42 protein-coding genes and 1 tRNA gene (1 of these 43 running past the window's edge) are annotated in these 57,671 nt (G+C 64.9%); 20 read left to right on the top strand and 23 right to left on the bottom strand.

Annotation, left to right across the window (positions count from 1 at the left end; all coding sequences use genetic code 11):
• The 8 genes from ACFRJ9_RS20620 to ACFRJ9_RS20585 form a co-directional block, all read left to right on the top strand.
• Positions 1 to 2,667, top strand: partial view of a GMC oxidoreductase gene (locus ACFRJ9_RS20620; RefSeq protein WP_377671886.1) — the 3' portion only. Its footprint begins 36 nt before the window's first position; only the last 2,667 of its 2,703 coding nucleotides appear in the window; the start codon falls outside the window, past its left edge; it ends in the stop codon at positions 2,665 to 2,667.
• Entirely contained in the window at positions 2,664 to 4,616 is a 1,953-nt protein-coding gene (locus tag ACFRJ9_RS20615) for a hypothetical protein (RefSeq protein WP_377671884.1), read from the top strand. The genes ACFRJ9_RS20620 and ACFRJ9_RS20615 overlap by 4 nt, the downstream gene beginning before the upstream one ends.
• The gene (locus tag ACFRJ9_RS20610) at positions 4,613 to 5,650 is read left to right on the top strand and encodes an alpha/beta fold hydrolase (protein WP_377671882.1); all 1,038 of its coding nucleotides are present in this window, start codon (positions 4,613 to 4,615) and stop codon (positions 5,648 to 5,650) included. The genes ACFRJ9_RS20615 and ACFRJ9_RS20610 overlap by 4 nt, the downstream gene beginning before the upstream one ends.
• Complete coding sequence (locus tag ACFRJ9_RS20605; RefSeq protein WP_377671880.1) at positions 5,647 to 6,624, top strand: acetoacetate decarboxylase family protein; 978 nt, start codon at positions 5,647 to 5,649, stop codon at positions 6,622 to 6,624. Before ACFRJ9_RS20610 ends, ACFRJ9_RS20605 begins: the two co-directional genes overlap by 4 nt.
• Entirely contained in the window at positions 6,621 to 7,103 is a 483-nt protein-coding gene (locus ACFRJ9_RS20600) for a hypothetical protein (protein ID WP_377671878.1), read from the top strand. Before ACFRJ9_RS20605 ends, ACFRJ9_RS20600 begins: the two co-directional genes overlap by 4 nt.
• Positions 7,100 to 7,588 carry a hypothetical protein gene (locus tag ACFRJ9_RS20595; protein WP_377671876.1) on the top strand — a complete coding sequence of 163 codons (489 nt, stop codon included), beginning with the start codon at positions 7,100 to 7,102 and terminating at the stop codon, positions 7,586 to 7,588. Before ACFRJ9_RS20600 ends, ACFRJ9_RS20595 begins: the two co-directional genes overlap by 4 nt.
• Entirely contained in the window at positions 7,585 to 8,928 is a 1,344-nt protein-coding gene (locus tag ACFRJ9_RS20590; RefSeq protein WP_377671874.1) for a patatin-like phospholipase family protein, read from the top strand. Before ACFRJ9_RS20595 ends, ACFRJ9_RS20590 begins: the two co-directional genes overlap by 4 nt.
• Before the next feature lie 199 nt (positions 8,929 to 9,127).
• Positions 9,128 to 9,997, top strand: coding sequence for an FAD-dependent oxidoreductase (locus ACFRJ9_RS20585; protein ID WP_377671871.1), 870 nt, complete (start codon positions 9,128 to 9,130; stop codon positions 9,995 to 9,997).
• Positions 9,998 to 10,019: 22 nt separating this feature from the next.
• Here ACFRJ9_RS20585 and ACFRJ9_RS20580 read toward each other — a convergent pair whose 3' ends face one another.
• Positions 10,020 to 11,411 (bottom strand): HNH endonuclease, encoded by a 1,392-nt coding sequence (locus tag ACFRJ9_RS20580; protein WP_377671868.1) that lies wholly within the window; start codon positions 11,409 to 11,411, stop codon positions 10,020 to 10,022.
• Positions 11,412 to 11,593: 182 nt separating this feature from the next.
• Here ACFRJ9_RS20580 and deoC point away from each other — a divergent pair, with 182 nt between their 5' ends.
• The 3 genes from deoC (at position 11,594) to ACFRJ9_RS20565 (ending at position 13,761) form a co-directional block, all read left to right on the top strand.
• A complete protein-coding gene (gene deoC, locus ACFRJ9_RS20575; protein WP_377671866.1) occupies positions 11,594 to 12,286 on the top strand; it encodes a deoxyribose-phosphate aldolase in 693 nt (230 codons plus the stop codon).
• Positions 12,287 to 12,339: 53 nt separating this feature from the next.
• Complete coding sequence (locus ACFRJ9_RS20570) at positions 12,340 to 12,567, top strand: hypothetical protein (RefSeq protein WP_377671863.1); 228 nt, start codon at positions 12,340 to 12,342, stop codon at positions 12,565 to 12,567.
• Positions 12,568 to 12,654: 87 nt separating this feature from the next.
• Positions 12,655 to 13,761 carry a right-handed parallel beta-helix repeat-containing protein gene (locus ACFRJ9_RS20565; protein WP_377671860.1) on the top strand — a complete coding sequence of 369 codons (1,107 nt, stop codon included), beginning with the start codon at positions 12,655 to 12,657 and terminating at the stop codon, positions 13,759 to 13,761.
• Here the strand turns inward: ACFRJ9_RS20565 and ACFRJ9_RS20560 are convergent.
• From ACFRJ9_RS20560 to mfd, 7 genes are all read right to left on the bottom strand, one after another.
• A complete protein-coding gene (locus ACFRJ9_RS20560; RefSeq protein WP_377671857.1) occupies positions 13,758 to 14,552 on the bottom strand; it encodes a PIG-L deacetylase family protein in 795 nt (264 codons plus the stop codon). The two genes, ACFRJ9_RS20565 and ACFRJ9_RS20560, sit on opposite strands and share 4 nt — an antisense overlap.
• Positions 14,553 to 14,563: 11 nt before the next feature.
• Positions 14,564 to 15,712: a glycosyltransferase family 4 protein gene (locus ACFRJ9_RS20555; protein ID WP_377671854.1), complete on the bottom strand. Its 1,149-nt coding sequence runs from the start codon at positions 15,710 to 15,712 to the stop codon at positions 14,564 to 14,566.
• A 4-nt stretch (positions 15,713 to 15,716) separates the two neighbouring features.
• Positions 15,717 to 18,818, bottom strand: a complete 3,102-nt coding sequence (locus tag ACFRJ9_RS20550) for a glycosyltransferase family 39 protein (protein ID WP_377671852.1) — start codon at positions 18,816 to 18,818, stop codon at positions 15,717 to 15,719.
• A 36-nt stretch (positions 18,819 to 18,854) separates the two neighbouring features.
• A complete protein-coding gene (locus ACFRJ9_RS20545) occupies positions 18,855 to 20,294 on the bottom strand; it encodes a glycosyltransferase family 4 protein (protein ID WP_377671850.1) in 1,440 nt (479 codons plus the stop codon).
• Positions 20,291 to 21,088 (bottom strand): glycosyltransferase, encoded by a 798-nt coding sequence (locus ACFRJ9_RS20540; protein WP_377671848.1) that lies wholly within the window; start codon positions 21,086 to 21,088, stop codon positions 20,291 to 20,293. Before ACFRJ9_RS20540 ends, ACFRJ9_RS20545 begins: the two co-directional genes overlap by 4 nt.
• Before the next feature lie 229 nt (positions 21,089 to 21,317).
• Complete coding sequence (locus ACFRJ9_RS20535; protein WP_377671845.1) at positions 21,318 to 22,127, bottom strand: metal-dependent hydrolase; 810 nt, start codon at positions 22,125 to 22,127, stop codon at positions 21,318 to 21,320.
• Positions 22,128 to 22,131: 4 nt separating this feature from the next.
• Positions 22,132 to 25,758 carry a transcription-repair coupling factor gene (gene mfd / locus ACFRJ9_RS20530; protein WP_377671842.1) on the bottom strand — a complete coding sequence of 1,209 codons (3,627 nt, stop codon included), beginning with the start codon at positions 25,756 to 25,758 and terminating at the stop codon, positions 22,132 to 22,134.
• A 109-nt stretch (positions 25,759 to 25,867) separates the two neighbouring features.
• Between mfd and ACFRJ9_RS20525 the strand changes: the two genes are divergently transcribed.
• The 4 genes from ACFRJ9_RS20525 (at position 25,868) to nhaA (ending at position 29,646) form a co-directional block, all read left to right on the top strand.
• Complete coding sequence (locus ACFRJ9_RS20525; protein WP_377671839.1) at positions 25,868 to 27,406, top strand: SDR family oxidoreductase; 1,539 nt, start codon at positions 25,868 to 25,870, stop codon at positions 27,404 to 27,406.
• A gap of 47 nt (positions 27,407 to 27,453) precedes the next feature.
• Entirely contained in the window at positions 27,454 to 27,951 is a 498-nt protein-coding gene (locus ACFRJ9_RS20520) for a DUF2505 domain-containing protein (RefSeq protein WP_377671836.1), read from the top strand.
• 1 nt (position 27,952) lies between these two features.
• Complete coding sequence (locus ACFRJ9_RS20515) at positions 27,953 to 28,174, top strand: SCO4848 family membrane protein (RefSeq protein ID WP_377671833.1); 222 nt, start codon at positions 27,953 to 27,955, stop codon at positions 28,172 to 28,174.
• A gap of 146 nt (positions 28,175 to 28,320) precedes the next feature.
• Entirely contained in the window at positions 28,321 to 29,646 is a 1,326-nt protein-coding gene (gene nhaA / locus ACFRJ9_RS20510; protein ID WP_377671831.1) for a Na+/H+ antiporter NhaA, read from the top strand.
• A gap of 12 nt (positions 29,647 to 29,658) precedes the next feature.
• On the opposite strand, the gene sufU is transcribed toward nhaA, so the two are convergent.
• The 10 genes from sufU to ACFRJ9_RS20460 form a co-directional block, all read right to left on the bottom strand.
• Positions 29,659 to 30,114 (bottom strand): Fe-S cluster assembly sulfur transfer protein SufU, encoded by a 456-nt coding sequence (gene sufU / locus ACFRJ9_RS20505; protein ID WP_377671828.1) that lies wholly within the window; start codon positions 30,112 to 30,114, stop codon positions 29,659 to 29,661.
• A gap of 63 nt (positions 30,115 to 30,177) precedes the next feature.
• Positions 30,178 to 31,503 carry a cysteine desulfurase gene (locus ACFRJ9_RS20500; protein ID WP_377671825.1) on the bottom strand — a complete coding sequence of 442 codons (1,326 nt, stop codon included), beginning with the start codon at positions 31,501 to 31,503 and terminating at the stop codon, positions 30,178 to 30,180.
• Positions 31,504 to 31,582: 79 nt separating this feature from the next.
• Positions 31,583 to 34,000, bottom strand: a complete 2,418-nt coding sequence (locus ACFRJ9_RS20495) for an ATP-binding protein (RefSeq protein WP_377671823.1) — start codon at positions 33,998 to 34,000, stop codon at positions 31,583 to 31,585.
• Between the two features lie 472 nt (positions 34,001 to 34,472).
• A complete protein-coding gene (locus tag ACFRJ9_RS20490; protein WP_377671820.1) occupies positions 34,473 to 37,133 on the bottom strand; it encodes an AAA family ATPase in 2,661 nt (886 codons plus the stop codon).
• 41 nt (positions 37,134 to 37,174) lie between these two features.
• Positions 37,175 to 39,907 (bottom strand): LuxR C-terminal-related transcriptional regulator, encoded by a 2,733-nt coding sequence (locus tag ACFRJ9_RS20485; protein ID WP_377671817.1) that lies wholly within the window; start codon positions 39,905 to 39,907, stop codon positions 37,175 to 37,177.
• A 141-nt stretch (positions 39,908 to 40,048) separates the two neighbouring features.
• A complete protein-coding gene (gene pth, locus ACFRJ9_RS20480; RefSeq protein WP_377671814.1) occupies positions 40,049 to 40,633 on the bottom strand; it encodes an aminoacyl-tRNA hydrolase in 585 nt (194 codons plus the stop codon).
• 122 nt (positions 40,634 to 40,755) lie between these two features.
• Entirely contained in the window at positions 40,756 to 41,328 is a 573-nt protein-coding gene (locus ACFRJ9_RS20475; protein ID WP_377671811.1) for a 50S ribosomal protein L25/general stress protein Ctc, read from the bottom strand.
• Positions 41,329 to 41,645: 317 nt separating this feature from the next.
• A complete protein-coding gene (locus ACFRJ9_RS20470) occupies positions 41,646 to 42,626 on the bottom strand; it encodes a ribose-phosphate diphosphokinase (protein WP_377671808.1) in 981 nt (326 codons plus the stop codon).
• Between the two features lie 2 nt (positions 42,627 to 42,628).
• Entirely contained in the window at positions 42,629 to 44,128 is a 1,500-nt protein-coding gene (gene glmU, locus ACFRJ9_RS20465; RefSeq protein WP_377671805.1) for a bifunctional UDP-N-acetylglucosamine diphosphorylase/glucosamine-1-phosphate N-acetyltransferase GlmU, read from the bottom strand.
• Positions 44,129 to 44,250: 122 nt separating this feature from the next.
• A tRNA-Gln gene (locus ACFRJ9_RS20460) sits at positions 44,251 to 44,322 on the bottom strand.
• Positions 44,323 to 44,611: 289 nt separating this feature from the next.
• On the opposite strand from ACFRJ9_RS20460, the gene ACFRJ9_RS20455 reads away from it, so the two are divergent.
• Positions 44,612 to 45,211 carry a TetR/AcrR family transcriptional regulator gene (locus ACFRJ9_RS20455; protein ID WP_377671936.1) on the top strand — a complete coding sequence of 200 codons (600 nt, stop codon included), beginning with the start codon at positions 44,612 to 44,614 and terminating at the stop codon, positions 45,209 to 45,211.
• Positions 45,212 to 45,620: 409 nt separating this feature from the next.
• Complete coding sequence (locus ACFRJ9_RS20450; protein ID WP_377671803.1) at positions 45,621 to 46,034, top strand: VOC family protein; 414 nt, start codon at positions 45,621 to 45,623, stop codon at positions 46,032 to 46,034.
• A gap of 141 nt (positions 46,035 to 46,175) precedes the next feature.
• Here the strand turns inward: ACFRJ9_RS20450 and ACFRJ9_RS20445 are convergent, their stop codons facing one another.
• From ACFRJ9_RS20445 to ACFRJ9_RS20425, 5 genes are all read right to left on the bottom strand, one after another.
• Positions 46,176 to 48,008, bottom strand: coding sequence for an ABC-F family ATP-binding cassette domain-containing protein (locus ACFRJ9_RS20445; RefSeq protein ID WP_377671800.1), 1,833 nt, complete (start codon positions 48,006 to 48,008; stop codon positions 46,176 to 46,178).
• Positions 48,009 to 48,058: 50 nt separating this feature from the next.
• A complete protein-coding gene (locus ACFRJ9_RS20440) occupies positions 48,059 to 49,051 on the bottom strand; it encodes a 4-(cytidine 5'-diphospho)-2-C-methyl-D-erythritol kinase (protein ID WP_377671797.1) in 993 nt (330 codons plus the stop codon).
• On the bottom strand, positions 49,048 to 49,929 hold the full coding sequence (rsmA, locus tag ACFRJ9_RS20435) for a 16S rRNA (adenine(1518)-N(6)/adenine(1519)-N(6))-dimethyltransferase RsmA (RefSeq protein WP_377671795.1): 882 nt from the start codon (positions 49,927 to 49,929) through the stop codon (positions 49,048 to 49,050). The genes ACFRJ9_RS20440 and rsmA overlap by 4 nt, the downstream gene beginning before the upstream one ends.
• Before the next feature lie 26 nt (positions 49,930 to 49,955).
• On the bottom strand, positions 49,956 to 51,110 hold the full coding sequence (locus tag ACFRJ9_RS20430; protein WP_377671793.1) for a transglycosylase family protein: 1,155 nt from the start codon (positions 51,108 to 51,110) through the stop codon (positions 49,956 to 49,958).
• A 290-nt stretch (positions 51,111 to 51,400) separates the two neighbouring features.
• Complete coding sequence (locus ACFRJ9_RS20425) at positions 51,401 to 52,294, bottom strand: TatD family hydrolase (RefSeq protein ID WP_377671791.1); 894 nt, start codon at positions 52,292 to 52,294, stop codon at positions 51,401 to 51,403.
• 198 nt (positions 52,295 to 52,492) lie between these two features.
• Between ACFRJ9_RS20425 and ACFRJ9_RS20420 the strand changes: the two genes are divergently transcribed.
• From ACFRJ9_RS20420 to ACFRJ9_RS20410, 3 genes are read left to right on the top strand one after another with little or no spacing between them, the layout of a single operon-like run.
• On the top strand, positions 52,493 to 53,581 hold the full coding sequence (locus tag ACFRJ9_RS20420) for an AAA family ATPase (RefSeq protein WP_377671789.1): 1,089 nt from the start codon (positions 52,493 to 52,495) through the stop codon (positions 53,579 to 53,581).
• 12 nt (positions 53,582 to 53,593) lie between these two features.
• Positions 53,594 to 55,042 carry a DUF58 domain-containing protein gene (locus tag ACFRJ9_RS20415; protein WP_377671787.1) on the top strand — a complete coding sequence of 483 codons (1,449 nt, stop codon included), beginning with the start codon at positions 53,594 to 53,596 and terminating at the stop codon, positions 55,040 to 55,042.
• Positions 55,039 to 57,540, top strand: a complete 2,502-nt coding sequence (locus ACFRJ9_RS20410; RefSeq protein ID WP_377671785.1) for a DUF3488 and DUF4129 domain-containing transglutaminase family protein — start codon at positions 55,039 to 55,041, stop codon at positions 57,538 to 57,540. The genes ACFRJ9_RS20415 and ACFRJ9_RS20410 overlap by 4 nt, the downstream gene beginning before the upstream one ends.
• Positions 57,541 to 57,671 lie beyond the last annotated feature (131 nt).

Here is a 57,671-nt window from a genome sequence, read left to right as displayed (position 1 = left end):
GGTTTTGAACCCGCCTCCGATCCCCCGCGCCACCGGGCAGGCGGCATCGAAAAAGTTGACGCCGTGGTGGTGGGTTCTGGTTTCGGCGGTTCAGTGGCCGCCCTCCGGCTGGCCGAGGCCGGCCAATCCGTAGTTCTCATGGAACGCGGCAAGCCCTACCCGCCCGGCAGCTTCGCGCGCTCGCCGGCGGAAATGGGCCGGAACTTCTGGGACCCGGACCGCGGGTTGTACGGGTTGTTTGATGCGTGGACCTTCCGCGGCACCGAAGGACTGGTCTCCAGCGGCCTCGGTGGCGGTTCCCTGATCTACGCCAACGTCCTGCTGCGCAAAGACGAAAAATGGTTCGTCAAGGAGTCGCCCGTTCCGGGGGGTGGTTATGAGAACTGGCCCTTTACCAGGGCGGACCTCGATCCCTACTACGACGCCGCGGAAGCGATGCTCCAGCCGGTCCCCTACCCGTACCGGGACACGGCCAAGACCACGGCCATGGAGAAGACCGCCGCCAACCTTGGCCTAGCCATCAGCAGGCCGCCCATCGCCATCACGTTCGCCGCCGGACCGGGCAAGGAACCGCGAACCAACCAAGCCCTGCCCCTGCCCGGTTACGGCAGCGTCCACGGCCCGGACACGTTCCGCACGACGTGCACGCTGAGCGGCGAATGCGACATCGGCTGCAACGCCGGCGCAAAGAACACCCTGGACCACAACTACATCTCCGCGGCCGCCGCCAAAGGCGCAGACATCCGCCCCCTCCATGACGTCCGCGGTATCCGGCCCTTGAATCCGGTCACCAACGGCGGAGGCTACGAGGTCCGGTACGTGGTGCACGATCCCGAACACCACGGGGGTCTCCTCACGGAACGGATCATCCATTGCCGCCGGCTCATCCTGGGAGCGGGCACGTTCGGCACCAACTTCCTCCTCCTCCGCAACCGCGGCTCGCTGCCGGCCCTCAGCGACGCACTGGGGACGCGCTTCAGCGGCAACGGCGACCTCCTGACGTTCATCATGGATGCGAAGACTCCCGCCACCAACGGTTCGCGGCCCGGCGTCCGGACCCTCACCGGCAGCCGCGGGCCCGTCATCACCACCGCGATCAGGGTCCCCGATTCCAATGACGACGACGGCGATGGTCGCGGCTACTACGTGGAGGACGCCGGGTACCCGGCCTTCATGAACTGGCTCATCGAAACCGCCCAGCTGCGCACCGCCGCCAAGCGGACCGCCAAGGTGGCCGGGCAGCTGCTCAAGGACAGACTGTTCGACGCCGGCCGCTCCAATGTATCGGCCGACCTCGCCGCCGCCCTGGGTGACGGCCGGTTGTCCTCCAGTTCGGTGCCGCTCCTGGGAATGGGCAGGGACATCCCCGACGGCGTCATGACCCTCCGCGACGGGAGGCTCGCGATCGCTTGGACCATGGCCACGTCCACCGAATATTTCGGCCGGGTACGCGAAACCATGGCCTCAATCGCCAAGGACCTGGACGGCGACTTCATCGACAACCCGTTCTGGTGGGCCAAGCGCGTCATTACAGTCCACCCGATTGGGGGCGCACCGTCGGGCAGGCACCCGGCCGAAGCCGTGTGCGATTCGTACGGCGAGGTGTTCGGGTACCCGGGCCTGTATGTGGTGGACGGTGCCGCGATGCCCGGCCCGGTGGGCGCCAACCCGTCCCTGACCATTTCCGCCTTCGCTGAGCGCACGTGCGCGCACATCCTGGACGCCGCCGGCCAACCCGACAAAACCGGCAAAGCCGACCAACCTGACCAACCCGGCCAAGCAGGACACCGCGGCCTCACCCCGACGGACGCCGCAGGCACCCCGGAGTCGGCGGGCGCCGTCGTCGACGTCGGTGCATCGGCTCCCCGCGCCCTGGCGCCGGACGCCACCAAAGGCAAAGGGGCACAGGCGGAACAGCCCGCGAGCGCCGTGACCGAGGTGATTGAAGCGGGTACCCGCGGCCTGGGACTGCCGGGCAAGCCCTCCACCAGTGGAGGCGGGCCGACCTCCGTCCGGTTCACCGAGCAGATGCATGGCTGGTTCAGTCCCGGCGTCACCGATCCCGGGAAGGGGCGGAACCTGGGCAGGGACCGGAGCCGGAAGATCATGTTCGAGCTGACCATCACGGCTGAGGACATTGATGCCTTCGCAGCCGATCCTGCCCACCCCGCCAAGGCTGAAGGCTACGTGTTGGCGGATTATTTCGGCGGGAGGATGCCAGTGGAACGCGGCTGGTTCAACCTGTTCGTCGCCGATGCGTCCGACGACGGCAGGCCAGCCAGGCGCATGCTCTACCGCTTGTGGTTGCGCGACCCCGGAGGTACGCCGTTCACGTTCACCGGCCACAAACTCATCCACAACGACGCAGGCCTGGACGTCTGGCAGGACACCACCGTCCTGTACGCCACGATCCTCCGCGGACATGTGCCACCGCCGGAAACAGCCGCACACAACCAGGACCACCCCGACCAGGACGGCGTGGTGGGTGCCGGAATCCTCTACATCCGCCCCCTCGATTTCGCCAAACAACTGACCACGTTCCGCGCACAAGGCCCCCAAGCCATCACGGGCCTGGCCACCTTCGGGAAACTGTTCGCCGGCGAGCTGTGGCAGGTCTACGGGCGCGCACTCCGGCGGGTCCCGTTCCCACTCAAGCCGAAACGATGAAGAGCCGGGAACTGGCGAAACACCACGCCGTCCTGGGCTTCACTCCCCAGGCGGCGGTCCGTTGGCTCTCGCCCATGTCCTTGGCGCGGACGGCGTTGAAAGTCATGGCTGCCACCGTCTTTGCCGACTTCGGCGACAAACGGGAACTCGAGGGAGGCTTCCCCGCCGACCCCCTGCGCTTGGACAAACTTCCTGTGCCCGGCCAACCGGCACAGCCGCCGGTCAGCAGTCGCGGACTTCCGGGCCCGGCTGAGCTCACCGAAGAACGGGCCGCCGGACAGGCCACCACCGAACTGTGGCTCGACTACGCCGCAGACCTGGGCGACGGGTTCGACGCCACGTACACGGTGGCCTCACTCCTTGCCAAGGACACGTTGACAGTAGAAGGCCAGGAACTCCAGCGCGGCAAGGTCCTGGTCCTGGGCGGGGACGAAGTGTATCCAGTGGCCTCCCCCGCCGCGTACGAAAACCGCATGGTCGGGCCGTACCGGATGGCGTTGCCCAAAGCCCCGGCTCCCCCCGCCGTCATGCTCGCCCTCCCCGGGAACCACGACTGGTATGACGGCCTCACCTCGTTCATCCGGCTGTTCACCCGGCAACGGAACATCGGCGGCTGGCGGACCATCCAGACCCGCAGCTACTTCGCCGTACGGCTGACGGGCGAATCACCGGCAGGCGGCCGCCGCGGAACACCCGGCTGGTGGCTCCTGGGCCTCGACAGCCAGCTCGGCCAGTACATCGACGAACCCCAACTGGACTACTTCTACCGGAACGTCACCCTCCAACTGCAACCCGGCGACGCCATCATCCTCTGCGTCGCCGCCCCCTTCTGGGTAGACGCGGCCGAACCCGGAACCAACGAGTTCCGCCAAGTGAACTTCTTCGAGCAGGACTACCTCCGCCGCCGCTTCGACCCGGAAACCGGACTCTTCCAAGCCACCGGTGCCAGCGTCCGGCTCTGGCTCACCGGCGACCTCCACCACTACTCCCGCTACGAACAGCGGGCGCCCGGCGAACCTGAACACCTCCCACCGGATCCCGCCCGAACCCAAATGATCACCTGCGGACTTGGCGGCGCCTACCTCTCCGATGCTCACTGGCTCCCCGAGGACCTGGTGCTCCCGGCGCCCTCGGCCACCCCCGGGGAATCAGCCGGGGTGCGGGGCGACCCGCCAAAGCCCGCCGCCCGGCGCTTCACCCGCATGCCCGCCATCTACCCCGGCCCCGCCGACTCCCGGCAACTTGGGCCACGCCTTGCGAACCCCCTCTCCCCCTACTGGCTGCCCGTCCGGAACCCGGGCTTCGGCGTGTCACTGGGCATCGTGCACGTCATCGCCGCCCTGACGCTCTGGACCGTCTTCAGCGCTTTCCGTGGAGAGTCGTTCGTGGACAGCCTCAGGAGCCTGACCCAAGGGAACACTCCCCTGCTGCTGGCCGCTTTGGTCCTTGCCATGCCGCTGCTGCTCGCCATCGTGGCACTCCTCGCACGCGCACTGGGACTGGCCAAGGCAGGCATCGTGGTCTTTGCCCGAGGCGCGCTCTACCAACTCTCCGCGCTCGCGGTGAGTGCCGCCGTCGTGATCCTGGTTCCTTGGCCCCGCGGCTGGCCGGACTTCGTGATCCTGCTCCTGGCCCTCGCGCTGGTGCATCTGGGCGGGTGGGCGTTCGGCAGCGAGGCCTTCGCCCTGTACATCCTGGCGACGCCCAGCGGCGAGGTGTCGTCCTGGAAGATGTCGGGTCAATCCATCGAGGACCACAAAGGCTTCCTCCGCATCCATCTCACCCCCGACGGAAACCTCACCGTCTACCCGCTCATGGTGGACGCCGTCTGCCGAGACTGGCAGTTGGCGATGAACGACGACGCGCGGCTGGTTCCGGCGTCGGGTCTACCGGCGGTGCGGCTGCTTGAAGAACCCATCACCATCGCACGGAAGGGAACCCCGCCATGATCATCACCCGTGCCGAGCACCGGACCGAGGTCATTCCGTTCCGTGCCCGGGACAACACACCCCTGAGCCTGGTCCACGTCACCTCGCCTGCGGAAGTCACCAAGGGGCCAGTGATTTTGGTCCACGGATCAGGAGTACGGGCGGAGCTGTTCAGGCCACCGGTCAGGACCACGATTGTGGACGTGCTCCTGGAAGACGGCTGGGACGTGTGGATGCTCAATTGGCGGGCGTCCATCGACTTGGACCCGCTGTCATGGACGCTCGCCGACGCTGCAGTGTACGACCATCCGGCCGCCGTCGAGCATGTCCTGGACGCTACCGGCGCGGACACCATGAAAGCCGTGATCCACTGCCAGGGCTCAACCTCGTTCACCATGTCCGCCGTCGCGGGCCTGCTGCCGCAGGTGGACACCATCGTGTCCAACGCGGTGTCCCTGCACCCGGTGGTCCCGGCGTTCTCGCGCCTGAAGATCGACTACCTGACGCCGGTGGTCAAAGTGTTCACGCCGTACCTGTCGCCGTCGTGGGGGTACAAGTCACAGGGCTACTTCACCCGGGCCATCCGGGGGTTGGTGAAGGCCACCCATCACGAATGCGACAACACCGTCTGCAAAATGGTCAGCTTCACGTACGGCAGCGGCCGCCCGGCCCTCTGGTCCCACGAAAACCTCGACGACGCCACTCATCAATGGCTCAGTGGCGAGTTCGCGGAGGTGCCAGTGACGTTCTTCGAGGAAATGGGCCGCAGCATCAAGGCAGGGCACATGGTGGCAGCCGGAGACCACCCCGAACTGCCGGACAATTTTGTAGCCCAGGCACCCCGAACCGAGGCCCGTTTCGCTTTCATCGCAGGTGTGGACAATCTGTGCTTCCTACCCGAAAGCCAGCAACGCACCTTTGAGTTCTTCCAAAAGCACCGCCCCGGCAAGGACTCGCTGCACCTCATCCCCGGCTACGGCCATTTGGACGTCTTCTTCGGCGACCACGCGTGGCAGGACACCTTCCCCGTCATCGTCCAGGAGCTGAACTCATGAAAACCCTCACCGAGCTGGTCACCCCATTGATGAAGCTCATCCCCTCGCCTGTGCCCCGCCGGCAGGAGCGTCTCCGCGGCCAACACGCCCTGGCCGACGGCATCAAGTACGTCATGCCCGTCAATTCCGATGACTCACCCGTCCTCATGGCCGCTTTCCCCATCAACAAACGGGCAGCGGCGGCGGCCCTCCCCGGCAGGGAAATGCGCCCGTTCGGCCTGGGCGGCAAAGGCCTGCTGGTAGTCACGGTGGTCAACTACAAATCCACGGACATCGGCAAGTACATCGAGTACTCGCTGGCCATCGCCATCACGCACGGCAGCCGGCCTGCCCCGCCCATCCTGCCGCTGATCTTCCAAAAGACGTTCAAGCTGGGGCAATTCGTGGTGGACCTGCCCGTCAGCACGGAGGTCTCCGTCAAAGGCGGCAAGGGGATCTGGGGCATGCCCAAACACCAGGCGAACCTGGACTTCGTGGTGACGGACTCCACCGTTTCCGCCCAATACGACAAGGACGGCCAGCTCGGTTGCTACATAGAAATCGAACGGCCCGAACCTCTCGGACTGCCGCTGAAACTCGCGGCGTCCAACTACTGCGCCTTCCGCAACATGCTCTGGAAATCGGACATCTACTTCGAAGCCGCCGGAGACATCGCCCTCGGAGCCCAAGCAAAGGCGCGCCTCATCCTGGGTGACGCGCCCGGCGTCGAACCCTTGAAGAAGCTGAAGGTGGAGGACAAACCAATCTTCACGGCATGGCTGCCGCAAGCGCACGGCGTCCTGGACGACCACTACGAAGCCTGGTTCCTGACCGCGCCCACGGAAGCCGGAGCCGCGGCCGTCAGCGGCGGAGAGATGATGGACAGCGTCGTTGGCCTGGGCCAAGGGCAAGTGTGGCTGGCACCCCCTGACCGCAGCCGGATCCCGGGCGCCGGCACCGCGGCCCCGGACGCAACGCCCGGCGGTGCCCGGTGAACTGGCTGCTGCTGATCAACGCCTTGTACTTCCTGTTCGGCGCCACCATGTACGTGGGCACCATGTGGGTCCTCAAGCTATTCCTCTACCCCACGTGGCGCTCCCTGGCACGCGAGAACGTGGACATGCACTTCGGCATCCCCACCCGGGCGGCCACCAAGTTCTTCACCATCGTGGTGCCCGTCATGTTCATCAGCGGCGGCATCCTGGTGTGGTCGGAATGGGGCACCGTCCGCGTCATTCCCGCCATCATCTGCCTGCTGGGCATCATCGTGCTCACGTGGGTGGGGCAAGGCATCATCATCCCCATCAACATCCGCATCCGCGGCGGCGACTTTGCCGACGACGCCGAACTCCGCACGCTCCTGCAACGGTGGATGGTGCTCAACGACATCCGTTTCTACGTGTCCACACTGACGTGGGCGGCCATAGTCTGGCTGCTGGTGGACCGCGGCGATTTGTTGGAGTCGTTCGCGTGAGCGCCGGCCAGCACACGGGATCCCGGAAACCGCACCTTCCAGGAACGGTGGCTTGGGCAGCTGCCGATCCCCTCAGGGCAGTCCTCGCCGTGATCGCCGTCATCACCGTGGTCACCGGCGCCGTCCAAGTCCCGTTCGGCGGCGCCGTGCTCCAACTCATCGGGGCCGAGTCCACACCCGAAACCCGCCAGCTCTTCGGCACGGTCGGCATGTTCATGGTGGTGGTGGGCGGACTGCTCCTCCACACCCTGCTCAACGCCGTCCCATCACCAGAGGTCGTCCTCTGGTCCGGCATCCAAAAGACCGGGGCGTTCGGCGCCGTGGGCATCGGGGTACTCAACGGCGTCTTCTCCCCCATCGCACTGCTGGTCGCCTTCTTCGACCTCGCGACGGCGATCCTCTTGTTCATCTATTGGCGGCGGATCAGCGCAGCTGCTCCGGAACTGGGCAACGTCAGCCCTCAAGGCCGGGGCCGGACGGCATGAAGCGGTCCCTGGTGCTCGCAGGAGGCGGGATGCGCGTGGCCTGGCAGGCCGGCGTCATGAAGGCGCTCGAAGAGGAGGGCCTGGAATTCCACCACGTCGATGGCACCTCGGGCGGAATCCTCACCGCCGGGATGCTGCTCTCGGGAATCTCCGCCAAGGAGATGTGCACCCGATGGTCCGGGGTAGATGTCAAGGACTTCGGCTCCGCCCTGCCGTTCCGTCACTACGTGAAAGGGCCATGGTCGCTCCCGGCCATCGGGGATGCCGACGGAATCCTGGACGAGGTCTTCCCGGCCCTGGGGATCAGCGACTCCGCAATCCGCAGTCGCGCGGCGCAACCGGGCGCCGTCGAAGGCTCCTTCAACGTGGTGGAGTTCACCGAAAAACGGTGTCACGCGATCGACGCCACCGGCATCGACGCCGAACTCATGGCCGCCGGGATGTCGCTGCCGATCTTCCTGACACCGTTGCGGCGCGACGGCCAGATCTGGACCGACGCGGTGTGGGTGCGCGACGCGAATGTCGCCGAGGCCCTGCGACGCGGCGCCGATGAAGTGTGGCTGATCTGGTGCATCGGCAACGCACCGTACTGGGGAGACGGCCCCTTGGAGCAGTACGTCCACATGATCGAAATGAGCGCCATGGGCGCCCTTCTTGCGGATTTCGAGGCCGCCGCAGCCGGTGGGCGCGACTTCGTGCTGCATGTGGTGCGGCCAGAGCATCCGCTACCCCTGGATCCCGAGTTCTATTTGGGCAGGATCGACGCGGACACGCTCATCGCCATGGGTTACCGGGATGCGCGCGCATACCTCGACGCCATGACACCGGCCGGTCTCGTCAAAGACGCCGGCTGCACCGCCATGACCGAGCCCGCTCCGGGGGTCCGCTTCAACGACACTCTCCGAGGCGAATTGGACGGCTCCCCCATCACTTTCAAGGGCACCGTGGTGCTGCCCTCCGTGGGCACAGACGAACCGCCGCACCTCACGGGCTTCCTCGACCACCCGCAGTTCGGCCGCATCTTCCTGGCCGACGGCCGTGTGGAGACAGTGGGCGACCAGGTCAGCTACCGTGCCCGGATAAGGCTCGACGGCGGGTGGCAGGACATGGCGGTAACGCGGACCTTGCGGAATGATCCAGGTCCGGATGCGTGGGCGGACACGCGGCTGGCGCAACTGAGCTTCGGGGAATCCCGGGCCGAATTGACCATGAGCCTGGCCGACACCGCCGGGCTTTTGGCCTCTGTTGAACCGGTCGGCGCGCACGGCTTCGTGGACCGCGCCGCTGCGGCAGCCGGATTCGCCGCGAACGGGCTGCGCGAGCTGCTGCGCCGGTACTGAATTCCTGGCACCCCAGCCAACTACCAGGCGTCGACCTCACCGCCTATCTGCGCGAATGTGATCTACGTTATTACCGGCCGGTAAACAGCAGGCTACGGAACGACGAAAGATGGCAACAGCGGGGAAACACCCGCGAAAAACCGGACATCTACGCTGATGATCAACAGCACCAAACAGGTCATCAGCGAAAGGGCCACCCATGTCCGCCACCCCGTCCGTAGCGTCCCTCCACATCGTCATCGCAGGCGCAGGTCCTGCGGCCCAGGCTTTGGTGCGGCGGCTGGCTGGCACCCCGGATCCCCGGCAACGCTCCTTTGGCGGCACCATCACCGTGCTCAGCAACCGCGACGAATGCCCGGATGCCCTCCTTGAACTCGCGGAGCTCCCGCAGGTCTCAGTCCGCTTCGGCCAAGCAGCCAGTTTCATCGACGCCGACGCCAAGATCGTCACCACTGTGGACGGGATGGAGTTCTCCTACGACCAGTTGGTCATCGCCACAGGTTCGGCCCCCGCGCTCCCGCCGGTAACGGGCGCTGAATCCGGTCTGAGCTACTCCACCATCGACGACGCCGCCGGCATCGGTGAAGCCGTCAAGGACGTCACCAGGCTGGTGGGCCGCCGGCCCCTGGGAATCCTGGTGGGCAACGGACCGGCCGCAGGCCAGGCTGAGGCCGTATTGCGGGCCCGCGGAGTCCGCCCCGTCCGCACCACCCTCCGCCCTGCCGCCGTCATTCCGTCCCTGGCCGGTTCCACCCTCCCTGCCACGGGCATCCTCTTCGAAGACGGCAGCAGCATGAACGGCGATCTTGTGGTGCTCGCCGAGGAACGCACCGCCCGCAACGACCTCGCCCTGAGCGCCGGCCTCCTGACAGCGCCCGACGGCGGCATTGCAGTGGGGCGCGACCTCGCCACCGCCGTCCCGGGCATCTGGGCTATCGGCGACGCCGCTTCCTGTGACGGCCTCCGACTTGGTCTGCTCCTCTCGGCCGAATCGTCGGCGCTGCTGTGCGCCTCGGGCTTGATGCTGGGAGCAATGGGCCGCGAACCCCAGGCTGCACTGGCTGCATAGCCGGTGTGACCATCGGCCGCGCTCATGCTGCGAGTGTCCCAGCGCGACGGGCGAATTTGAGCGCCTTGGCACGCTTGTGCAGCCGGCGTCGATCGCGTCGGGACTGTGCCCCTCCGGTGGTGACTTCCTGAACCATATTCCGTGGGGCGTTTCGGACTCGCACGTGCCCCGGCAATCGTGGTGCTTTGGACTGGTGCTTGTGTCCGGTGGGGGTGCTGACTTCCAAGGAACGCCCGTCCCCCGGCAGCATTTCGGCGGTCCAGCCGGGGTTTTCCTTGGTGTGGTTGCAGGCTTCGCAGAGTCCTGCGCCGTTGTCGGCCGTAGTGGTGCCGCCCGAGCGCCACGGGATGATGTGGTCGATGTGCCGGATGGGCGCGTCGCAGTAAGGGGTGCGGCAGGTATCGTCGCGGATTTCAATGAAACGTCTAAGCCGCGGTGGGAAGATCCGGGCCTTAGAGTCCATAGTCAGGAGCTCGCCGGTGCCGGGTGCGGCATAGAGCCGACGGAGCCACACGGTGAACTCATCCCCTGTGCCAACAAGAGTTCTGGCCCACTCCGAAGGAACAATTCCGTAACCCTTGAGCCGGGCCGGTTCGCTGTCGCCTTGGAGAAGGGTTCGGTCGGTCATGACCAGTTGGACTTCCACGCGGCTGATCCCGCCGCGCTTGCCGGTGAGTCGTTCGACGAGGGTGTCGGCCATGACCTGGCCTCGGGTCCGCGAATCCCCCACGGAACGGGCCGAATCCGCCGTTCGGGTCAGCGCGGCGTAGGCGGCCACCCCCTGGGCGGCGGGCAGCAGGGCTGTCAGGTAGGTCATGGCGTCCGGTGCTGGGCGCAGGTTCACGGTCCGTTCGGCGGCGGCGTGGCTGGCGCGTTGGGCCACCGAGCGGGGATCACGGCGATACGCTGCGGCCTTCGCGGCGGCGATGATGGCCCGGTCACCCTTCCCCTCGAACGTCCCGGTATCGGCTGCGAGCTCCTCGTCCACGGCGGACCGGTCCTCGACAGACAGGCCGGCGGTTTCTTTCACGAGCAGGGTCGCCCGCCACTCATTGAGCTGGCCCGACTCCAAGGCGGCCATGGTGCGGGGCATCTCCGACACCAACGCCTTCGCCAACCGCAGAAGCCGGGCCCCACGGTTCGGAGACTCCCGCCGCGCCAACGCCACCTGCGCTCCAACGTCCTGGCCTTGCTCAGAAACGGGCACACCAGTTGCCGCCTGAGCTCGCCGCCGGGAGCGGTCAAACGCGACAGCGACCCGCGCTTGCAACCCCGCAATGGCCGACTTCAGCTCCTCCAGTCCCCGCAACTGGTCGATCAGGGCCTTATCACTTAAGGCAGGTCTGATCGAAGCCACGGCAGCGCGGAGCTCTTCTACGCTGCTGCCAGTTAACCCACACCGAATCCCGTCCATACGAACACTCTTCCAGCACCCGGACGCCATCATCCCGCCCGGAACCGCCTATGTGGAAAACCAGCGAGGATGTTGGCCCGGCAGACCGGAACGGCCTACCGCGCTGTGGCAAGATGGTCCTTTGACGGGCAGTGACAACCCTGCGGCCACCGGGCCGGCCACGCCCTGCACGGAAGGATCCCATGAGCAACGAAGCCGTCGCCCCTGCAAACATCGCCGCGTACATCGACCACACACTGCTGAAGCCCGAGGCCAGCCAGGCTGACGTCCTCAAGGTTTGCGCCGAGGCCGCCGAGTACAAGTTCAAGTCTGTTTGTGTGAACCCGATCTGGGTCAAGACTGTCACGAAGGCCCTCAAGGGTTCGGGTGTCTTGACATGCTCGGTGATCGGGTTCCCCTTGGGGGCCACCCCCAGCGACGTCAAGGCTTTCGAGGCACGCGGCGCCGTGCTGGATGGCGCCGACGAGATCGACATGGTCATCAACATGGCGGCCGCCCGCGCCAATGACAAGGGCGCACTCGTGGAGGACATCACAGCCGTCGCGGAGGCGGTCCACGCCGGCGGAGCCATCCTGAAGGTCATCATCGAGACCTCCATGCTGAGCGATGAGCAGAAGGTCCTCGCGTGCCAGGCATCCGTGGAGGCCGGAGCCGATTTCGTCAAGACCTCCACCGGTTTCAACGGCGGCGGAGCCACGGTGGAAGACGTTGCCCTGATGCGGCGCACTGTGGGACCGGACCTGGGCGTCAAGGCCTCCGGCGGAGTGCGCTCCCTGGCCGATGCACAGGCTATGATTACTGCTGGTGCAACACGTATCGGAGCGAGTTCCGGAATTGCCATTGTCAAGGGTGAACAGGGTTCATCCGCCTACTGAGGCTTCCGCGACCGCCAAGGATTTTTGAGCCCTGCGGGGCCGAGGAGGAATGAATGTCCAAGAACGCAACCAGCGCCCCCATTGAAAAAGAAAACAACCTCGGCACAAGCATTGCGCTGTTCGTGGTCATGATCGTGCTCTTCTTGGGCGCTATCTACTCTTTGTCATTCCTGAGCCTCGAAAACCCGTGGCCGATGGCTGTCTGCCTGGGTCTGTTCGCCCTGGCGTTCTGGATTCCGCAGACCATTCTCGGCCGTTCCGACTCCGCCGGCGAAAGCTAAACCCTACATGTCAAGGAATGGTCCGGGCTATTGCCTGGACCATTCCTGTTTAACCTCCCGGAAACCGCGGAACGATAGGTTGTTGCCATGAAATCTGCGGGTCCAAAAGCTGCCGTACTGGTCATTGCTTTGGCCGCCGCAGGATTGGGAATTGCCGTGGTGGCGGCCCGGCCTGGCGCCCAACCGGCGCCGGGGGCAGCGTATTGCAGCGCGCCAGGCAGCCAAGCCACCAGCGTGGAAAACTTCACCGTCACGGGCTACCTGGACCCGGAGGACACTTCCACGTCGCTGCAACAGCTCATTGATTCCGCGTCCAAGGGCGGCGGGGCGATCGTGCAATTACCGGCGGGCACTTTCACCCTTGGCCGCCCCTTGATCCTCAAGAGCAACGTTGCCTTGAAGGGAGCAGGCGCCTCTACGGTGCTGAAGGCAGGGCCCGGATTCCTGGATACCAAAGGGCCGTTCGGCGGCCACCCATTGATCACCACCAACGGGGCCCAGAACGTGACCATAGCCCAACTGACCGCCGACCAAAGCGGTCAGGAACTGGACGGCAATGCATCAGGCCGCTTGTCCGAATACCTGATCGATGTTCGGCACAGCTCCAACGCGTTGGTTGAGGGCGTCCGGACACGGAATCCCTTCACGTACTCCATAGCAGTGGTGGCCAGCAGCAACTTCTGTATCCGCGGCAACGACACCTTGGTGACCAGCAGCGGCAAGTATGACCAACTCGACGGCATCCACATCACTGACTCCAGCGGCGGGATGGTGGAGGGGAACACCATTGACCAGCGCCAGGGAGATGACGGCGACGACGGCTTGGTTGCCCAAACCATCGGAGCACCGGTCCATGACGTGACCTACCGGAACAACAAGGTCCGGGGCGGGTCACACGGCTCCGGAATGCAGCTCGCGGTCGGAACACACGAGATCTACAACATCATCGTGGACAACAACAGGTTCTGGGGATCCCCCGACGGCGTCAAAACGGGGTACTACGACGGCAACGCTCCTGTCCGCGATGTCGCAGTGAAGAACAACTCCTTCACCGATATCCCGGGACCGTGGCTGGATTTCCATGGCGATCTCACGAACATCACAGTGACGGACAACATCACCTGCCAATCAGGCGGCCTGAAGCTCGACGATGCACCGGGCAACGTCGTGTCCAACAACCGGGAATCCTGTTAGTTGCCACCGGGCACAAAATAGGTTTCAGGTTTCAGGGGAATCGTTCCGTCCGGGAAGAGGGCGTCGGCCTGGGTGGCGTACTGGCGGATCCTGGGCACCTTGGACGCCAAACCCTGCTCCCACGTCCAAGGGACGAATCCCTGCCGCGCCAGGCGTGAGGTATCCGGCTGCGAGACCAGGTCATAGGGGAAGTCCGAGTAGAGGACAACGTTGCCGGAATTCCCCATGCCGGCCTCACGGGTGATGAGGTGGTCCACGTGTCTTCCCACTCCCACGGGGCAAAAGAGCAACCCGGCTTTGGTCTGGGCCATGAGCCGGGTTACGTCGTGCTGAAGCTTCCGAATGAGCGCCCTGTCCCCGCGGGCGATCCTTCCCAGGGCAATGTCGAACCTGTACGTGGGATAGCGGTGGGTAATTTCGGGAAGAAGCCTGGCCCAAGCGCTGCTGCCAGGCTTGGGCACCCGGCGTCCGCGGAACAGTGCGTCCACTCCCCCAAGATGCAGGGGCTGGACCCCCATGTCCTGCAACACCGCCAGGTCCTCCGCCTTGCGGGCGGCAAACAATCGGCCAGCATCATGGGCCGAGCACTGCCGCAGGAACGACGAAGCCGCACGGGTGTGCGGCGCGGGAGCCGCCTCGGTAAAGATGGTTGCCACGATGATCTCGCGCCCTTGGGCCTGGGCCTCGATCAACGCCCCGCAGGACAACACGGCGTCGTCGAGGTGCGGGGACAGGAACAGCCACGGCGCATCGCCGGCCAGTGAGCGGTCGATTCTGGAGTGAAGCGGCACGGAAAACCTCTCTAGGGACGCGATTGAAGCTGCGGGGCGGGCCTGGTGTCACTGCGTTCTTTCCCAAACTCAGCCAGTGCTGCGTGGTACGCATCAGCCTGCATATCGGCCAGGCGGTCCCAGTTGAAGCCGGCGGCGAAGGCCCTGCCCTGCTCCCCTGCCTTCTCCAGACCGGATTGGGCATAGCGGTCCGCCAATTCATTGGCGAGGGCGTCGACGTCGAACGCGTCAACCAGCCAGCCTGCACCGGATGGCACGATCTCCCGCAAACACGGGATGTCGAAGGCAACCACGGGCGTGCCCACAGCAAGGGCCTCGATGGCCACCAAGCCGAAGGTTTCCTGCCGTGAGGGAACAACTGCCAGCCGTGCACCGCTCAAGGCCTGGAACTTCGCATCGCCGGACAGCCACCCCAGGAGGCGTACGGAGTCGGAAAGCCCTGCTGCACTGATGGCGGCGCGCAGTTTCGCTTCGTCCGGGCCGGATCCCGCGATGAGCAGCTTGCCCTCGATCCGGTCGGAACATTTCGCCCAGGCTTCCAGCAGCAGGTCCAACCCTTTGCCGGTGAACTCCAACCGTCCGATGCAGAGGATGTCCCGTCCCGGCTTCGGTTGGGGTTTCCAGGCGGCCGGATCCACTCCGTTGCCGATCACGTCCACGTGGACAGCCGGGTTCATGGAGATGAGCCTGTCCGCGATTCCTTGGGAAACGGCTATGGTCCTGCGGTGTCGTCGGACACCCAGCCGTTCGATCCAGTGCAGCGGCACCTTGTACTGCCGCGCTTTGTCCTTGGCATGCAGCCACTGCACCACGCCGACGGTTGGCTTTTTGGTCCAGAGCGGCGCGGCCATGGTGGAGAACGGGGCGAAAAAGTCCTCCACCACCAGGTCCGCAGTTGCGCGGCGCTTCCACACCTCCAGGGGCAACCGGACCACGTATCCGGCCAGACGCATCACCCGGTTGCCGCCTGCACCGATTCCGATCGGCACGTAGTGGACGCCGTCCTGGACCCTCTCCTGCCAGCCCGGATACCGTGTGGTCAGGACCGTCACTTCAAAACCGTTGGCCACCAGGCGTCGGTCGATTTCATGGGTCCTGACCGAGCCTCCGCCCGCTCCCGGCATGCGCGGATCCTCAAAACCCAGATGCAAGATCCTCACAGCCCTACCGTTCCGTCTCATAGTTCTTCGAGGGAATGCCCGTTCCATTGGTGGCTCCGGCGTCGAGATCAGCGGGGGTGACAAACCAGAGGGTCGTCTCACCGTTGGTGGGGCCCGTGGCGCTGACGACAGGCGTGGCATGCTCTTTGAGCCAAGCGAGCATCTCAGGGTTGGCGTAACCGTAGCCCTGGCTGCTCGGATGCGATTGCGTGAGGATGTAGCCGGCTCCGGCGCCCTGCATCAGCGGTGCCGATGGCCACACGCCGAACCGCGGATCATCGGCGAACGCGAATTCACCTGTGCTGTTGGTGACACTCACGCGGGCGTCCGCCGGGAGGTTCACCTTGACCCAGTCCCGCACCTGGACGAATCCGTTGTCCACAGTGAGGGCCGTCCGGACTCCGAGCACCACCGTCAAGGCTACGAAGCACAGACTTGCCACTGCCAGGACCGTGCGGCCTGCTCGATACCGTTCGCTGAGCTCCACCACTACCAGGACCGAGCACAGTACCCCGGCGATCATGACGCCGTACCCGTACTGCTCTTCGAAGGTCCCAAAGACGGCGCTGAACGCACCGGCCGCGCCCAGCGCCAAGCCCGCCAGCCCTATCAGCCGCCGGTCCGCCCGCCGGCTGAAACACAGCAGGGCGCCCGCCACGGGACACAGTGTCAGCAGGAGGTAGCTGGTGCCGAAGTGGCCGCTCTGCTCGATCAGCCGTGCCACGATGCTCGGTGACCCTTCGGCAGTGAACCCGGTGCTCTTTTCGAGTCCGGACGCGCGGAGCAGCCCGCTTGCCTTCGCCTCCACCCAGTCGGGCAGATGTGCCTGCGTGGCCGCAACTGCAAGGTACGCGGCGTACGGCAGGCCCGTTGCGAAAAGCACGACGGCGGCCTTCCGCCACGGGAGGGTCCGCTTCCAGATCACAGCCACCAGTACAGGGCCAACGGTGCAGATGACGAAGAAGTCCTTGCAGAGCACCGCGTACCCCAGCAGGAGCCCCGCCGCGACCAATCGCAGGACAGCCGGCAGCCTCCGCGCTGGCTCACGGGTGCCCAGCAGGACAAGGTAGCCCGCCACGACCGCCGCCATGGCGGCGGTCTCGAGGAACGCGTGGCTGTTGTTGCGCAGGACGAAGGGTTCGAAGGCGAGCACGACGGCGGCGAGCCAGGCCGCCGTCGTACTGGAAAGTCTCCTGACCAGCAAGAAGGCCAGGCCCACGGTGATGGCGCCCAGGGCTGCGTTGAGCCAGCGGAGTTGCAGGACGACATCGACGATGTCGCCGGTGATACCAAAGAGTTTGATGGTTCCGGCCTCAAGCAGGAAGAATCCTGGCGGGTGCAGGAAGAACGGACCATCCGGCAGCGTCGGGAACTGCCCGGCGCTGACTGACTCGCCCAGGCGGACGTACAGCAACTCGTCCACCCACAACTCGAAGCCGCGCTCCAGGCCCAGCGCGCGAACCCCGAAGGCCGCACCCACCACCACGGCGAAAGCCATTGCGGTACTCGAAACCAGCCGGGCCGCTGTTGCGGACAGCCGACCCGTCAGAGGCAGCGATGGCTTGGAGCGGCGTCCGGCCACCTGCGACGGTCCGCCGGACCGCCGTCGTCCTTTAAGGAAAGCAACCACGCCCGGCGTCATGCCCCGCTGGTGCGCGAGGACCGCGAGACCGCTGAGGATTGCCAAGGCCAACCACACCAAGGGCTGCAGTTGGGCGGCCACTGCGAGAAGGGCCAGCAGCGCCGCAGCGCCAGCCATCGACCGGCCAGCGTCTTTGGCCGGTCCAACAGTAGCCAGCACCGGCCACGAAATGCCCGTCACTGCGGCGGCGGCCAGCACGGCGCCGATTGCTGAGCCTATCGCCATTCCGCTGACGGCGTTCAGTTGCCAACCAGTCCACAGACCGCCCACCACCAGGACGCAGGCACAGGCCAGGCCCACCTGGCAGCGGCGATACGCCCGCAAAGCCAGGAGGATGGTGGCCAGGACCGTCAGGCCTGCATAGCCCAAACCGGCCGCGGCAAGCCACGGCAAGAGTTCAAGGGAGCCATGGTACTTCGCCGGGATGATCAGGCCCGCGAGCGCAGGTGGCGCCGTTGCGATGATCACGAAGGCCACCACGGCAAGCTGCCCGAACGAGGCGAAAGCGGCGGCCACTACCTGCCGTACGTTGACACCAGGGCTGCGGAGCAACGGGAAGGCTACCAGCGCTGTCCCGGCCGCCACGTAGATAGGGCCTTTGGCGATGGTCGCCAGCGCCTGGAAGCCCGCGGCTGCGGCCGACCCTCCATCCAAGAATGCCACCACCACTACATCGACACCCACGAGCACGGACACCACGCACAAGACCGAGGCGACATCGCCCGTCTCGGCCCAACGCCATCTTTGCCGGATGACCCCTGGACGCCAGGACAGATCGCGATAAAACGAGCCCGGCACCACCAGGAGGGCCAACGCGCCCAGCGCAAACCCAAGGATCGCTCCTACGGCTCCCCAGGCGAACGCCACCACCACGAGGCTGACCGCGAGCCTGATGGCAACCTCTCCGATAGTCGTCAGGGCATACCATTTGAATCGCAGTTCGCCCTGCAACCATCCGGAGGGCGCGGCCACCAGGAAGATCGCCAGGGAGCCGAGCGCCACGGCGGCGGCCAGGGCCGGCGTCGAAAATGCCAGCGTCAAAGCCCCTGTCACCACAGCTGCCGCGATGCCTGCGAGGCATGAAACAAAGACCGAGAACGCCATGCCGTCCCGGCGACCTTCGGAACCTTCCGGGTGCACCGCAACAAAGTGGGACAGCGGGAGGGGTACCAACGCGGAGGCGACAATCCCGACAATTCCCAGGAGCATGGCTCCGGCAGCAAATTGCGTATAGTCCGCCGTGCCCAGCAGGTTGGCCATGAGCAGGGTGCAGGCGTAGCTGACAACGCCCACCAGGCCCGCCGCTACAGACAGGAAGCCGCTGTTTTCAGCTACCGTTGCTCCGGCGTCGGCAGCGGCCGTGCCGGCGCCGGCCGTGGCGGTGGCAGCGGCGGTGCCGGCCGGTTCCGGCCCTTCAAGCTCCACGTTTGCGGCTGTCTCCAGTTCGCGCACAGTGTTGGTCATGTTCCCCCCTCGGATTCCCCCACGAATGAAATGCGGCTACAGGCCATCGACTGCTTCGGCCGGCGTAAAGGCACTTCCGGGTCCGGCCAAGAGGGTGCTGCGGCCAGCGGCACGCAACTCGGCGGTGACCACACCGAACCGCCTCATGACAGCGAAGGCCTCGAACTCGTCCCGCCCCTTCATGAGCACCGATACCCGGCCTTGGCTCTCTGCGATCTCGTCCGTCGGGCGCAGGATGGCGGCCAGGTCGGCGCCGTCCGGCAAGTCGAAGTGCACCAGGGTGGACAGGTCGGAGCGGGACGTACCGGACTGCGCACCGTCGCGGAGGAGCGCTTCTTCCTCCAGGAGGACCCCGGCAAGCAAGGCGGAACTGCGGTCCCAGGTGAAGCAACGGGCCCACTCCTGGCATTGTGCTGAAATACTCCGGGCAACGTCGTGCTCAGCCAACGCCTTGATGGCCGCCACCAAGGCGGTCCCGAACTCTTTGGGAGTGTCAACCAACCAGCCCGTACTGCCGTCCACCACCGAATCCCGAATACCCGGAACGCGCATGGCCAGGCATGGAACGCCCCAGGCCGCAGCTTCGATCACCGAGCAACCCCAACCTTCCGAGGCGGACGTCGAGGCAGTCAGCCAAGCGCGGTTCAACAAACTGTCGCGGACCTCGTTGGGTTGGTAACCATGGAAAGTCACGATGTCGTCGAGTCCCAGATCCATGGCGATCTGCTGCAAACGTGCCCGGTCCGGACCATCTCCAACGATCTCCAACCGTAGTTTGGGAATGCTGCGGGCGGCCACAGCGAACTGGCCCAGCAGCAGATCCAGCCTCTTGTGCGGGACCAGCCGGCTGACCACTGCGATGGTCGGATCGGGATCCCGCGGCCCCACTGTCTGCGGCACCTCTATGGTGCCGTTGGGCACTACGTGGATAGCCCCTGCGAAACCCAGCTTGCGGAGTTCGAACCGCGTGGACGGTGACACCGCGGCAATGGCGCGGCGACCGTAAACAGCCTTGGCGCCCGCGTTTTCCAGAAAACGGCCCACAGCTGCCATAGGTGCCGAGAAACGGGTGCGGAATTGTTCCTGGTGCACGTGGTGGATCAATTGGACTATCGGGATTTCCCGCGGCAGGAACAGCGGGGCGAAAAACGGAATTCCATTTTGGCAATCAATCACGCCGTCGAACCAGCTGCGGGTACGCAACAACCTCAGGGCAGCCTGGCCGTAAAGGGCCAAAGGACCCCCGGACCGCATGATCCGGATTCCATCAATCACGTCCTCCGCTGCCTGATGCTCTCCGCGCCCGGTGAACCAGGTGACTTCCGCGCCGTTTTCTACCCACCTGCGGGAAATTTCGTGCATGTATTGTTCGGCGCCGCCGGCCTGCGGATGTTTGATGTCCCGCCAATTCAGCACCAGGATCCGTTTTCCGGTCAGTTGGTAGGACAGGTTCGCGGGAACAGCAAATTCCGTCATGGCATCGCCTTTTGAAGTTGGAGGACAGAGGCGAAACTGGCAATTCCGTCCTTGAATGGACGGAAGGTCGATGCTGCTCCATCGGTCCATGCCACGGGCAATTCAATGATGCGGGCACCTCCGTGTTGAAGCCGCAAGAGAAGTTCAACATCAAAGGCAAAACCTGTGGTGCGGCATTGCACCATTGCCGCGGTGAGGGCGTCCCGTTCGAAAAACTTGAACCCGCATTGTGTGTCGCAGATGCCTTTGACTTTGGATTTGGTCAGCACCCGGAAAGCTGTGCCGCCCACCCGCCGCCCCAATTGTTGTGGCTGGACGAACGTGGAACCAGGTGCGTGGCGAGAGGCGATGACTGCAGAAGCGCCTTGCTCCAGGTGGGACATGGCCGCGGTCAGCGTCTCCAGCGGTGTGGCAAGGTCTGCGTCAAAGAAGCCGGTGTATTTGGACGAACCGCTCAACAGTCCACGGCGGACAGCCGCTCCTTTGCCGCGGAGGGAGCATCCCACTACTGAAATCGGAACGGAACTTCCTTGGTCGCGGGAAATTCGGCGGACTACCGCCCCCGTCTCATCGACGCTGCCGTTGTCCACCACCACAATGCGCGAAGACCAGGGCTGGCCGGCGAGGAATTCAACAGTCTGGACAAGGGTATTGGGAATTCGGGAGGCCTCGTTATAGGCCGGAATAACCACTTCCAAGTCAACCAGCGAGCGGCGCAGCGACTCAGTGTGCCGCCGTGCCTGATGACTCCCCCTACTGCCTGCATGGATAGTGTGCGGGTGGAGCAGATCCATCTGAACCTCCGTTAGTCAAACAAATTGACGTCGAGGTCCAAGCTATGCGGAGTTGAGTACACGGGGCACGAGTAGTCACTACTCGAAAAGTGCAGGGGAAACTCCTGGTTCCATTCAGGTGTACGCAGTTTTATCTGCGAGGCACTACTTGTATTGGCGTAGTGGAGTTATTCCAATCGCGTTACATGCCCCGCACGGTGGTTGAAGAAATGGTAGGCCCGCAACGGCTTTACGGCAACTGCACCACGCCGCCCAGGGCCGCCAAAACCCCGGGCCAGTGCTGTTGTGCCAGCGTCCAGGCGGCAACACCCATACCCACCATGGCATATCCGCTGACAGGAATAAGGACAAGCCATTCGCGACGTGAACCTGCCCTTCCAAGGAGTGGAATGGAGAACGCGCCATTGGCCCGCCAAACTCCACTAATGAAAGATTTCCGCAGGAATTTTGGTGGTTTGATGACAATCGGCCACAAAAGCGGCACGCCACCTACCGTAATCATGTCCCCGACGATATGCACCACAACGCCGGTGAGCATCGACAACGGCAACCAGCCCCACTGATCCGGCGCGAACCACGTCACCAGACCGGCCATGACCAATGCGAAAAGCCAGTTGGTGATCCAGCCGGATTTTGGAAAAAGATTGAGGGCCTTGGCGGCAAGGTTGATCATGAACATGCATAACAGTCCTGCACCCACGGACAGTTTGCCCACCGGGGTCACCATTTGGAACTGCGCGGCCATCGCCGCGAGCACCACGAACGCCGAGGCGCCCAGCAAAGAGTGTGTTCCTTGCCGGTGGCCGCCGCTGGCTTTCTCGATCCCCACCGCAATGGCGTTGGACACCGGCGGCAAGGAATTCGCAATGGTGCTGTGCCGGTGGTCCCAGTCGCAGACCAAGGCGGTTCCCGCCGTCGCCATGGCGCCGATCAGGATTCCGGTGGAATCAAGCGGGTACCAGCCCAGCGCGTAGGGACCGGTTGAGGCAATAGCTATCCACGCCGCGGCTCCCGACGCGGCGTGGTGTCCTCCCATCATTCGCTTAGCCTGCCTTCACGGGTACATCGGTGAAGATCGCTTCGATGACGTTGTTTGCCCACTGCAGGATCTCGGCGTCCTGAAGGTCGCGGCCACCAATCCGGGCGGTCTTGGGTTTGGGAATCAGCACTGCATCCAGTGCCGGCTTAACCTGCGAACCAGGGTACATGCGGTTCAGGCGCATGGTTTTGGACTCCGGCAGTTCCGCCGGCGAGAACCGGATGAAGTTGCCTTGGAGTGCGACGTCGGACAGGCCGGCTTCGCGGGCACCAACCCTGAAGCGCGCCACGGCTATGAGGTTTTGGGCCGGCAGCGGCGGCTCGCCGTAGCGGTCCACGAGTTCGGCAAGCACTTCGTCGATGGCCTCGTAGGTGATGGCCGCAGCCAGCTTGCGGTATGCCTCCAGGCGCAGCCTTTCCCCGGGCACGTAGTCGTGCGGCAGGTGGGCGTTGACCGGCAGCTCGATCTTCATCTCGGCAGCCTTCTCCTCGGCTTCGCCGCGGTACTCGGCCACAGCTTCACCCACCAGCCGGATGTAGAGGTCGAAACCGACGCCTTGGATGTGGCCGGACTGCTCGCCGCCCAGCAGGTTTCCGGCCCCACGGATTTCGAGGTCCTTCATGGCCAGTTGCATGCCGGCGCCAAGCTCGTTGTGCGCTGCGACGGCTTTGAGTCGTTCCAGTGCCACCTCGCCCAGCGGCTTCTCCGAGGGGTAAAGGAAGTACGCGTAGGCACGTTCGCGGCCACGGCCAACACGGCCACGGAGCTGGTGAAGCTGCGAGAGGCCGTATTTGTCTGCCCCGTCCACAATCAGGGTGTTGGCGTTGGAGATGTCCAGGCCGGTTTCAATGATGGTGGTGCAGACAAGCACGTCGAAGCGCTTCTCCCAGAAGTCCACGATGATCTTCTCAAGGCGGCTCTCGGACATTTGCCCGTGCGCCACTTCCACCCTCGCTTCGGGGACGAGCTCGCGGATTTGCGCGGCGATGCGTTCAATGGAGGACACCCGGTTGTGAACGAAGAACACCTGTCCCTCACGCATGAGTTCACGGCGGATCGCGGCCGAGGTTTGCTTGTTGGTGTAGGGGCCCACGTAGGTCAGCACCGGATGGCGTTCCTCCGGCGGGGTGGCCAGGGTGGACGTTTCACGGATGCCGGTCAGGGACATTTCCAAGGTTCGCGGAATAGGCGTAGCACTCATGGCCAGCACGTCCACGTTGGTGCGCATCTTCTTGAGCGCCTCCTTGTGTTCCACGCCGAAGCGCTGCTCTTCGTCCACGATCACCAGCCCAAGATCCTTGAACTCGAAGTCCTTGGACAGCAGGCGGTGCGTGCCGATCACTACATCCACGGCACCGCTCTTGACGCCCTCGGCTGTTTCCTTGGCTTCCTTGCCGCTTTGGAAGCGGGACAGCGGCTTCACCCGCAACGGGAAGCCGGAGAAACGCTCGGTGAAGGTCTCGTAGTGCTGCTGCGCAAGAAGGGTGGTGGGCACCAGGACCGCTACCTGCTTGCCGTCCTGGACAGCCTTGAAGGCCGCGCGGACCGCGATTTCGGTCTTGCCGTAGCCCACGTCGCCGGACACCAGGCGGTCCATGGGAATTTCGCGCTCCATGTCTGCCTTGACCTCGTTGATGGTGGTCAGCTGGTCGGGCGTTTCCACGTAGGGGAAGGCTTCCTCCAGCTCACGCTGCCACGGGGTGTCCGGGGCGAACGCGTGTCCACGGGACGCAATCCGGGCCGAGTACAGGCGGATGAGCTCGCCGGCGATTTCCTTGACAGCCTTGCGTGCCTTGGACTTGGTGCTGGACCAATCCGCGCCACCCATCTTGCTCAGGGCCGGAGCATCCCCTCCTACGTAGCGGGTCACCTGGTCCAGCTGGTCCGTCGGCACGAAGAGCCTGTCCCCGGGCGCACCGCGCTTGGACGGCGCGTACTCCAGCACCAAGTACTCACGAAGTCCCGCATCAGAGGCCGAGGTACCGGTCACCTTGCGTTGGATGAGCTCCACGAACCTGCCAATACCGTGCTGCTCATGCACCACGAAGTCGCCTGCATGCAGCTGCAAGGGATCCACGGCGTTCCGTCGCTTGGACGGCATGCGCCGCATGTCCTTGGTGGAACTCGCGGTGGCCCGTCCCAGCAGGTCGGCTTCGGTCAACAGGCCCAGTTTGAGTCCGTCCAGGACAAAACCGCGTCCGACGGCGGCGGTGGTCACCTCGATGATGCCCGGTTGGGGTTCCTTGTCCAGGGAGTCCACGCGGGAACACGGAATGTCGGCATCGTGGAACAACTCCGCCAGGCGCTGGGCGGGCCCGGGACCGTCGGTGACCACAACTACACGCCACTGTTCGCGGACTCGTGTGCCAAGGAATTCCAGCATCTCGGCAACATCGCCCTGGTAACCCCGAGGTTCACGCGCGCGCATGTTGAGGACGTCGATGTCCAGGACCAGGTCCTCGTCGGTGGCGAGCGAGGTGATGGACCACCAGGAGACGTCGTGTTCCAGCGCAGCCGAGCGGGTGTCCGTCAGGGAACGGAAACTGGCAGCGTGCAAGTCGGTGGAGGCGCTGGACAACAGATCAAGGGGCGCCGCACCGCCGTCGGACGCCGTGGACCAGGCCGCCTCAAGGAATTCTTCGTTCGTCGCCGCGAGGTCGTGCGCGCGGGTGCGCACTTTCTCGGGTTCGATGACCACGGTCAGGGACCCGGCAGGGAGCTGGTCCACGAAGGGAACCATCGCATCCACCAATACCGGTGCCAGGGACTCCATGCCTTCAACCGCGATGCCGCCGGCGATTTTCTCCAGCATGTCGGCTGCCGCGGGCATCTCCGCCTTCAGCTTCGCCGCACGGGACATCACAGAAGGAGTGATCAGGATTTCTCGGCACGGCGGGGCGTGCAGCTCCGTGGGGTGGTGGACCCCGGGCGCGGACAGCGAGCGCTGGTCGGCCACGGCGAACCAACGCATCTGGTCCACCTCGTCACCAAAGAATTCCACCCGGATGGGGTGGTCTTCCGTGGGCGGGAAGACATCGAGGATGCCGCCGCGGACCGCGAACTCGCCCCGGTGCGTCACCATGTCCACCCGGGCGTAGGCAGCGTCCGCCAAAGCGCGGACCACGTCCGTGAAGGAGCGCTCCTGACCCACCTGCAACGTCACGGGAACCAAATCACCCAGACCGGCCACCAATGGCTGGACCACAGCGCGGACCGGAGCCACCACCACTCGCAGGGGTGCCGCCGTCGAGGTTTCCGGGTGTGTCAGGCGGCGCAGGACGGAGAGCCGGCGGCCCACGGTGTCCGAGCGCGGGGAGAGCCGCTCGTGCGGGAGGGTCTCCCAGCTGGGGAAGGTGGCAACGGAATCTGCGGGGAGGTAGGACGCGAGCGCGGCCGTGAGGTCCTCGGCTTCGCGGCCGGTGGCGGTGACGGCCAGGACAACGGGAGCGCCCGCGCCATCGGCGTCAGCCAAGGCATCGGCCATTTCGGAGAGCAGCACAGCACGCATGCCGGTAGGAGCGCTGATCTGGTAGTCGGTGTTGCGGTCGCTGAAGGGCCGCTGTGCCTCCGTTCGGACGCGCGCGAAAGTCTTGTCCTCCGCCAGTGCGCGGCGCAGACCGTTGAGGCTCATGGCTGAAACTCCTAGGGTGGGTCCAAGGGCAGGCAACACAAATGCCCGGAAATTCGCATGAATGCCGGGTCATTCCAGCCTACCCCTCCCTCCAGCCCCAGGAGTTCCGTTGCAGCCTTCCGAAGAGACCCTTTCCACTACTCCGCAGCAGCCCAAAACTGTTCTGGTTACCGGCGCCACCGGATACATTGGCGGCCGCCTGGTCCCCCGGCTCCTCGAAGCCGGGCACAGGGTCAAGGTGTTGGTCCGCACGCCCCAGAAGATCGCCGATGTTCCTTGGCATGATGACGTTGAGATCGTGGCGGACAGCCTTTCCGACGCCGGAAGCCTCAAGGAGGCCTTGGCCGGCGTGGATGTCCTGTACTACTTGGTCCATTCCATGGCTTCCGGCAGCGGCTTCGAGGCCAAGGAGGAAGCCATGGCCCGTCTGGTGGCGGGCGCCGCTGCCGGTGCGGGCGTGGACAGGATCGTCTATCTCGGCGGCCTGCACCCGGCGGACACGGCGCTTTCCACGCATATGCGTTCGCGTGAGACCGTGGGCCGGGTGTTCCTTGAGTCTGAAGTGGATTCGATCGTGTTCCAGGCCGGGGTGGTCATCGGTTCCGGTTCGGCTTCGTTCGAGATGATCCGGCACCTGGCCGACACCCTTCCCGTCATGCCGGCACCCAGTTGGGTTAATAACAGGATCGAGGCCATCGCCGTCCGGGACGTCCTCCACTACCTTGTGGCAGCGGCGGCGCTTCCTGACAAGCTCAACCGCTCCTTCGACATCGGTTCCCGTGAGGTCCTGAAGTACAAGGAGATGATGAACGACTACGCCGTGGAGCGTGGCCTGCCCCGGCGGTTGGTCATCGCGCTCCCCGTGCCCGCGCCGAAGCTCGCCGGTTTGTGGGTTGCTTTGGTGACCCCTATCCCGTTGTCCATGTCCTTCCCGTTGGTGCAGTCGCTGCAGCACGACGCGGTGTCGCGGGAGCACGACGTCGACCGTTACCTTCCCCAGCCCGACGGCGGTCTGACGCCGTACCGGCGGGCCGTGGCCCTGGCGCTCGGGAAGGAACGGGACGGACAGGTGGAGACCACGTGGGCGAATGCGGGTATCGATGCCGATCCCCTTCCGAGCGATCCCGATTGGGCCGGCTACAAGGTGTTCCTGGACGAGCGGACCTTTCACAGCGATGCCCGGCCGGAGCATGTGTGGACCATCATCGAGGGGATCGGCGGCAAGAACGGCTGGTACTCCCTTCCCTTGGCGTGGCGGGTCCGTGGCTGGTTGGACAAGCTGCAGGGCGGAGCCGGGCTGCTGAGGGGACGGCGGCACCCCAAGACGCTGAACACTGGCGAGGTTGTGGATTGGTGGCGGGTTGAAGAAATCGACCGCGGACACCTGCTGCGCCTGCGGGCCGAGATGCGGGCGCCTGGCGGTGCCTGGCTGGAGTTGGCGGTAGAGCCCGACGGCGACGGCAGCCTGTACAAGCAGCGAGCCATCTTCTTCCCGCGGGGCTTGGCAGGAAGGCTCTACTGGCTGGGCGTCTACCCGTTCCACGGGGTGATCTTCCCGTCGATGGCCCGTAATATTTCGGCAGCTGCCATGACGCTCCAAGAGGCGGAGCAACCGCAGGGTTCGGGGGTGGCCACGGACAACCCGTAGGATGTTGGGAGCTAAAAAGCTTCACCACCACCATCCACGGAGGACCCATGGCCCTGAGTGCATCCACCACCCTGCCGCACAGCGTCGACCGCGTTGCGGCCGTATTTGTCGACGAAGAATTCCTGCGTCACACGAGCGAACTGGTGGGCGGCTCCTTGGAATCGTTCACGATCGACGGCGACACCGCCGGCGCGTTCAGCACCACCACCGTCCGTACGCTGCCCACCACGCGGCTCCCGGAGATCGCCCGCAAGTTCGTCGGCGAAACCCTCACTGTGACCCAGAAAGAGCAGTGGGAAGCCCCTGCCGCTGATGGCTCGCGCGCCAGCAACATTGCCCTCAAGATCTCGGGTGCACCGCTCGACGTGACGGCTGTCCAGCGTCTGGTGGCCGACGGCGCCAACACCCGGATCGAACTCGAAGGCACCGTCTCTTCCTCGGTTCCGTTCCTGGGCGGCAAGATCGCCGACGCCGCCGAGCCCATGGTCGGCAAGGCCCTGAACATCCAGTCGCAGCAGGCGCAGGCCTGGCTCGAAAGCCACTAGCGTGCAGATTCCCGCAATCCTGGCGGTTGTCCTGATCGTTGCCGGCGTGTGGTCCTTGGTTGTCTGGCCGCAGTTCCTCAAGCGCGTTATGAAGGATCCCCGCGCCCGCGACGCAGCAGGCAAGGCCACCAAGTTCCTCACGGTCCACGTCGTGCTGGTCACCATCTCCATGGTGCTGGGACTCGCGACGGCGGCCATCGGGATCACGGGCCTCGTCGCCTAGGTTTCACCCAACTGACTGGCAGTAGTGGTTGTTCTGAGGGCTCAGAGCAACCACTAATGCCAGTTACTTGGGTAAGATGGACATTGGTGTGCCGGGAAGTCTGGTCGGCGATTTCTTCGTGATGCCCGCCCACCGTTAGGAGCCTCGTGCCCCATCCATCAAGCCAGCCCCGGCCGGCTACGCCCAAAGACCAGACCAGCAAAGTCTTCACCCGCTCCAGCTACCCCGAGTACAAGCGAATCCTGTCGATACTCCGCACGGAGACCGTTGGCGGCGCGCTTCTCCTGGCAGCCACCGTGGTCGCCCTCATTTGGGCCAACTCCCCCGCAGCAGACGGCTACTTCGCCCTCCGCGACGTCAAGATCGGCTATGAGCCCTGGCACCTTGAGCTGAGCCTGGGACATTGGGCTTCCGATGGCTTGCTGGCGGTGTTCTTCTTCCTCGCAGGTCTGGAGCTCAAACGCGAATTCGTTGCCGGGGAACTGCGCAAACCAGCCCGTGCCATCGTCCCCGTGGCAGCGGCCATCGGTGGCGTAGTGGTGCCGGCATTGATCTTCGTCCTCTTCAACCTTGGGTCTCCTGAAACCCTCAAGGGCTGGGCCATTCCCACGGCCACGGACATTGCGTTCGCCCTGGCAGTGCTTGCGGTCATCAACACCCACCTCCCCGCGGCGCTCAGGACGTTCCTGCTGACGCTCGCCGTGGTGGATGACCTCATCGCCATCGGCATCATCGCCTTCTTCTATTCCACGGGCCTTCAGCCCGTCATGCTGCTGGCCGCGCTCGTTCCGCTGGCCCTCTTCACGTTCCTTGTCCAGAAGCGGATTCGCAGCTGGTACTTGCTGCTCCCGCTGGCACTGGCAACGTGGGGCTTCGTCCACGCTTCCGGGATCCACGCCACGGTCGCCGGAGTTCTCCTTGGCTTCGCGGTGCCGGTCATTGCGAGCGGGAAGAAGGGCGAGCCGGCTGAGGGCTTGGCCGAGCATTTCGAACACCGTTTGCGGCCCTTCTCGGCCGCATTCGCGGTGCCGGTTTTCGCCTTCTTCTCGGCAGGCGTTGCATTGGGAGGAATCGACGGCATGGGCGCTGCGCTCAGGGATCCAGTGGCCGTGGGCATCGTGGCGGCGCTGGTGGCCGGCAAGGCCTTGGGCGTTTTCGGCACCACGTTCCTTGTCACCAAAACCACGCGCGCCAGCCTGGACTCCAGCATCGCGTGGATCGACCTCTTCGGACTCGCCCTGCTGGCCGGCATCGGCTTCACTGTTTCGCTGCTGATCGGCGAGCTGAGCTTCGGCGCAGGTTCCGCCCACAATGACCACGCCAAGGTGGCCATCCTGGCAGGTTCGCTGATCTCGGCGCTCCTGGCCGCCGTCGTGCTTAAGGCCCGTAACCGGCGGTACCGGCAGGTGCAGGCAGACGAAGAACGGGACGACGACGGCGACGGCGTACCGGACGTCTTCGGCCGCGCCTAGCCGCGGGGGTGCCTAGGTGGTGGTGGCCTGGTTGAGCGCGTCCTCGGCGGCCACCCACGAGATCATGGCGCATTTGACGCGGGCTGCATAGCGGGCGACGCCCTCGAAAGCGGCGGCGTCACCGAGGATTTCCGGGTCGGCCTGGATCTTGCCGCGGGAGCGCAGGAGCTCGCGGAAGTTATCGATCACGGCGTGCAGTTCCTCGACGGACATCCCCTCGCCGAGGTCGCTCAGCACCGAGGCCGAAGCCATGGAGATGGAACAGCCTGCGCCGTCCCAGCTGATCTGTTGGACGGTTCCGTCCGCCACGGCAAGCCGCAGAGTGACTTCGTCCCCGCAGACCGGGTTCAGCTGGTGGGATTGGCCGGTGGACGCCCCAACAGGCGCAGCCGTTTCAGCGAGTCCGCTGCCGTGCCGTTGCTTGGAGTGGTCCAGGATGATCTGCTGGTACAGCTGGTCAAGACTCATGGTGCTGGTTGCCCGTTCTGAGGAATTCGTAGGTTGGCGGCCGGCCGGCCAAGGTGCCGGAGATCAGGCCTGGAAGTAGGCCCGTACGCCCGAAACAGCATCGAGGAAAGCGTCGACGTCGTCCGTGGTGTTGTAGAGGTAGGTACTCGCACGGGTTGTAGCGGTCAGGCCAAGGCGGCGGTGCAGCGGCTGGGCGCAGTGGTGGCCGACGCGAACGGCGATGCCGCGATCGTCAAGGAACTGCCCGACGTCGTGGGCGTGGACGCCGGCGACGTCGAACGCAGCCAAGCCGATCCGCTCGGCCCCGGAGGCCGGACCAATGACGCGGATGCCGTCAATGCTTTCAAGGCCGGTGACCAATCGCTGCCCCAGCGTCGATTCCCAGGCGTGGATGCGGTCAATGCCGGTCTCGGCAAGGTAATTCACGGCTGTAGCCAGCGCCACTGCCTGCGAAATGCGCTGGGTTCCGGCTTCGAAGCGCTGCGGCGCGGGCAGGTACTCGGCGCGTTCCATGGTGACCGTGGTGATCATGGAACCGCCGGTAAGGAACGGCGGCAGGACATCCAACAGTTCCTGCTTGCCGTACAGGACGCCGACGCCCGTGGGTGCCAGCATTTTGTGGCCGGAGAACACAGCGAAGTCCACGTCCAGCTTCTTGACGTCGATAGGCATGTGCGGCACGGACTGGCAGGCATCCAGGACCACCAGGGCGCCTGCACGGCGGGCGATGGCCACGAGTTCGGCCACGGGGTTGATGGTGCCCAGGACGTTGGAAGCGTGCGTGAACGCCAGGATCCGGGTCCGCTCCCCCACGATGTCCGCAGCGGCGTCGAGCCGAAGGGCGCCGTCGTCAGTAATGGGGATGTACTTGAGCGTGGCGCCGGTCCGGAACGCCAACTCCTGCCACGGAATCAGGTTGGCGTGGTGTTCCATTTCGGTGACCACGATTTCGTCCCCCGGCCCGATGGCGAGGTCCTTCAGCGCCGAGCTGCCCCGGCCCTGCGCGGCCCACAAAGCCGCGTTCGAGAAAGCGTAGCTGATCAGGTTGAGGCCCTCGGTGGCGTTGGAGGTCCACACGGTTTCCTCGTACTGCGCGCCGATGAAGTCCGCCACAGTCTGGCGGGCGTCCTCGAACACTTCCGTGGCATCCACCGCAAGTTGGTGGGCACCGCGATGAACAGCGGCGTTGCGTTGCTCGTAGAACTCCTGCTCCGCTTCGATCACGCTGAGCGGGTTCTGCGATGTTGCGCCGGAATCAAGGTAGATCAACGGCTTTCCGTTGACCAGCTGGTCCAGCACAGGGAAGTCGTTCCGGATCCGCAACACCTCAGCGTTGTCCATGGCATGCACGGACCGCTGCAGTGAAGCGGGAGTTGATACGGCAGTCAAGGGTCGCTCCTTGGAAATCCTTCAGGGACTCCTAATTATCCCACGGAGGGCCGTCCCGGGCGGTGTGCTGTACAGCACGTCAGCTGCCCGCCCTCCCCGGCAACCATCCCAGGGGTGGAACGACGTCACTGTCGAAGGCATTGCGCAAGCGTTCGAGCAGTGCCGACGCCCGGCGGCTCGCTGCGCTGCGCGTACGCGCCTCATATCCGCTGGCCGCCCGGGAATAGCAGATGGCTGCGTGGGCGAACTGCCGGTCCGAGGACAGGCTCCGGCCCGCCGATTCGAGGGTCTTGGGGTCGCCCTCCAGCAAAGCGGAAGCAAAGGTCTGCAGCGCTGTCCCGCGCGGACCGTGGAGCGAGGCAGCCAACGCACCAAGGCGGCGCTGGATGACCAAATCGTCGACGGCGGCACTTCCGGCGTTGAGCGTCAGGAGGGACAACGCCTCCGCCTCCATCCAGGGGCTGCCCTGGGCATTGAACTGGTCCGCCAACGCCATCAGGTGGCTGGACTTTCCGGACAGCTGGTCCCGGGCGGCCGCCACAAACAAGGTGGTGAGCTGCGCCAGCAGGCTGTCGTGGCCAGTATCCACATAGGCCCGGACACCCTGGCTCTGCTGCACCCTTGCCTTGGCCTGTTTGGCGTTCCCGCACAACGCCTCGGAGTAGGCCAGCAGCGCCGCGGCCAACGACAGGACGGGCGGCAGGCCGGCGTCGGGCAGTTCAGCCAGCACCGGTTCCAACGTCCGCCGCGCAGCCCGTGGGAGTCCCTGGCTGAGCTGCGCATAACCGCGGGCCACTTCCAAAGCCACCGCAAGGTGCAAGGGCATCGCATAGGCGGAGGGGCACTCCAGGAGCGAGTCCACCTGGCCCCACACCAAGCTGTTCCCCAGGCACACCACGTGCCTGAGAATGGCTCCGGGCCGGAACATCTCCAAGGCCGGATCAGCGCCGATCGCAGCCATCGCCGCTGACGATTTCTCCAACGCTTCCGGAGCAACGCCGGAGAGCAGGAGGCGTTCAGCTTCCAGGATGTCCTGCACAAGCTGCCCGGCGGTCCCTGTCCAGTCCTCCGGGGCCCCGGGCGCAGCGTGCCCAGCGCCCAAGAGCCCCAACGCCATCAGCCGGTGCGCAGCTTCGGCCTGGACGTCCGGCGATGCCGCCGCGGCTGCCAACTCCTGCAATTCGGGAGTCGCTTCGCGGAGTTGGCCCTCGGTAACCAGCGCACGTGCGCGCAGCAGCCTCGCCTCGTCCCTGTGCTCGGACACCGCAGCAGCGGCCCGCATGGCCAGCTCGGCCATGGAGGGCCTGTCCGCAGCGGGTGCCGCGGCCAGGAGAAGCTCGTCGGACAGGCTGAGGCCGCAGTCCAGGGTCCATGTCATCCAGCGCAGCATGGTGGGCGCAGTCTCCCGCGTGAGTGCCGGTTCTTCGACCCCGAGCCGGAGGGCAGTGCTCCGCGACTGCGGCACAGACAATCGGGTTCCTTCACCGCGCAGCCAGGAACTCGTCCGGACCAGCTGGGGCCTGCCTGCCAACAACCTGATGTGCTGCTTGGCGAGGAGGTGCTCCACGGCCTTCCGGCCAAAGCTGTGCTCCACAATGTCTACGGCCAACGGTTCTGCGAGCGCGATGAGTTCCAGAGCTTGGCGTTCCTCGGCAGGCCGGCCAGCATTCTCGGACCGGACATGCTCAACCACTCCCGGCCATTCGCAATGGGCCCGGACGTCGATGCTCCAGTAGCCATCGCGCTGCACCAGGAGCCGGGCGTTGCGGGCGTCGTCTATGGCGAGGCAGAGCAGCCCCACGTTGAAGCCGCTCATTGCCGAGAGCAGGCTGCTGGTCCGTCGCTGGACCTTGCCGCCGAGGACACCCTCGCACAGTGCGTGGGCCTCGCTGAACGTGAACGGTGGCAGGAAGTACTGCTCCAGGAAGCCGTCTTCCCACAGCTGGTAGAGGTCCTGCGGCAGCGGGCGCCGGCTGTCGGCCGTTGCCACCAGCGTGGCTCCGAAGCCGGGAATGAGTTGCAGAAGGACTGCCAGGGATGCCGGATCAATGTAGTGGATATCGTCCACCAGCAGGACCAACGGGGGCCGTGCAGGCGGCGCATGCCGTTTGCTCCGCCTCCGGCCGAGGGGCGGCGTGTACAAGTATTCGGCGGGCCCCAGGGTGCTGGTGAGTGCCCGGAGGACGTGGAGTCCCGGAGGCACTGTTTCGTCGCCGGCCGTTTCCGGCGCCGCGCTCAGGGCGCCGTAGCGGATGGCTTTGAGTTCGGGTTTCCCGGAGAAGGTGCGCACGTCCACGGTTTCGGGAAGCCGGGCTTTGACGGAGAGCAACAAGTGGCTCTTTCCGGATCCTCTGTCGCCCACCACTACTATGCCGCTGGTGGAGGCTGACGGTACTGCGGAAAGAATGAGGTCGAGCAGCTGTGTCCGGTCCGGGAAGGGTGATGGCCTCGGCCCGACTGTGACGGTCTCTTCGTCCAGCCAGGGGTCCGGCAACATGCACACTCCAATAACAGAAGTCCCATGGTCCGGGAGGGTCGATGTCCGCGGTTCGCGGGATCCCTGGCCTAGAAGCCGGCGACGGCTGGGGGGAGAGTCTCGGTCTCAGAAGACTCTGTCGCCGCCGGCTTCGTCCAGGGCCGGACCACCTTTCGGCGGCCGGGGCATCGGCTCAAAGAGACCACCGATGCGGATGATGCGACTTTCGGAATCCCGGTGATGCTTGGGGCTGAACCGTTCTTCCAAGATCAATATTGCCGGGCGGGCAAATGCCGTACATCAGTAGTTGGTACTCGAATAGTTGGGGGCTTTTGGCGCCCCGATACTGTGTTGTACTCAGTCTTCGGACAGGGCACTACTTGGTTCGGACACGGAACACCCGCGCTTTACTCCATTGAATGGTTAAATTCCGCAGGATCCCGGGAACAAGTGGCCCGGGCAAGTAATTGCGGGTACTCAAACGCAGGGTCCGTCAATGACGGACGGCGGCCCCGAGATCTTCGCGCCGACGGATGCCAAGCTTGGCGTAGCTACGGTACAAGTGGCCTTCCACAGTGCGCACGGAGACCATGAGCTTCTCAGCGATCTGCCGGTCGGTGAGTCCTGACACTGCCAACGCCACAATGTCCTGCTCGCGCCGGGTCAGCGGGACGGAACGGTCGGCCTCGGTCTGCGGATCATGGACCAGGGCGTCACCCAGGCTGGCCTCGCTGACGTCGCGGAGCACCGCTGCCTGCCGGGCCTCGGGGCGTTTGCCCTCGGAGTCGAAACTGACAGCTGCTTTGTCGAACGCCACCGCCGCAGGTCCGGGCATGCCGGCCGCGGCAAGCAGGTTGCCGGCGTTCACGAACCCTTGGCCCGCACCGCCCAGCTGTGCTTCGGCCAGCGACTGCCAGCCTGAGGCCCAGGCCCCGGCCATGAGGGACGCTGTTTTCTTGATGGGTTCCATGGCTTGCAGGTCTCCGAGCTCGGCCCTGAGGACCAGGTTCTGCAGCAGGACTCCGGGCAGTTGCTGCAGGTGACCGGTTTCCGGGAGGTTCCGCAGTTTTTCGAGCCCTGAACCCTTTTTCAGGTGTTCATGGCCGGCTAGCCGGTAAAGTTCTGCGAGGGCCTCTACGTAGGCCCCTCCGGGGGCGGTGATCCCCTGCTCCCCTGCCAGGCGCTGCGCGAGTTCTGCATCGCCGGACTTGGCCGCGGCGTAGAACGCTAGGGCATTGCCCAGGCTCCGCAACCGCTGCGGATCCTTGACCCTCAGTGCCTCGACGGCGGGCGTCAGCAGCGCTGTAGCCTGTTCCAGGCGGCCCTGCCGGAGGAGGGACATGCCCTTGAGCGCCTGGATGTCGCCACCAAAAATGATGAGTCCCATGGCGGAGCTGGCGGCATAGCGGTGGAGGGCGGACTCGGCTGCTGCCCAGTCCCCTGACTCCAGGGCGGCCAGCGCGTAACGGACCAGGATGAAGTCGCTGAAGTACACCAGGTCGTCGTTGTGCTCGTCCAGCAGGACCAGGGCCTCGCGTCCGGCTTCCAGCGCCTGGACTGCTTGGCCTTCCACTGTCATGAGTTCGCACTGCATGGCCAGCAGGAAGAGCCGGTTCATCACAAAGTCCGGCTGGTCCGTTCCCAGGCCTTCAGCAAACCGCTCCAGACCTTCGCGGAGTTCCTGGTAGTGGCCTTCATGGGCCAGCGCCGCCAATTCCAGAGCGAGGGCATGCCTGCGGACTTGCCCGGCTACGGGATCCGTCTTCGGGAGTCCGCCAGCCAGGCCCTCGGCGGCAGCCCGGGCGTCAGCCACAATGTCCGCGGAGGGGTCGCCGATCGCCGCACGGGACGCCGCCCATAGAAGGCCTGCACCCAAAGGCCCGGATGGATCGGCGTCGAGGAACCCGTTGCCTTCCTCCAGCAGCTTCACGGCACTGCGGTAGTCGCCGTCGTTGTAGTGGACCATGGCCATGACAACGCGTGCCCGCGGCCGCAATGCGTCCGACCGCACCTTGCGGGCAGCGGCGATCGCCAAGGGATTCTGCCACAATTTGGCGGCGAGGAACGCCGCCTGCAGCAACTGTTCGTCGTCGACGTCGGCCCCGCAGTCCAGCGCCCAGCTCACCATCCGGAGCAGCCCCTCAGCGGTGGGCTGCTCACCGTGCAGGTGCTGCACCATGCGCTGGCGGATCTGGAGGCTGCGGGCGGGCGAGACGATTTGGCGCAAGGCTTCGCTGTACATGGGGTGCCACAGCTTGACCGGGCTGCCCGGCCCGTTGGTGGAGAGCACCAGCCGGCTGTCCATCAGGGCCCTGACGGTGTCCCTGCCAACCTGTGTGTCCAGTACGGCGGCAGGGACAGGCTCGGATAAGGCAATGACGTACATCGCCTCCCTCTCGGCCTCGCTGGTCCTGAGGACGCGGTTCCTCACTACCTCCGCCAGGCCCTCGCCGTTTCCCGTCAGCGCGTGGGTCAGGAACCAGACCCCGTTCCGACGCACCAGGTTGCCGTCCGCCCTGGAATCATCAAGGAGGCAGCGGAGCAGCAAGGGGTTGCCTTCGGACACGGAGTGCAGCACGTCGGCAGCACTGGCCATGACTGTCCCACCGAGGGTCTTTTCCGCCAGCTCAGTGACGGTTTCCTTGTCCAGGGGATGAAGCTCCAGGCGCTCCGCCAGTCCGTCGTACCAAAGCTGCAGCAACGCAGCGGGCAGGCCCGGCCGTGGCCTGCTGGTGGCAACCAGACGGGCCCAGCCCGCGGTCACCAGCTCGGCCAGAATCTGGGTGCTGCCCTCGTCGAGGTCGTGGGCGTCGTCCACGATCAGGAGCAGGCGCGCACCTTCGCCACCGCGCCGCTTCTCGAACTGGGACCAGAACTCACGGAGGATCGCCACCGGGGAGGTGGCCTGCTCCACGGGCAAATCCAAAAGGTAGGGCGCCAGGACGCCGTAGGGAACCGCTGAAAGGGCGAGGCTCCCGTGGACGCGCATCACCACCATTTCCCCGGCCAGGCGGGCGGCGATTTCGGCTGCCATGGCAGTTTTTCCGATGCCCGGGTCCGCTACCAGAAGTACCGCTCCTGCGCCTTCCTGCCGCAATATTTCGGTAGCCAGATCCAGCTCTGCGTCCCGGCCTACAAGGTGTTCAGCCTGCATGGACAACCCGCACCGCGTCGATGGATCCTACTTGTCCCGGTTCACAGGAGACCATTGAGCTCGCCTCGCGACGAAACGCCGAGCTTGGTGAACACTTGGTACAGATGGCCTTCCACGGTCCGCACAGACACCCCAATATCCATCGCGATTTCACGGTTGCTGACACCTTTCCCGGCAAGTTTGGCGATTTGTCGTTCACGCTCGGTGAGTACCGGCGCATCGCTGCGTGGTTGGATCGGCAAAGCCGATACCGAATGTTCCAGCCGTTCAAGCCTCAGCTGGGCTGTCCGGGCGGCCGTGGTTTCACCGGCATCCCGGGCAAAATCAAGGGCCATGGCAACGCATCTGGCTTCAACCACCAGCAGGTCCATGGCGGCTGCGGCGTCGGCGGCGGCCAGCAGGGAGCGGGAACTCCTGTCCAGGGAGCCCCGGGCGAGGTCGCCGGAGATCTTGGCCAGCGGACCCTGGCGGTTGCCTGCTATTTCTTCGAGAAGCCGGTATTCCTCGTCGGTGCCCTGCACGGTGGCGCCGAACAGGCATATGCCGGCGGTGGTGAATCGCTGCTTGTCGATGTCATTGTGCACCCTGGCCAGGAGCCGCTGCTTCACGTCCGGGTCACCCATCCACCGCCCTGCCATTTCGGCGCAAAACTCTGCCACGGACTCGGAGAAATACGTGCCCACGCCGCGGCACGTCCTGTACAGGTCAAGGTAGCGGCCGGCCTCCAAGGAGTTGCCCAGCTGCGCGTAGGCGAAGGCCGTGGCGGCATAGGCCACCTTGATCATGTTCATGGCCGGCCGGAGCTCAAGTTGCGCTGCGGCGGACCGCAACGGTTCGATGGCGCTGGACGGCTTGCCCGCGTAGGCATATGCAAGGCCCACACCCAGCTCGGTGAGTGCACCCCTGTATTGCAGGCGTGATGACTTTGACGGCGTACGGCGCATGAGCTCGATGCATTTGCGCCACTGGCCGGACAACAACAACACCAGGAACGCGTGCCGGGCGAAGGACTCTTCCAGCTGCGCCGGCCGGTCCGTGTCCCCCAGGTGGCGGGAGATGGTCCTTGCCAGCAACTGGGCGTCAAGCTCACGGCCCAGCATGCAGCGGGCCTCAATCAGGAAAAACGCGGACTTGAGCCAGTGCTCACGGTCCTCCGCCGGGTCCTTGGCCAGTTCCTCTTCCAGGGCCTCCACCATTGATGCGTACTCGCCCATGTAGGTCTTGTACTCGTAGCTGCAGAGCTGGAGGCGGTTGCGGGCTTTGGTCACCGTCCCTGCAGGGTGATCGGCCGATATCGCCTCAAGGGTTTCCAGCCCGTCCACGATCACGCCCGGCACCATGGCGGACCGGCCATCAATCCACGTCATGGCCTGGCATTTCGCTGCCGTGACTTCGGCGAACTCCAGCGGATCCAAGGTGGCCACAAGGGATTCCGGGACTTCGTCCAGTGCCTGCGCCGCGTGCAGCGGAAGGTCCAGCATGAGATACGCAGCGGCCTTCAGCCGCTGTCCGGGCACCCATTCGCTGTCCTTCGGATCCAAGGACAGCGTGCATTGGATGGCGAAGTTGGGGTCGTAACCGTCCAGCGCCGCCCGACCAGCAGCAAGTGCGTGGGCCGGCGAAGGCGCGGGCTCGTCCTCGCACGCATGCATCCACGCCGCGTAGCTCAAGAGGTCCTGGGGAGCCAGTCCGTGCAGCTCAGGCTCCTTGGGGCCCAAAAGCATCAGCCTCAGTTCCCGACGACGCCGGGTGCTCAGCCATCCGCGGACTACCTCGCCAACATACGGGTCGCGGAGCGAAACCCAATGGTCGCCGGAGCGGTCAACGGTGAGGAGCCCCGATTCCTCCATCTCCACCAGGACTTCCGTGCCAAAGATGGCGGCCAGGTCCACCAGGGTTGCGCGCTGGGCGCACGCCAGAATTTCGACGACGGTCCGGCTGGCTTGGGGTTCGCGTGCCAGCCTGGAGCGGACGAAGTCCTCCACCACTGTTGCGCCCTCTAGTTTGATCCGGTCCCGCAGGGTCCAGACGGAGTCGTTGAGCACCAGGTTCCCTGAATGCCGCTGCTCCTCGAGCAGGGCGTGCAGGAGCATGGGGTTTCCGCCCACGGCCGAGTGGAGGGAGCCCACAAGGGTTGAGGAGACGTAGTGCCCCAGGACCGAGCCGAGCACCTGCTTGGTCTGTTCTTCACTGAGCGTATTGAGGTGGACCTCTCCCAGCTCGCCTTCGAGGACCAGGCGGTGGAAGTCGGCCGGGAGGTCGCTGGCCCGTTGGACAGTGGCGATGACCTTTGCGGTTCCGGTGGCCATGAGGTTCAGCAGCACACCCGTGCTCATGGGATCCATGCCGCCGGCGTTGTCCACAATGAACACGGTGTCCCGGCCCGCGGCTTCGGTCCTGATCAGGGTGGTGACCGCGTGCAGTATGCCAGTAGGTGAACTGACGGCGTCCGAGGGCAGGCGGGCCAACAAGAAACCAAGGCAGCCGTAAGGGGTCTGGCCACTGGCTACGGTGTTGCGCAGTTGGAGGCTATGGACTTTGGGACCCAAGGAGGAGACAACTGCCCTGGCCAGGCCGGACTTGCCGATCCCGCGTTCACCGGTCAGGACCACGCCGTACGAATCCGGTGATTCCAGATGCTTGCCGGCCTTGGATAAATCGTGGCTCCGGGCCAGGAGTGACCACGTTTGCCTGTCTGATTGACCGCCCACAAGATCGGGAGCCGCAGCCCTCGCTGCGCCTCCCCCGCCCCTGTTTAGCAACTCCGCCGACATCCGCATCCTTAGCTACACATCCGCGACAGTCCCCCACCGCTTACTTGCGTAACTTGCACATTACCGTCGGTTGACCACAGTTTGTAGGGCTTAGGGTCCCTCTGACCGTCAGGCTTTGATCAGGCTTTCCTCAAGATTTGCTCAAGCTTTGGCGGGGTGGTGCTTCTGCTGGGCAGCCAGCAGGCCCTGGTCCATGAGCAACTCCACGGCATCGGCCGCCTCATCCAAGAGGAACGGGAGTTCCTTCTTCTCGGCCGTAGCGAAGTCCCGAAGGACATAGTCGGCAGTTTCCATGCGCCCCGGAGGCCGCCCTACTCCCACACGAACACGCAGGTAATCCTTGGTGGCAAGGGCTTTGGAAATGTCCCGCAGGCCGTTGTGCCCGCCTTCACCCCCGCCAAGTTTCAGCTTGACCGTATTGAAGGGAATGTCGATCTCGTCGTGGACCGCAATCACATGGTCAGGCGCGATGTCGAAAAACTTGCTCAAGCCGGCAACAGGGCCGCCGGAGACATTCATGTACGTCATGGGCTTGGCCAGGACCACGCGCGGGCCGCCGATGCCCAATCGGCCTTCCACCACCTGGGCCCGAGACTTATGCGCCTTGAACTTCCCGCCCATGCGCGAAGCCAGTTCGTCCAGCACCATTTGGCCGACGTTGTGCCGGTTGTTGCTGTACTCACTGCCGGGGTTGCCAAGGCCAACAATCAGCCAGGTGTCTGTCATGGTCTCATCCTAGGAAAACTCGTCAACGGGAACAGCAGGGGCGCGGTCAGGGGCAAAAGGAAGTGGCCGGGACCCCAAGGGTACCCGGCCACTCCAAGGCAGTAGCCTCAAGCAGTCAAAGACTACTCGGCAGCAGCTGCGGTTTCTTCTTCGGCTTCGCCAGCGGTCTCAGCGATGCGGACCACCAGGGTGTCGCCTTCGGTGAGCAGGGTGGAACCCTTCGGCAGGACGAGGTCGGAAGCGTGGATGCTCTGGCCGGCCTTGAGGCCTTCGATGCTGACCTCGACGGCGGTAGGCACGTGGGTTGCCTCTGCTTCGAGGGAAACCGTGGTGGCTTCGAGGCTGGCGACAGCACCCGGAGCAACTTCACCGGAAACGTGGATGGCGATGTCGACGGTAACCTTCTCGCCGGCCTTCACGGTCTGCAGGTCAACGTGCTCGATGATCTGCTTTACGGGATCGCGCTGGATGTCCTTGACCAGCGTCAGGTGCTGCTCGCCGTCGACGTCGATTGCGAGGAGGGCGTTGGAAACGCGCACTGCCAGCGTGGTGGCGCGGCCCGGGAGGTTGATGTGGATCGGCTCTGCGCCGTGGCCGTAGATGACAGCCGGGATCTGGCCGGCCATGCGTGCACGGCGAGCGTAACCCTTGCCGAATTCGGTGCGCAGTTCTGCGGTGAGCTTCTGCTCAGACATGTGTACTCCTTGATTACTGTGGTGCCCGGAAGGTTCCGGGCTGGTCGATCAGCAAGGGCGGAGGTCTGGAGACCTTCTACGCCCGGCGATTCGTGGCCGTCCAGCAGCCATCCCGCCTGTGTCGAAGGAGATGCAGACCCAGTCGATAACGGAGACCCGCAACCCTGGTTCACAAAATGCGAACCGGATGTGCTCTCCCTCGCCAAGGTATCCCCAAGAGTTTAGCAGCGGGTTGCCTGTATCAGGAAAACGAGGACAAAAAACGGGCCACCCGCACGCCCGGAGGCGGCGGATGACCCGTTCTGATTCAGGCGGTCTTAGGCCTTGCCGTCGAACAGGCTGGTGACCGAACCGTCGTCGAACACTTCACGGATGGCGCGTGCAATCAACGGCGCGATCGACAACACCGTCAGCTGCGGGAAGCGCTTCTCGGCCGGGATGGGCAGCGTGTTGGTCACAACGACCTCGCGGGCGCCGGACTCAGCCAGGCGCTGGGCTGCAGGCTCGGAGAAGACGGCGTGGGTGCAGGCGATGATGACGTCCTTTGCACCGGCGTTCTTCAGCACCTGGACGGCGCCGGAGATGGTTCCACCGGTGTCAATCATGTCGTCGATCAGGACGCATGTGCGGCCTTCAACCTGGCCAACAACGGTCTTGGACACGGCCTGGTTGGGAACAGTGAGGTCGCGGCTCTTGTGGACGAACGCGAGGGGGGCACCGCCCAGGCGCTCGGCCCACTGCTCGGCGACGCGGACGCGTCCGGTGTCGGGGGAAACAACGGTGATGTTGTCCTCTTCCACCTTGGTGCGGATGTAGTCGGCCAGCAGCGGGATGGCCATCAAGTGGTCTACGGGGCCATCGAAGAAGCCCTGGATCTGGGAGGTGTGCAGGTCCACGGACATGATGCGGTCGGCGCCGGCAGTCTTGTAAAGGTCCGCTACCAGACGCGCAGAGATGGGCTCGCGGCCACGGCCCTTCTTGTCCTGGCGGGAATACGGGTAGAACGGCGAAACAACGGTGATCCTCTTGGCGGAGGCGCGCTTGAGCGAGTCGATCATGATCAACTGCTCCATGAGCCAGTTGTTCAGCGGAGCCGGGTGGGCCTGGATGACGAAGGCATCCGTGCCTCGCACGCTCTCGGCCGAACGGACGTAGATTTCCCCATTGGCGAAGTCGTAGGCGTCGATGGGCAGGAGCTCGGTCTCCAGCTCCTTCGCGATTTCCTGCGCCAGCTCCGGATGCGCCCGTCCGGCGGCGAGAATCAGTTTCTTCTCTCCGTGTGCGGTAATTTCGCTCATGCCTATTTGCCCTCTTCTATGGTTGCCGGGGATTGTGAGGATATGGAGGCGGAGGTCAGCCGGGATTCCTGCGCGGCCTGGGCCAATTCCGCGGAGGCGCTGCCCGGGCGGTTGGCAAGAACCCAACCCTCGGCGTTCCGCTGCGCAGCCATGCTGAGAGCGAGGGCTCCGGCGGGAACGTCCTTGCGGATCACGGCACCGGCACCGCTGTAGGCGCCGTCGCCCACGGTGACGGGAGCCACGAAGACCGTGTTGGAACCGGTACGGACACCCGAGCCGATCACCGTGCGGTGCTTCTTCTCGCCGTCGTAGTTGGCGGTGATGTTGCCGCAACCGATGTTCGTGTCCTCGCCGATTTCAGCGTCACCGGCGTAGCCGAGGTGGGAAAGCTTGGAACCACGGCCGATCGTCACGTTCTTGGTCTCATAGAACGCACCGATCTTGCCCGTCTCCCCTAGCACCGTTCCCGGCCGAAGGTACGTGAACGGTCCGACGCTTGCCTTGGCACCAATCGTGGAGCCGGAGCCGTGCGTGCGTGTCACCTTGGCGCCCTCGCCAACGTTGACGTCCGTCAGCGTTGTATCGGGACCGACGACGGCGTCGCGCGCCACAGTGGTGGAACCGTGCAGTTGCGTGTTGGGCAGGAGACGGACGTCTTCGTCGAGGGTGACGGTGGAGTCGATCCACGTCGTGGACGGGTCTACGACGGTCACTCCGGCGCGCATCCAGGATTCGATGATGCGGCGGTTGTGCTCGGAGCCCAAGGCCGAAAGCTGAATGCGGTCGTTGGCACCTTCTACCTGCCAGCGGTCTTCAGTCACGACGGCGGCAACACGGCCACCTGCGTCACGCGCCAGGCCGAGGACGTCGGTGAGGTACATCTCGCCCTGGGCGTTGTCGGTGGTCACCTTCGCCAGCGCGGACCGCAGCACGGCGGCGTCGAAAGCGTAGATGCCGGAGTTGACCTCGCGGATGGCGCGCTCCGTTTCGGAGGCATCCTTGTGCTCACGGATGCCGGTGACGGTGCCGTCTTCGGCACGGAGGATACGGCCGTAGCCTGCGGCGTCATCCAGCACTGCGGTGAGGACCGTGACGGCGTTGCCCTCGGCCTCGTGCGTTGCTACAAGTTCGCCCAAGAGCTCGCCGGTCAGCAGGGGCACATCGCCGTAGGTGACAACCACGGTGCCGGTAAGTCCGGTGTCGGCGTCGAGGGCGTTCAGCGCGACTTCCACCGCGCGGCCAGTGCCGGGAACGTCATCCTGGTCAACAATGAGGGCTTCCGGATCCAAAGCCGTAACGTGCTCAGCTACGCGGTCGCGCTCGTGGCGGACAACCAAGGCCAGCTTGAGCGGGCTGATGGAGCGGGCAGCGAGGAGAGCGTGGCCCACCATGGAGCGGCCACCGATTTCGTGGAGAATTTTGGGAGTCCGCGACTTCATGCGCGTTCCGGCACCTGCGGCCAAAACTATGACCGCTGCGGGACCGGTGGTTTCGGGGCTCACGTACTGGCTCTCCTTGCTCGGTATGTCCCGGGTTACCCGGCTTCGGAATGCTGCCATCCAACAATGGACCCAGGCACCGTTCAGGCCGTTCCAGGTACAGAGAGGAGCGCGTTTTCCGACCGTTCCGCCCATAGGATTCGAACCTATACTCCACGGCTCCAAAGGCCGGGGTGCTGCCATTACACCAGAGCGGACCGTGCATGCTTCACCCCACCAGACGGCAAGGCCTGACGGGTTTCCCGTGTCACCGGGATGCACACACAAGAATCTAGTTTGCCATGACCATTGCGTGCTTCGCGACTTGACGGCCCGTTGGTGGTTCCACGGAGCCTCGCCGGAGCATTCCCGGACCCGCCCTTCCCCTGCTCCGGAAGGCATTTAGGGCATGATGGTCACGTGAGTAAGCGCACTGAAATCCCCCGGCCCACGGCGGCTTCCGAGCCCGTCGAACACGTCTCGATCGGTCCGGCAGTGCGCGTCAGGATGACCGGGCAGCAGCGTAAATCGCAACTGGTGGGGATCGGCCGGGCACTCTTCGCGGCCCGTGGACTCGACGGCACCACCATTGAGGAAATCGCTGCCACGGCCGGAGTTTCCAAGCCTGTGATCTACGAGCATTTCGGCTCCAAGGAAGGCCTGTACCGCCAGGTTGTGGAGACCGAATTCCGAGTCCTCCTGGACTCCATCACCGAGGCCCTCAGTACCGACGCCAAACCCCGGGTGCTGGTCGAAAGGGCCGCACTGGCGCTCCTTGGCTACATCGAAGACAGGACCGACGGTTTCCGGATCCTCATGCGGGACGCACCTCCGTCACAACCCGAAGGCGCCTTCTCCACGTTGCTCTCGCACGTCACAGCCAGGGTGGAACACCTGCTCTCCGACGAGTTCGCACGGCGGGGATTCAGTGCGGCAGATGGCGCCATGTACGCGCAGATGCTCGTGGGCATGGTCGCAATGACCGGCCAGTGGTGGCTCGACAGCCGGCAACCGGACAAACGGGCCGTTGCCGCTCACCTGGTGAACCTGGCCTGGAACGGATTGACCGGGCTGCAAAAAGAGCCCGAACTGCGCTCTGAAGGCTAAGCAGCCCTCTCCCGCATCGGGCCATCGTGCCACCGTCCGCGCCGAGCCAGGCATCCTCTGCGTGCTGCTCCTTCGTCGCCGCTAAACCCTCTGCCACATCCTGCCCCGTCGCCGCCAAACCCTCTCCCACATCCCACGCCGTTGCCACCAAACCCTCTCCCACATCCCAACACGTTGCCACCAAACCCTCTCCCACATCCCACGCCGTTGCCACCAAACCCTCTCCCACATCCCAACACCACCCGCCCTACGCTGCCTCACATCCCACCCGTTGCCACCAAACCCTCTCCCACATCCCAACCCGTTGCCGCCAAACCCTCTCCCACATCCCAACACCATCCGGCGGCCCCTCTGCCGCATCCCAACACCATCCGGCGGCCGGCCTGTGTCTGCTTTGTAGGATGTGATCATGACAGCGCCCCAGATCTATATCAGCTTCCCTGGGACGGCCAGGGAGGCGCTCAGCTTCTACGCTGATGTCTTTGATGGAGAGCTTTCCCTTCACTCTTACGAGGACTTTGGCCGCAGCGACGGCCCGTCGGACGCCGTCGCGCATGGGGTGCTCAGTGGCCTGGTCGCCCTGGCCGGATCGGATGCGGCAGAAGGCGAGAAGAGCGTCCAGATGGAAGGCCTCATGCTGTCGTTGCTGGGAGCAGCGAAACCCGACGTCCTCCACACGTGGTTCGACAGGCTCTCCGAAGGAGGCCGCGTGGTGGACCCACTCGGTCCAAAACCTTGGGGCGCCACCGACGGACAGGTCATCGACCGTCACGGCCTCCACTGGCTCATCGGCTACGAACCAGAGCCAGAGACCGGGAGGTGAAAGAGCATCACCCACAAACCGGCGGGACATGAACGAGCATCACCCACAAACCGGCGGGACGTGAACGAGCGTCACGCAAAAACCCGCGGGAAGTGAAAGAGCGTCGGAAACGGCGCGGGCCGCCACCCGCGGCGGTAAGCCCTACTCGCCGATAGTTTCAGCGGCCTCCAGCCACTCCAGCTCCAGGCCCTCTTTTTCTTCGAGCAACTCCTGCAGCTTGGCGTTGAGCTCGCCCAGGGCGTCGAAGTCCCCTGATTCGGACTTCGCTGCCATCTGGGTGTGAAGCTTCTCTTCCTGCTGGGAGATCTTGCCGAGTTGGCGGTCGATCCTGTTGAGGTCCTTGCGGGCTTCGCGTTTTTCGGCTTCGCTGGCGCCGGACGGAGCCTCAGCGGACGACGAAGTACCGCTGGCAGACGCCGGGGAGCTCTGGCCACTTCGGACGGCGCCCGATGCGAGTGCCGCTTCACGCAGTTCGAGGTATTGGTCGACGCCGCCGGGAAGGCCGCGGAGCTTGCCGTCGCCGAGGAGCGCCATCTGGTTGTCCGTGACGCGTTCCAGGAGGTAGCGGTCGTGGCTGACTACTACGAGCGTCCCGGGCCAACCGTCCAGGACGTCTTCGACGGCGGCAAGGGTGTCGGTGTCGAGGTCGTTGGTAGGTTCGTCGAGCATCAGGACGTTGGGCTCCCCTACCAGCAGGCGCAGGAGCTGGAGTCGTCGTCGTTCACCACCGGAGAGGTCACTGACCGGCGTCCACTGCTTTTCCTTGGTGAACCCGAGTTGCTCCACGAGCTGTCCGGCCGTGAATTCCTTGCCGTCAACGTTGAAGGACCGCTTTTCGCGTTCGATGACCTCGATGACGCGAAGGTCGGAGACTTCGTCCAATTCCTTGACGTCCTGCGTGAGCACGGCCGTCACAACGGTCTTGCCGCGCTTGACCTTGCCGGAGCTCGGCTGGATTTCACCGTTGAGCAGCTTCAACAAAGTGGATTTGCCTGCACCGTTGACGCCCACCAGCCCGAGGCGTTCGCCCGGAGCAAGGCGCAGCGTGATGTTGTTGAACAGCTTCTGGCCGTCCTCGCCGCCTTGGAAGTCCAGGGTCACGTTTTCGAGGTCCAGGACGTCCTTGCCGAGGCGTGCGGTGGCCATTTTGCTGAGGGCCACCGAGTCGCGGGGGTCAGGCACGTCCGCGATCAGATCGTTGGCGGCTTCGATGCGGAACTTCGGCTTGGCAGTCCGTGCGGGGGCGCCGCGCCTCAGCCAGGCGAGTTCCTTTTTGACGAGCTGTTGGCGCTTGCCCTCCACGACGGCGGCCGTGCGGTCGCGTTCGGCGCGCGCCAGGACGTACGCGGCGTATCCGCCGTCGAACATGTCCACCATGGCGTCGTGGACTTCCCATGTGTAGTTGCAGACTTCGTCGAGGAACCAGCGATCGTGGGTGACCACGAGGAAGGCGCCTTGGTTGGCGCGCCAGCGGGTCTTGAGGTGCCGGGCCAGCCAGGCGACGCCTTCGACGTCGAGGTGGTTGGTGGGTTCGTCCAGCATGATGACGTCGTGGTCTTCGATGAGGAGCTTGGCCAGCGCCACACGACGCTTTTGCCCGCCGGAGAGGGCATGGACGTTGGCGTGCCAATCGACGTCGCCTACCAGTCCGCCCATGACTTCGCGGATCTTGGCGTTGGCCGCCCATTCGTGATCCGCGCGGTCGCCGACGATCGCAGCGCCGACTGTCAGGTCGCCGTCGAGCACGTCGCCTTGGTCAAGGTAACCGACGTTGACGTCGCCGCGCTTGGTGACGCGGCCCGAATCCGGCGTGGAGCGCAGCGCCAGCAGGCGCATGAGCGTCGACTTTCCGTCGCCGTTGCGGCCCACCATGCCGATGCGGTCGCCATCTTCCAAACCGAGGGTGACGCCGTCGAGGACAGTGCGGGTCGCGAACGAAACTGTGAGGTTTTCGCCGCCAAGCAGGTGGGCCAATGGGTACTACTTTCTACTGCTGGAATGCGTGGGGGTACTAAGTGGGGGTACTAAAGGAGGGTATCGGACATGATCCGGGCGCCTGGCACGGGACCATGGACTGCCAGGGCATTATGACCCCTATGGGCCAATTCTTCGGCAAGGACGCCCGCCGACACCGAGTCCCTCGCCAGCAACGCGATGGTGGGGCCGGACCCGGACACCATGCCGGCAAGGGCACCGCGTGCTTCGCTCAGGCCGATAGTGTCCCGTAGTTGCGGCGCAAGGGTGATCGAGGCCCGCTGGAGGTCGTTGATGAGCACCCGGCTAAGGGTCTCGGGGTCCCCGTTGCGGAGCGCTTGGAGGATGGTCGGATCCACGTCCACGGGCTCCGGAACCTCGGCCCCTTCGGCATCCCGCAGACCATCGAGGGTACGGAAAACGTCCGGCGTGGAAAGCCCGTAATCCGCGAAGACCAAGACCCAATCCATTTGCGCTTTGGCAAGTGCCGGCGACAGTTGGTCACCTACGCCGAGGCCGACGGCGGTGCCTCCGAGGAGCGAAAACGGTACGTCTGCCCCGAGCTCGGCCGCCAGGTGCGCGAGTTCCTCGCGGGAAAGTCCGCTGTTCCACAGGGCATCACAGGCCAGGAGGGTCGCTGCTGCGTCGGCGGATCCGCCGCCCATGCCGCCGGCCACAGGCACGCGTTTGGTGATTTCCAGGTGGACGCCCGTTGGCTTCTCGGACATTTCCGCCATGATGGCGGCTGCTTTGTAGGCAAGGTTTCGCTCGTCCAGGGGGATGTCCACGCCGTCGAGGTCCAGCGTGCTGTTGGGGCTGATGCTGACGGTGATTCCTTCAGCCTCAGTACTGGTTGCGGACACTTCCTCGTAGAGCGAGACGGCAAGGTAGACGCTGGCTACGGAGTGGTAGCCGTCGGGCCGCAGCGGGCCGACGCTGAGCGAGACGTTGACCTTCCCGGGCGCTTTGACACGCACGGTCCGGGCATGGAAGCGATCGCCCACGAATGGCAGGCCGCTTTGTTTCCGGGTGCCCGGGTTCATGCGTCCACGGGGTGGCGGGCTTCGGCGATCTTGACGTAGGCCGAGATGTCCAGGACTTCGCCGCGTGCTGTGGGGTCGATTCCCGCGGCCACAAGGCACCGTTCGGCTTCCGCGGCACTGCCGGCCCAGCCGGCCAACGCGGCGCGGAGGGTTTTACGGCGCTGCGCGAAGGCGGCGTCGATGACAGCGAAAACCTGTTCACGCGTGGCGTGGGTTGCGGGCGGATCATGGCGCGTAAACGCCACAAGGCCGGAGTGGATCTTCGGCGCCGGCCAGAACACGTTCATGCCGATGACGCCGGCTTTGCGCATGTGCCCGTACCAGGCGGCCTTCACCGACGGAACACCGTAGATCTTGGAGCCGGGCGTTGCCGCCAGGCGGTCGGCGACCTCGTCCTGCACCATCACCAGTCCGTGTTGGAGGCTCGGGAAGTGCTGGAGCAGGTGGAGCACAACAGGGACAGCCACGTTGTAGGGCAGGTTGGCCACCAACGCCGTGGGTGGCACCGGCAGTTCTTTGACCTTCATGGCATCGGAGAGGACCAGATGGAATCGATCTTCCGCACTGGGCCGCCAGGCCTTCACGGTCTCCGGCAGCTTTCCGGCCAGCACGGGGTCGATCTCCACGGCCACCACGGTCTTGGCGGCGTCGAGCAACCCCAGCGTCAGGGAGCCGAGCCCCGGGCCGACCTCCAGCACCGTTTCCCCGGCGTCGATACCAGCAGCGGCCACAATCCTGCGGATGGTGTTGCCGTCGATCACAAAGTTCTGCCCCAGGGTTTTCGTGGGGCGTACACCGATTTCCTCGGCGAGCCGTCGGATGTCGGTGGCGCCCAGCAAAGGCGCGACGGCGGCGGGTTCGGAATTCGGTTCAGTCACCTAGGTATCGTATCGCCTGTGAGGGGTCAGGCTGCGTGCGCGCAGCCCCAGTCGCTCAGGCCGTTCTTGGCGTAGAGGCGGTTGGCGATCTCAATCTGCTGGGCCTTGGAGGCGAGGCTGGCGTTGGCAGCGTAGGCGCCACCACCGTTGGCGAGCCAGGTGGGGCTGGAGAACTGCAGGCCGCCGTAGTAGCCGTTGCCGGTGTTGATGGACCAGTTTCCACCGGATTCGCACTGCGCGATCCTGTCCCACATAGCCTCGTTGGGAGCTCCGGCGGGTCCGCTGGAGGTGGGCGCTGCTGCCTTGGCGGGCGTGGCCACGGGGCGGGCCTTGGTGCCTACGCTGACCTTTTCGGCGACCGGCTTGGTGGTGACGTTGCTGGAGACCAGGGTCCGGGAAGCTTCACGTCCGTCAACGAGGACCAGCTTGAAGGTCTTGACCAAGGATCCGGCGACCCCTGCCTGGGTTACTTTTTCCTCGCCTTTGAAGAGTTCGGCGGACTCGGCCTTGACGCTCTCGAAGGGTACTTCTTCAGTGGCTTCGGCGGTCTTGCTGGTGTCAACGCGTGAGACCTTGATCACCATGTCCTGGATCACGGGTGCGTTATTGGGCTGGGAGACGCGGTCGCTGGCGCCAACGGTGATCCCTGCGTCCTTGAGCACGGTGGCGACGTCGGCCGCCGTCGTGGTGGTGCTGGTGTCCTTGCCGTCAGCAACCACACTGATGGTCTTGGGCGTGGAGATGGAAACGAAGGAGCCGGTGACTTCCAGGGCTGCTTCCTTCGGCTGGGAGATCTCGGACGAGCTTGCCACACCGAGTTCAGTCACCAGTCCGGCAACATCAGGGGCGGTGGTGGTGACGGTCTTGCGGGCGCCATCCAATTCGATGGCCACGTCCTTGGCAAGGTTGATGTTCACCACCGAACCGTTGTCCACCTGGGAATCAAGGGCCGGAGAAACGCGGTCTGCGTCCTTCAGTTCGACCTTGGCTGCCTTGACCACCTGGTCAACCGTGCCGCCGAAGGTCTGGATGGAGCTGACCTTGCCGTCAACGTTCAGGGTGACTGTCTTGTTGTTGCCGACAAAGGCGACAACTCCGACCACCAGCGCTGCAACAACCAGCAACTGGGCACCAACTTTGAGAAAGCTGAACTTGCCATCCGTTGTGAAGAACTTGATCACGATTGCCCATAACTCTCAGACCGTCCGGGCACGGGGAAAAGCGCAAAAAGTGATGCCAGCCGCAAAACTGAGGGGCCTGGCACGAGCCTGGTCCCACCCTTACTGCCGGCATCTGCGCCGCCAAATTTCATTCAACTAATGAGTCCGGTTTTATCCGAATCAGTTGTCCGAAGGCCTTCCCCGACCCCGGCTACTTGTTTAACACAGTAACCGATCCGTTATAAAGCAGCCAAGCCCTCTACCTGCCCGTTATCCTCGCGTTGCATCTCCGAGGCCACAAAAACGGCCGCTCAGGCCCATGATCCGTAGGCGTCCACGGTGTTTTCGGCCAATCGCGAACACAGTTCAGAAAGGTCATCTCCTGTCACTTCCGCCATCGACCGCACGGTGTACGGAACCATGTAGCTCGCGTTCGGGCGTCCACGGTGCGGATGCGGCGTCAGGAACGGTGAGTCCGTTTCCACCAGGATCCGCCGTGGCTCCGCGATCGCGAGGGCGGCACGAAGGTTTCCGGCATTCTTGAACGTCATGGTTCCCGCGAAGGACATGTACCAGCCGTTGTTGTTGCAGATCCGGGCGAGTGCCTCGTCGCCGGAGAAACAGTGGAACACCACGCGGTCCGGCGCACCCTCTTCCCTGAGCACTTGCACAACGTCGTCGTGCGCATCCCTGTCGTGGATCTGCAGCGTCAGTCCGAGCCGCTTGGCGATGTCGATGTGGCGCCGGAAGGAGTACCTCTGGTGGGCCAGTCCCTCACCATGGGTCCGGAAGAAATCGAGCCCGGTCTCACCGATGGCACGGATACGAGGATGGTTGGCAAGTTCCTCAATCTCCGTCAGCGCCGATTCCAACTCGCCGCGGCTTGCGTACTCCGGCGCATCGTTGGGGTGGATGGCCACAGCGCCCAGGAGCCGAGGATCTGCGTCCACGGCCTGGACAGTGAAGCGTGATGATTCAAGATCGCATCCCACCTGCACGGCTCCCTGCACTCCTACGGCCTCAGCGGAGTCCATCGCGTCCTTGACGGATACTTCGATCAGTCCGTGCCGGAAATCAAGGTGGGTGTGGTTGTCCATCAGGGGTACCGGCAGTGGTTCCGGTGCCGGCGGGTATTCCTTGCGGGACTCGGTTTCAGCGGGGGTGCCGGCAGCACGGTAGGGAGCGGGAGCGAGGGAATTGCACATGGTTCCACCTTATTCGGACCTCCGCCATGCCCGGCCGGGGAAACTCCCTGCCCGGATAAATTCCAGTTGGTACATAAATTCCGGGGGCACTATGTCAGCGACGGCCATTGTCTGGGTAGGCTGGAAAAGAAAGGCGGCCAACACCAGCGGCGCTCCCGGTGGATTGTTGGTGTTCCGGCCACGGCTGAAGGGCAATCCATGGAGTCCAAGCGACAAGTCGCCGTTGAACCTTCCCCGCTCCAGGGCGAGGCCTACAGTGCGCTGCCTAGGGACGGCGCCGCACTCAACGGACACAGGCCGCAGGTTATGGACGCCGAACGCTTCCACGATGCCAGCGAGCGCATTCTGGGCTCCATCAACACAGTTATCGACGGCAAAGCCGATGCCGCCAAGCTTGCGCTGACGGTCCTGCTGGCACAGGGCCACCTCTTGTTGGAGGATGTGCCGGGCGTCGGGAAGACCCTGCTGGCGAAGACGCTGGCACGGACCGTGGATTGCACGGTCTCGCGCATCCAGTTCACTCCGGACCTCCTGCCTTCGGATGTGACCGGTGTGTCCATCTACAACCAGTCCTCGCGGCAATTCGAGTTCCGGCCAGGCGCAGTGTTCGCCAATATCGTGATCGGCGATGAGATCAACAGGGCATCAGCCAAGACCCAATCCGCCCTTCTGGAATGCATGGAGGAGCACCAGGTCACGGTGGACGGGCATTCGTACCAACTGGGTTTGCCCTTCATGGTGGTGGCAACCCAGAATCCCATTGAAATGGAAGGCACCTACCCGCTTCCCGAGGCCCAGCGGGACCGTTTCATGGCCAGGATTTCCATGGGCTACCCGGACAAGGAAGCCGAGATCCAGATGCTGGAGACGCATCAGGCGTCCTCTCCCCTGGTCAAGGTCACTCCGGTGGTCACTGCAGCCGACGTCGCCGCCATGATCGCTACCGTCCAGCAGGTGTTCGTGTCCACGGCCATCAAGGAATACACGGTGGCCATTGGACGGGCCACCCGCGACAGTGCCCGTCTCCGCTTGGGTGCGAGCCCCCGGTCCCTGCTTCAGCTGCTGCGTGCGGCGAAAGCGACGGCGGCGTTGGATGGTCGCGACTTCGTGCTTCCGGATGATGTGGTGGACGTGGCGGAGTCGGTGCTGGCCCACCGGATCATCCTGGACCGCAAGGCTGCGAGTTCGGGCGACACGCCGCAAAGCATCCTGCGGGGAATCCTGGCTTCACTCCCGGTTGCCCAGGAACCACCTGGTGCCTGGCGCCGGGACCGTCACGCCGTTTAGGAGGCACAGCGGATGGCATTAGTGGATCGACTCCCCAAGCATCTTTTCACCAGCCGCGGCTGGGGGCTGCTGGCCGCGGGGGCGGTCTTCCTTGGGTGCGCCTACGTCATGGGCCGCCGCGACCTCCTCACACTGGCGGTCCTGTTATTGCTCCTGCCCTTGGTTTCGCTTGCCGGGGTAAGGGTGCTCAAACCTAAATTCCAGGTCTACCGGGAGTTCAATCCGTCCACGGTGGAAACGTCCACCACAACAACCGTTCGCCTGGCTGTTGCCAGGTCTTCGTACTCCACGGGTCACGTGATCATGGAAGAGCAGCTGCCGCCGCGTTTCGGGGAGCCCCCGGCTTTCCGGTTCCCGGCCCGGTCAGCGTCGGGCGGCACCAGCCGTTACGAATATCATCTGCGGTCCGGCAAGCGCGGGCAGTTCCGGATCGGTCCGGTCACGGCGGAGTTCAGCGACCCGTTCGGTTTATCCCTGCGGCGGCATTCAGTCGACGACGGCGACATCCTCACCGTGACGCCTGCCGCCGTCGAACTTCCCGTGACCGGCTTGGCCGGGGCCCGCGGCAACGACGGCGTGACCGCCACGCGCATCCGGGCCAATCCAAGCGACGACGACATCATGACCCGCGAATACCGGCACGGCGACCCGATGCGCCGCGTTCACTGGGCTGCAACGGCGCGGCATGGCCAGCTCATGGTGCGTCAGGAGGAGTCGGTCACCACCCCGGAAGCCACGGTCATCCTCGACCAACGCTTCACGGCGTTCGCCGCAGGAACCAGCTCGCTGTTCGGTGGCCACGACGAAGACTCGGACCTGGTGACGGGCCCTTCCTTCGAGTGGATGGTGACCGCGGCAATGTCCATCAGCGCCCACTTGGCCGAACGGAACTACTCGCTGCGGGTCCTGGACGCCTATGGCAACCCGGCTTTCGTCCGCTCGCGTTCGGCGCCGGACCCGGATGCGGAGGAGTTCTCCGGGGTTGGGGGCTTGCACGCCATCGCGGAGAGCCTGGCGGCCATTGAACTCACCGGACCAAGGCACGCCCGCAGCGAGCACCACCGGACCGACCACCACCCAGCTGACCATCGGGACGGAACCCCGGCTTCCGGCGCGGAGTCTTCCGACTCCGCCTTTGACGACCACCTCATGGACAAACTGGCAGCCCATCGCTTGCGTGGCCCGGTCCTCGCCCTGGTGGGGAGCCTGACGCTGGCCGAAGCGAGAGCCCTTGCGCCAGCGGCCGCGTATGGGGCCAATGCGTTCGCCTTGGTCATGACTGACAGTTCCCGCAGCAACGACGAGGTCCTCGAGATCCTGAGGCTCGCCGGGTGGCGTGCTGCTGCCGTGACTCCCAAGACACAGTTGGCGGCCGCCTGGTCGGCTTTCGACGAGGGCGGGATCGTGGCGGCCGCAGGGGCAGCCATGGATGTTCGGCGTGGAGCGGCGGTGCCGCGGTGACTGCCACCTCGCATCGCGGATCTCCCGGGGCGCCGCCACAGGCCGCCGGAGCGTCCGGCCGGAACCAGCCTGATGGACCGCCCCGATCGCAGGCGCGCGGCCCGGGCGTGTACCCGTGGGCCATGGCGGGTTCCGTTGCCATCGCAGTCCTGGGCGCAGCCCTGTCCCTCAATGGGGTGTTCAGGGGCTGGGCCTGGATGATGCCGTTGATCACCACGGTGGTGGTGGTTGCCCTCACCCTGGCTGGCCTGCGGGCAATGCGTGCACAGCCTTTGCTTGCGACATTGGGGGCTTTGGCGGCGCTTGCAGGAGTCCTCAGCTTCACGTTCTGCCGGCAGGAGAGCCTGCTCGGCTTCATCCCCACAACAGGTACGTTCACCGCCGTCGGCCGCCTCATCAAGCGCGCCGCCGAGACGGTGGTATCTGAGAGCGCCCCGGTGGCGCCCAACGCGGGGATCGTGTTTGTCACCTGCGCGTGCCTGGGCCTGCTGGTGGTCCTGATCGACGCCCTGGCAGTGCCATTGGCGATGCCTGCCGCCAGCGGTATCGGGCTTCTTGCTGTCATGGTGGTTCCGGCCACCATCAAGCCCCAAAGCGTCGGAGTCGCAGGCTTCATAGGGGCCGCGGCCGGCTTCCTCCTGATCCTCGGGTGCAGCCATTGGTTCGCACCCGATGCCCGGCTGCAGTCGGGATCGGCCCGTGGTTCGGGGCAGTTCAGGCGGTCATTGGTGACCGGCGGGTTGGCCCTGGCACTCGCCATGGTGGTCCCCCTCGCGATCCCCGGGTTCGACACCGGCACCTTCCCGCAGGGCTCGCGGCTGAGCCCGTGGGGCACCTCCAACGGGCTCAATCCGATGATCACCCTGGGCAACAGCCTCCGCAGCCCCACGGGAGCGGGCCGTATCACCTATGCCACCAGCGCGTCGTCGCCTTTGTACCTGCGGTCGGTGACCATCGACCACTTCGACGGCGAAACCTGGGCACCGGACGACCGCGCCAGTGATCGTCGTAGCGGTGCCGACAGAATCGATACCGGCTATACCGTCCAGAACGAGATCGTCAACGCTGTCACCTCCATCGACGCCGGCCAGTTCACCAGCCCCTACCTCCCGGCACCGTTCGCCCCCGCCTCAGTCAACGGCCTCAATGGACGCTGGACGTGGGATCCTGCGACGTTGAGCATCATGAGCACGGAGACCAGCACCCGTGGCCAGCGCTATGTGGTCTTCTCGGCGACGGCGAAAGTGACGGCCCAGGCGTTGTCGCAGGCCAATGACGCCCCAAGGGGCATCTCCGACGACTTCCTTCGGATCCCCGGGAACCTGCCGGACATTGTCCGCAAGACCGCTGACTCCGTGACGGCTTCTGCAGGCAACAACTATGCCAAGGCGCTGGCTATCCAGAAGTACCTGCGCTCCGGTGAATTCAGCTATTCCCTGCAAGCTCCGGTGCAGAACGGCTATGACGGCAACGGCCTGTCCGTGCTGGCTGATTTCCTCGCCGTCAAGAGCGGCTACTGCGTCCACTTCTCCTCCGCAATGGCCGTCATGGCTCGCGCGGAGGGCATTCCGAGCCGCGTCGCCGTTGGATATGCGCCCGGCCGCCTCACGGGCGAATCGGTGGCCTTGGTGGGCCAGGGTTCGTTCCCCGAATATGAGGTGGACGCACGTGATGCCCACGCTTGGCCGGAGCTGTACTTCGAGGGCCTGGGATGGGTGCCCTTTGAACCGACTCCCTCACGGGGCGTCGTTCCCGATTACGCCTCGGAAACGTCCACTACCGGCAACCTCAGCACCAACGCCGACGAGAAAGAGGTCTTGAACGTCCCGGCGGTGCCGGCTCCGAGCGGCGTCCCGCTGCCCGGTGTGGACACGCCGTCCTCCGGGTCCGCCGGTGTCAACCCGCTTCCCACGATCGGAGCCATCACCGCCGCCGTGGTGTTGCTGGCAGCTTTCCTGTGGTCGCCGCGGCTGAGCAGGGCAGTCCTGCGGCGGCGCCGCCTGAACCAAAGACCTCCGGATGACGCTGACGCGCTGCCGCCCGGGTACCAGGATCCTGCCCCCGAACTCGCCTGGGAAGAATTGCAGGACCTCGCCACCGACTACGGAGTGCCGTCCACCCCCAGCGAGACGCCACGGCACTTCTCCGCCCGGCTCCGCTCCAGCACTGCCTTGGGTGACGCGCAAGGGCTCGACGACGCCGCCCACCGCGCGGTGGCGAGCCTCACCTCCGACTTCGAACGGCAACGCTATGGCCGCCCGGCGGACAAGGCCCCCGCAGCGGCGACGCGCATCGCCGTCGTCCGCGAGGCGTTGCGGAACAATGCCCGCTGGCTGGTGCGTTTCCGCGCGGACTGGCTGCCGCCGTCGTTGATGCATCGGTGGTTCCACGCCCTCGGCGCCCCGTTCCGGGCCGTGGAGGCATTGGGCAAGGCCGTTGGATGGGCCTTCACCCGGGGATGGCGGAGGCTGCGGGGTTTGCTCCCCCAGCGGCGCTAAGTCGGCACGGAACAGCAAGGGGCCCGACGCCGGAACCTTGGGTTCTAGCGGTCGTTGCAACACCCAGAATTTTTGGGAGTTGCAACGACCGTGTCTCGTTTAAGCGGTGCTTCGTCAGGCCTGAATCGGTC

This window comes from Paenarthrobacter sp. NPDC056912, from assembly GCF_042786555.1.
GTDB lineage: Bacteria > Actinomycetota > Actinomycetes > Actinomycetales > Micrococcaceae > Arthrobacter.
The sequence above is the reverse complement of the archived record's forward strand: the minus strand, read 5'-3'. Positions and strand labels throughout refer to the sequence as shown.

Excerpts from the sequence above, each read along its gene's own strand:
- ACFRJ9_RS20615 (WP_377671884.1), top strand. The coding sequence starts at position 2,664 with ATGAAGAGCCGGGAACTGGCGAAACACCACGCCGTCCTGGGCTTCACT.
- ACFRJ9_RS20610 (WP_377671882.1), top strand. The coding sequence starts at position 4,613 with ATGATCATCACCCGTGCCGAGCACCGGACCGAGGTCATTCCGTTCCGT.
- ACFRJ9_RS20605 (WP_377671880.1), top strand. The coding sequence starts at position 5,647 with ATGAAAACCCTCACCGAGCTGGTCACCCCATTGATGAAGCTCATCCCC.
- ACFRJ9_RS20590 (WP_377671874.1), top strand. The coding sequence starts at position 7,585 with ATGAAGCGGTCCCTGGTGCTCGCAGGAGGCGGGATGCGCGTGGCCTGG.
- ACFRJ9_RS20585 (WP_377671871.1), top strand. The coding sequence starts at position 9,128 with ATGTCCGCCACCCCGTCCGTAGCGTCCCTCCACATCGTCATCGCAGGC.
- ACFRJ9_RS20580 (WP_377671868.1), bottom strand. The coding sequence starts at position 11,411 with ATGGACGGGATTCGGTGTGGGTTAACTGGCAGCAGCGTAGAAGAGCTC.
- deoC (WP_377671866.1), top strand. The coding sequence starts at position 11,594 with ATGAGCAACGAAGCCGTCGCCCCTGCAAACATCGCCGCGTACATCGAC.
- ACFRJ9_RS20570 (WP_377671863.1), top strand. The coding sequence starts at position 12,340 with ATGTCCAAGAACGCAACCAGCGCCCCCATTGAAAAAGAAAACAACCTC.
- ACFRJ9_RS20565 (WP_377671860.1), top strand. The coding sequence starts at position 12,655 with ATGAAATCTGCGGGTCCAAAAGCTGCCGTACTGGTCATTGCTTTGGCC.
- ACFRJ9_RS20550 (WP_377671852.1), bottom strand. The coding sequence starts at position 18,818 with ATGACCAACACTGTGCGCGAACTGGAGACAGCCGCAAACGTGGAGCTT.
- ACFRJ9_RS20545 (WP_377671850.1), bottom strand. The coding sequence starts at position 20,294 with ATGACGGAATTTGCTGTTCCCGCGAACCTGTCCTACCAACTGACCGGA.
- ACFRJ9_RS20540 (WP_377671848.1), bottom strand. The coding sequence starts at position 21,088 with ATGGATCTGCTCCACCCGCACACTATCCATGCAGGCAGTAGGGGGAGT.
- ACFRJ9_RS20535 (WP_377671845.1), bottom strand. The coding sequence starts at position 22,127 with ATGATGGGAGGACACCACGCCGCGTCGGGAGCCGCGGCGTGGATAGCT.
- mfd (WP_377671842.1), bottom strand. The coding sequence starts at position 25,758 with ATGAGCCTCAACGGTCTGCGCCGCGCACTGGCGGAGGACAAGACTTTC.
- ACFRJ9_RS20520 (WP_377671836.1), top strand. The coding sequence starts at position 27,454 with ATGGCCCTGAGTGCATCCACCACCCTGCCGCACAGCGTCGACCGCGTT.
- sufU (WP_377671828.1), bottom strand. The coding sequence starts at position 30,114 with ATGAGTCTTGACCAGCTGTACCAGCAGATCATCCTGGACCACTCCAAG.
- ACFRJ9_RS20495 (WP_377671823.1), bottom strand. The coding sequence starts at position 34,000 with ATGTTGCCGGACCCCTGGCTGGACGAAGAGACCGTCACAGTCGGGCCG.
- ACFRJ9_RS20490 (WP_377671820.1), bottom strand. The coding sequence starts at position 37,133 with ATGCAGGCTGAACACCTTGTAGGCCGGGACGCAGAGCTGGATCTGGCT.
- ACFRJ9_RS20485 (WP_377671817.1), bottom strand. The coding sequence starts at position 39,907 with ATGTCGGCGGAGTTGCTAAACAGGGGCGGGGGAGGCGCAGCGAGGGCT.
- pth (WP_377671814.1), bottom strand. The coding sequence starts at position 40,633 with ATGACAGACACCTGGCTGATTGTTGGCCTTGGCAACCCCGGCAGTGAG.
- ACFRJ9_RS20475 (WP_377671811.1), bottom strand. The coding sequence starts at position 41,328 with ATGTCTGAGCAGAAGCTCACCGCAGAACTGCGCACCGAATTCGGCAAG.
- ACFRJ9_RS20470 (WP_377671808.1), bottom strand. The coding sequence starts at position 42,626 with ATGAGCGAAATTACCGCACACGGAGAGAAGAAACTGATTCTCGCCGCC.
- ACFRJ9_RS20455 (WP_377671936.1), top strand. The coding sequence starts at position 44,612 with ATGACCGGGCAGCAGCGTAAATCGCAACTGGTGGGGATCGGCCGGGCA.
- ACFRJ9_RS20450 (WP_377671803.1), top strand. The coding sequence starts at position 45,621 with ATGACAGCGCCCCAGATCTATATCAGCTTCCCTGGGACGGCCAGGGAG.
- ACFRJ9_RS20440 (WP_377671797.1), bottom strand. The coding sequence starts at position 49,051 with ATGAACCCGGGCACCCGGAAACAAAGCGGCCTGCCATTCGTGGGCGAT.
- ACFRJ9_RS20425 (WP_377671791.1), bottom strand. The coding sequence starts at position 52,294 with ATGTGCAATTCCCTCGCTCCCGCTCCCTACCGTGCTGCCGGCACCCCC.
- ACFRJ9_RS20420 (WP_377671789.1), top strand. The coding sequence starts at position 52,493 with ATGGAGTCCAAGCGACAAGTCGCCGTTGAACCTTCCCCGCTCCAGGGC.
- ACFRJ9_RS20415 (WP_377671787.1), top strand. The coding sequence starts at position 53,594 with ATGGCATTAGTGGATCGACTCCCCAAGCATCTTTTCACCAGCCGCGGC.